This is a genomic window from Kitasatospora sp. NPDC032150 (genome assembly GCF_055579945.1).
Map to the genome: position 1 here is coordinate 55,669 of NZ_JBVIMH010000016.1, position 54,044 is coordinate 109,712.

Sequence of the window (54,044 nt, forward strand, 5' to 3'; positions counted from 1 at the left end):
CGTCGATCCGCATGCTTCCGGCGAGCCCGGCGACGGCCTGGTGGAAGCGCAGGTCGGCGGTACCGACCGCGACCCAGTCGCCCCGTTCCTCGGCCGCCTCGGCCTGGGCCAGTGCGATCCGGACCTGGGCCAGCCGCACGGGTGCCGCGCGCGGGGCCGCACGGACACCGGCCGTCTCCAGGGCGAGGCGCAGGGTGAAGATGTCGTCGACGTCCTCGGGGGTCAGGATCCGGACGAAGACGCCGCGGTTGAGCTCGTGCACCACCAGGCGCTGGTCCACCAGCAGCCGGAACGCCTCCCGCAGCGTGTTGCGGGAGACCGCGAGCGCCTCGCCGAGCGCCTCCTCCGACAGCTTGGTCCCCGGCGCGAGCCGCCCCTCGGTGATGTGGTCGCGCAGTACCTCGGCCACCCGCTGCGCCACCCCGGTGCGCTCGAGCCGGCCACGCTCGGCCGCCAGTGCGCCGAAAGCCCCGGTACTGCCCTGCTCGCCTCCGGCCACGCGGCCCTCCGTCTCCGTTCGAAACCCCGAGCCCAACCCGCCGGGGCGATCCGTCGCGGCAGCCCGTCGGGGAGAGAAGGGGAGAGAACCGGACACCCGCACTCTTGTCGGATTGTTCAACAACCCCTAGCCTCGCTACGACTCTCCCCCAGGGTCCTCCCCACAAAACGGTGACCTCCGGTCCGGAAGGCGGCCAAGGGCGTGCTCGTTCTCTTAGGCATCCTCATCGTGGTGGCGGGCTTCGCCACCAAACGCAACCCCCTGCTGATCGTCGGCGTCGCCGGTGTCGTCACCGGCCTGCTGGGCGGGCTCTCGCCGACGGCGGTGCTGGCGGCCTTCGGGACCGGCTTCGCCTCCAGCCGCTCGGTCAGCCTGTTCGTCGTCGTCCTGCCGGTGATCGGCCTGCTGGAGCGCAATGGCCTGCAGGAGCAGGCCCGGACCCTGATCGGCCGGCTCCGGGGGCTCAGCGCCGGACGGCTGCTGACGGTCTATCTGGTGCTCCGGCAGCTCTCCGCGGCCCTCGGGCTCACCAGCATCGGCGGCCCGGCGCAGGCGGTGCGGCCCGTGGTGGCGCCGATGGCGGAGGCCGCCGCCGAACGCCGGCACGGAACGCTGACCGACCGCGCCCGCGAGCGGGTCCGCTCGTACGCCGCCAGCGCCGACACGGTCGGGCTGTTCTTCGGCGAGGACTGCTTCCTCGCGATCGGCTCGGTCCTGCTGATCACCGGTTTCGTCAACGCGACCTACCACACCCACCTGGAGCCCGCCCAGCTCGCACTGTGGGCGATCCCCTCCGCGCTGTGCGCCGCCCTCATCCACGGCATCCGGCTGCTGCGCCTGGACCGCAGCCTCGAACGCGAGTTGATCGCCGTGAACCGTCAACTCGCCGGTGCGGGGCGCCGATCGGTACAGGGGGCGAAGTGATCCAGGCGGAGTGGCTGTACTGGCTGGTGGGCGCGATGCTCCTGGCGATGGCGGCGCAGATGGCCGCCGACCGCAGCAATCCCGAACGGTTCGGCTCCGCGGCGTTCTGGGGACTGCTCGGCCTGAGCTTCATCTACGGCACCTGGGTGGTACGGAAGACCGCACCCGCCGCTCCGCTCGGCGCCGCCGTGCTCGCCATGGCCGCTCTGGCGGGCTCCGGCCTGACCGGACGCGGCACGCCGAGGACCTCGACTTCCGCGCAGCGCAAGGAATCCGCCGCCGGGATCGGCAACCGGCTGTTCCTGCCCGCGCTCACCGTCCCCCTGGTCGCCGTCGTCTGCGGCAGGCTCGCCAAGCAGTGGCAGCTCGGCGGCAGGCCGCTGCTACAGCCGGGCAGCGAGACCGTCATCGGTCTGGGACTCGGCGCGCTGGCCGCCGTGGGAGTCGGGCTGCTGGTGACCCGCGAACGCAATCCGGCCGTCGCCGTACACGCCGGCCGCGGTCTGCTGGAGGCGATGGGCTGGGCTCTGCTGCTGCCCCAACTCCTGGCCGTACTGGGGTCGATCTTCCAGGCCGCCGGCGTCGGCACCCAGGTCGGCAGGCTTGTCGCGCACGTCCTGCCCGACGACAACCGCTACCTCGCAGTGGTGCTCTACTGCGTCGGGATGGCGCTGCTGACCGCCGTCATGGGCAATGCCTTCGCGGCGTTCCCCGTCATGACCGCCGCCATCGGCTGGCCGGTACTCATCGTCCGGCTGCACGGCGACCCGGCGGTGGTCCTCGCCGTCGGAATGCTGGCCGGCTTCTGCGGCTCCCTGGTCACGCCGATGGCCGCCAACTTCAACCTGGTGCCCGCCGCACTGCTCGAACTGAAGGACCAGTACGGGCCGATCAGGGCCCAGATCCCCACCGCGGGCGCGATGTTGGCCTGCAACATCGCCATCATCTCGGTCTTCGCGTTCTGAGGACGCCTCCGGCGACACCGACCACCACGAGAGGCGGCGATCCTGATGCCCCGAGTCCTGCTCACCGGCTTCGAACCCTTCGGCGGCGCGGCGCTCAACACGGCCCGCCGGACGGGTTGAAGGTGACCGTCCGGCGGCTCTCCTGCGTGTTCGGCCGGGCGGTCGACGAACTGTCGACGGCGGTCCGGGAGACCGGCCCCGACCTGGTGGTCTGCGTGGGCCAGGCCGACGGCCGACCCGATCTCGGGGTCTTCTGCTGCTCGACGGTCTGGCGCCACGATCGGCACCCTGGCCTACGAGTTCCAGGTCGTACTCCCACTGCTGGCCCGCTCCACCCTGCAGGGTGGCGCGCGGACCTACGGCTTCCTCACCTCCGCCATGGGCCTGGGATCGGTGGTCGGCGGCCTGGCCGTCGCCGCGGTCGGGGAGGCGGGTGCCGTGCCGCTGATCGGAGCCGCGGCCGGATTCGGTACCGCGCTGACGGCGGCCGCGGCCGTCCCCGGCGTCCCGGCCGAACTCGTGGCCCCAAGCGAACCTGCAGTCCCTGGCGGAGCCCGTTCCCGACGAGCCGCCGGATCTGCTCCTGCATCACCTGCACACCTCCCGGCGGGGCCTGTCCGCACGGGAGGCGTCGCGACGGCTGCTGCAGTACGGACCGAACGAACTGCGGCGGCGAGGCGGACGCCGGTGGCCGGGCGAGCTCGCGCGGCCGGTGACACACCCGCTGGCGTTGCTGCTGTGGATGGCCGCCGCGCTGTCGTATGCGGTGGGCTGCCGCACCGTGGCGATCGCCGTGGTCCTGGTGATCGTGCTCAACGCCCTGTTCGCCTTCGTACAGGAGCTCCAGGCCGAGCGCGCCGTGGAGGCACTGGCGCGCTACCTGCCGCCGCAGGTCACGGTGGTTCGCGACGGCGAGCCGGTGGTCATCGACGCGCGACAACTCGTGCCCGGCGACATGGTGGTCATCGAAGAGGGTGTGCGGATCGCGGCCGACATCCGTCTGCTCTCCGGTGCCGTCGACGTCGACATGTCCACCCTCACCGGGGAGTCGGTCCCGGTGCTGCGCTCCGCCGAGCTCACCGACCTTCGCGCCCACCGCCTCGACGCGCCGGATCTCGTCTTCAGCGGCAGCACCTGCACGGGCGGCGAGGCCCGCGGCGTGGTCTTCGCCACGGGCATGCATACCCGGCTCGGCCGCATCGCCGCGCTGTCCGAACGGGTCAAGGAGCGCCCCAGCCCTCTGGAGGCGCAGGTCCGGCGAGTGGCGTGGCTGATCGCCTTCATCGCCATCGGCATGGCGATCGCCTTCGTCCCCATCGCCGTGTTCGGCGCCGGCCTGTCGATCAGGAACAGCGTCGTCTTCGCGGTCGGCCTGCTTGCTGGCAACGTCCCCGAGGGGCTGCTGCCCGTCATCACGCTCGCGCTGGCCGTCGCGGTCAGCGCCCTGGCCCGTCGCGGCGCCCTGGTCAAACGCCTCAGTGCCGTGGAGACCCTCGGCTCCACCGACGTCATCTGCACCGACAAGACCGGGACCCTCACCGAGAACCACATGCGGCCCGCGACGGCTTGGACCACCACCGACCAAGCCGACCTGCGTTCCGGCGCCCCATCGGGTGAGCCGGGCACCACCCTCGCCGTCCTTGCCGCTGCCGCCGCGGCCTGCAACAACGCCGCCCTCGGCACGAACGGCCGCGGCGACACTTACGCTCGATCGGCATCACCAGCAACCCCTACCTGCTGGCAGCCATCGCCGCTGAACTCGTCCTCGCCGCGATCTGCGTCTACGCCCCGCCCCTGCAATCCCTCCTCGGCACCGCCGCCCTCCCCGCCCACGACCTGCTGCTGCTCCTGCCCTACCCCGTGATCGTCTGGGGCGCCGACGAACTACGCCGCTGGCTGATGCGCCGCCGCACCGCCACCACCGGGACCGGAACAGCGCCTGGCGTCACGGGCCGGAACAGCGCATCTTGAGATGGGCAAGAGACGGGGGGCGCCGGCCGCCGCGAACTCGGCTCACTAGGCCATCCGAGCGTGCACTGATACGCCCACGTCGCGTCGCGAGCGTGTCCGAAAGATCGTGTAAGTCCGTGATGTGACAAGGTGGCGGCGTACCAAATGGTTCGCCATTAGCACTTGCGTGGCCAGACTGATTAACCCATGATCGGCAGTGACGGACCGTTGTCAACCGACTACGCGGCCGTTCGCCCTTCTGTGATTCCCACTCCCATGCAGTGCCACACGGCCGCCGACAGTCGCTCCGAAGCGGTCCTCGGAATTTCCGGTTCAGGTTTCCGCGCGGAAGCGCATGACCGGCGGCCCGCCGCCGCCGGAGCTTTTCCCCCTTGGCACCCGAGGAAAAGAGAAAGACCATGGCCAGAGATCTCGGCGGGACCCGCTGGAAACGTTTCGCCTGTGTGCTGGCAGCAAGCATGCTGGCCGCCGCAGCCCTCACCGTCAGCCTGGCCCAAGGAGCGCTGGCAGCCTCGTTCTTCATCTCGGGCGAGAAGTTCAAGATCTCCACGAGAACGCTGACCGGCGAGGGGGTGAGCCTCTACAGCATGGTGGACACGACCAGGAGCGGCGAGCTGATTCCGGTCCTGGTCCCGGGGATCGAGCGGGCCAAGATCAACGGGCTGTGCCAGTCCCTGGTCGTTCCGATCCCGGTGCTCGGCCCGTACACCCTGAGGATCACCTCGGCCGAGGACGGAACTCCCGCCACGGCGAAGGACCTCTTCCTGGACATCACCAACAACGCGAGAGCCGGCCACGCGTCCCTCCGCAACGTCGACATCGGCATCGCGGCGGGCTCACTCACCACCGGTCCCGTCAGCCCCGGCGACCGCCGCTCGCCGTTCTTCGACCCCAACGGCTTCGCGGCGCAGAGCGGCTCCGCGACGCTGACCGACGTGCGCGCCACCGGTGTCGCCGGCTCGGCCCTCACCCTCGACCTGCCCGAGACCCACCTGTCGCTCAAGCCCGGCAAGCACGAGTGCTTCTGAGCCCGACGCTCGGCGGGATGAAGATCGCGTCCTTGGGTTCCGCAGGGATGTGATGTTGCTGGAGTTGGGTGGGTCATTGGTGACTGACCGCGGAACGCCCCTTGTGGTGCGCACTCAGTGGTCGGCGCCGTTCGCCGCAAGTTCCCGGAGGGGCGTCAGCGGGGGCGCTCAGGGCGTCGTCCCGGGGGCTGGGAGGGCTCTGGCAGGGCGGTGGGCGGCTTGAGGGGGCGGTTTTCCACGCTGTCGCGGGTCACGGTCACGGGCTGTTCGCAGTGGTGGATCCGGAGGGGTTCTCCTTCCGTCAAGGTGTACGAGGCATGGGTGTCCGTGATCTCGACCCGCAGGCATCGCTGCCGCACCTGCACCGAGGAGGCCAGTCGGCTGAGTCTGTCGGGCAGCCTGGGGTCGAAGCGTAGGGTGCCGGTGCGGTAGCGCATGCCGCCGAAGCCGCAGACCAGGGCGATCCAGCTGCCGGCGAGGGAGGCGATGTGCAGGCCGTCCCTGGTGTTGTTCTCCACGTCCGCCAGGTCCATCAGCGCCGCAACAGTTCCCGCAGCCGCAGTGCCTCTTGCCAGCCGTCCGCGACGGGGTCCTGGTATCGCTCCTCCGCCGCGGCCTGGAGAACCCGTTCCGCCACCGCCCGGTTGACCAGGAAATGGATGATGTTGTTCCGGTAGAAGGCCGCGACCAGGACCTGGTTCTCGGCGACCTGATACACCGCTTCGGTCCCCTTGGCGTAGCGAGTGATCACGCCGCTGGAGATCCGCGCCTCCAGCACCTGCTCGATGCGGTCGGTGTCCTGCAGGGGCAGTTCGACGGCGCAGGGCAGGTTGCGGCGCCGGACGTAGCCGAGCAGCGGGTCGAGCGCGGCCTGGATCTCGGCAACAGTCAGGGCTCGGCCCCCGACGCCCAGCAGGCAGAGCGTGACCAGTCCCGTCGCCGGGATCGGCGTGACGGAGTTGATGCGGTGCATGACCTCGGTACCGAGCTCCTGGATGGCGTCGTGCCACTGCTCCGCAGGCAGAGTTAGCCAGTCGTCCGGGCGCAGGGCCGCCATCTGGGCCGTGGACCCGAATAGGTGAACGCGCGACGGACAACCACGGGTGCGTACGGCGCCGGACCAAGGCGGACGCGACACACACGCGCATGAGCTGGGCACGCTGCACCTGCATCGCCGCCCTGGACTGTGTCCCGCCTGAGATGTGTCCTGCCGATGCGGCTGAGACAGTGTAGACAACGGCCGCCAGACCACAGCAGCCACCACTTTCCGTGAGGTTCAATCATGCGTCCCGACGAGCCGAACCGCAGCCATACACCCACGGCACTGAGTGAGCGGGAACTCACCGAGGTGGACGCCCAGTGGCGGGCCGTCAACTACCTCGCGGTCGGGCAGATCTATCTGATGGCCAATCCGCTGCTGCGCGAGCCGCTGCGTCCCGAGCACGTCAAGCCCCGGCTGCTCGGCCACTGGGGTACCTCACCCGGGCTCAACCTCGTCTACACCCACCTCAACCGGGTGATCAGGGCCCGCGATCTGAACGCCATCTGCATCTGGGGGCCCGGCCACGGCGGGCCGGCCGTGCTCGCCGGCTCCTGGCTGGACGGCAGCTACACCCGGACCTACCCGGACATCACCCGCGACGAGGCCGGCATGGCCCGGTTGTTCCGCCAGTTCTCCTTCCCCGGCGGCGTACCCAGCCACGTCGCCCCCGAGACGCCCGGCTCGATCCACGAGGGCGGCGAGCTGGGCTACTCCCTCTCCCACGCCTACGGCGCCGCGCTGGACAACCCCGAACTGCTGGTCGCGTGCGTGGTCGGCGACGGCGAAGCGGAAACCGGGCCGCTGGCCGCCTCCTGGCACTCCAACAAGTTCCTCGACCCCGTCACGGACGGCGCCGTCCTGCCGATCCTGCAACTGAACGGCTACAAGATCGCCAACCCCGCCGTACTCGCCCGCATCCCCCAGGCGGAGCTCGACGAGCTGCTGCGCGGCTACGGCCACGAACCGATCCACGTCACCGGCAGTGACCCGCACGCGGTCCACCAGGAGATGGCCGCCGCCATGGACCGGGCACTCACCACGATCGCCGCCATCCAGCGCGCCGCCCGCACCGATGGCCTCACCGCACGGCCGCGCTGGCCGGTGATCGTGCTGCGCACCCCGAAGGGCTGGACGGGCCCACGCGAGGTGGACGGCGTGCCGGTGGAGGGAACCTGGCGCGCCCACCAGGTCCCGCTGGCGGAAGTACGCGAAAACCCCGAGCACTTGCGGCTACTGGAGACGTGGCTGCGCTCCTACCGTCCCGAGGAGCTGTTCGACGAACACGGCCGCCCCCGGGAGCAGGTGCTCGCCTGCCTGCCCCAGGGCGAACGCCGCCTGGGCGCCAACCCGCACACCAACGGCGGCCTGCTCACCCGCGAACTGCCCGTGCCTGCGCTGGAGAAGTACGCCGTCGAATTCGACAAGCCCGGCACCAGCCTGCACGAACCCACCCGTGTCCTCGGCGGCCTGCTGGAACAGGTCATGGCGGACACCGCCGAGCGCCGCGACTTCCGGCTCGTCGGCCCGGACGAGACCGCCTCCAACCGCCTGCAGGCCGTGTACCAGGCCACGGGAAAGGCATGGGAAGCCGAGGTGCTACCCACCGACGAGCACCTGGCACACGGCGGCCGGGTGATGGAGATCCTCTCCGAGCACACCTGCCAGGGCTGGCTCGAGGGCTACCTGCTGACCGGCCGTCACGGGATGTTCTCCTGCTACGAAGCGTTCATCCACATCGTCGACTCGATGGTCAACCAGCACATCAAGTGGCTGCGCACCACCCGCCGCCTGACCTGGCGCGCCCCCATCCCCTCTCTGAACTACCTGCTCACCTCGCACGTCTGGCGCCAGGACCACAACGGCTTCTCCCACCAGGACCCCGGCTTCGTCGACCACGTCCTCAACAAGAGCCCCGAGGCGGTACGGGTCTACATGCCGCCGGACACCAACACCCTGCTCGCCACCGCCGACCACGTCCTGCGCAGCCGCGACTATGTCAACGTCGTGGTCGCCGGCAAGCAGCCGTGCTTCGACTGGCTCACCCTGGACGAGGCCCGGGGACACTGCGCGCGCGGCGCGGGCATCTGGGAGTGGGCCGGGAACGAAGACGGCACCCGGGAGCCGGACGTGGTACTGGCCTGCGCCGGCGACGTGCCCACCCAGGAAGCGCTGGCCGCCGCCGACCTGCTCCGCCGCCACCTGCCGGACCTGACGGTGCGGGTGGTCAACGTCGTCGACATCGCCCGCCTCATGCCCGCCGAGGAACACCCGCACGGCATGCCCGACAGCGAGTACGACTCCCTCTTCACCCGCGACAAGCCCGTCATCTTCGCCTACCACGGCTACCCCTGGCTGATCCACCGCCTCGCCTACCGCCGCACCGGACACCCCCACCTCCACGTACGCGGGTACAAGGAGGAGGGCACCACCACCACGCCCTTCGACATGGTCGTGCGCAACGACCTCGACCGCTACCGGCTCGTCATGGACGTCATCGACCGCGTGCCCGGGCTCTCCCAGCGCGCCGCAGCCGTCCGCCAACGCATGGCGGACGTCCGCACCCGCCATCACGCATGGATCCGTGAACACGGCGTCGACCTGCCCGAGGTCGCCGAATGGACATGGCCGCACTGACCGTTCGCATCCGACCCCGGATCCCGGGAACCAACCGCGACCGCACCGCCGCCGTGCTCGGCCCGGCGCCGAGCCGACCCGGCCGACCGTTCACGACGGGTCCGACGGGTCCGACGGGTCCGACGGGTCCGACGGGTCCGACGGGTCCGACGGGTCCGACGGGTCCGACAGCAGGGTTCGCGAGAAGTACGACAACAAGTACCCGCGACGGAAAACCAGCCCAACGGAGGACGGAGCAGGGGCGTGACCCGCAGCGTGTACACCACCGGCGTCGGACGCGGTGACGGCCGCGAGGTCGTCGACCTGGAATGATGGAACTGCTGACCCGCCACGTGGCCCGGGTCGGAGCGTACCGCCCACTGACGCATGACGGTCCGGACCACTTGTTCGAACTGCTGCACGCCCGCTACCGGCTCTCCCAGGACCCGGCCATCGCCCACGGCATGAGCTACGCGGACGGCGCCGCGCTCCAGGCCGAGCACGGCACCGACGAGCTGGTCTCCCGCCTGGTCGACCGTTTCCACACCGTCGCTGGCGAGTACGAGGTCGTACTGGTCCTCGGCTCCGACTACCACGACACCCGACTGCCCGCGGAACTGACGCTCAACGCCCGCCTGGCGAACGAGGTCGGCGCCTGCGTGCTCACCGTGGTGGGCTGCAATCGCCAGACCCCCGAGTCAGTCGTCGCCGAAGCACACAACGCGCACCTGGCCTTCACCGCGCAGCACTGCGACGTCGTCGCCGTGATCGCCAACCGGGTCGCCCCCGACTGCGCCGCACAGGTCGCCGAGCGCCTGAACGGGCGACTACCGGTGCCGGTCTACGTACTACCCGAGGATGCCTCGCTCGCCGCTCCGACCGTGGCCCAGGTCGTCCAGACGCTCGGCGGCGAGGTGCTTCTGGGTGACGACGCCGGGCTCGCTCGCAGCGTGCTCGACTACGTCTTCGGTGGCGCGACGCTGCCCACCTTGCTGCCCGCACTGAGTCCCGGCTGCCTCGTGATCCCGGTACACCTCGGTGTCGTCGATGGCGCCAACAGCTGATGTCCAGCCGAGCGTGCTGGAGCAGGCGGGGCGGAAGCTGCAGCACCCAGTTGACGTTGAGGCCCGGCACCTTGTCCGGGACGAGCCCCGTATCGATCTGCAGCGGGAGGCACCCGCAGTCGAACAGGCCGCTGGACTGGCCAGACGCGATCACGTACAGGGTCCGGCCACTTGTCGCAGAACGGTTTCTATGCTGCTCAACTGCACTGGAATCAAGGGATGTTAGGACGCGCTACAGGCAGCTCGATCGACGAACGGCCAATCCTGGGTGATGCACCGTCAGTGTCACGTTCGTATATGGATGCCCGTTTTCGCCCATCAGCGCTCATTGGCGCTCATCGCGTACGGTCCCAAGCTGGTCCCCAAGCTGGTCCCCAAGTTCGGCGGCCAGCTGAGCGCGGCGCCGTCCGCGCGGTTCGCCAGCGGGCCGCGACTGCTCCGCCGAGGCGGGGAAGCGTGAATGACGGTTCAGCCGGCCAGCAGGTCGATGAGGTCGTCGGCGTGCTCCTCCTCTTCCTCGAGGATGGATTCGATCAGCCGGCGGGTGGTGGGGTCGTGATCGCCGAGCCAGCGGGCGATCTCCTGGTAGGTGGAGATGACGATCCGTTCGGCCAACAGGTTGTGCTCCAGCATCGCCGTCAGGTCGTTGTCGGCGGGAGTGGTGTAGTCGGTGTGGGCGCGCTGTGCGAGCGTGGTGGGGTCGAAGTCGGGTTGGCCGCCGAGCTGGGAGATCCGCTCGGCCGCGCGCAGGCCGTGCTTCATCTCCTGGGCGGCGTGCTCGGTGAACTCGGCGGCGACCTGGGCCCGGTCGATGCCGCTGGCGCAGATGGCGTGCCGGGTGTAGCGCAGCCAGCACACCACCTCGGTGGCGACGACGTCGTTCAGGACGGCGATCACCTTGTCCGTGTCCAGCCCGTAGGTGGCGGTGACGGCTCCTTCGGCCATCTTCTGGCGGGCTTCGTCGCGGATCCGCGTCACGTCGATGACGAAGTCGTCGGCCACGGGTACTCCTACTGTCGGTCGGAATGGTTTACTGCACGCGTTCCCGCCCCTTCCGGCCGCCAACGCCCCTTCCTGAGGGCGCCACCGGTTCGCAGTAGGAGGGGTGGGTCCGAGTCGGTCAGCCGGCGCCTGGCAGCCGCACATGCAGGGTGCCGTCGTCGTCGGTGCGGGTCTCGAACCTCGGTTGTGGGGCGGTGGCGGGCCCGTCGACGTTCCAGCCGTCGGCGAGACGGAACACGCTGCCGTGCCAGGGGCAGCGCACACACCCGTCGACGAGTTCACCCTCGGACAGCGGGCCGGACAGGTGACTGCACCGGTCAGCGAGGACATGCACCGTGTGCTGCGCTACGCGGACCACCAGCACCGGGACTTCGCCGATCATGCGCCGGCAGACCAGACCGACGGGTAGGTCCTCGAGCCTGCCCAGCGGATGCCAGCCGGGTTCGACCAGGTGCGGGACCGGTTCGGCCTTGTTCGCCCCGGCGCCCTGCCGGTAGGCCACGTGTCCGCCCAGGAAGGCCCCGACTCCGGCTGCCGCCAGGCCGGTGAAGCCGAGCGCCCGGCCGAGCCTGTGACGGCCGCGTCCACGGGCGGCCCACGATCCGCTGTACAGGGCGATCGCCGCGGCGACGGAGACCGCGTGGACCAGACCGGTGCGCATCTGCTGCTCGTGCTGCTCGGCCCAGTCGACCCAGCCCGTCCACGCCGCCGGGACGGCGGTGATCACTCCGGCGGCCACCAGGAGGCGGGCCGGTCGCCGGTCACCTGGCATCAGGTCGAGGATGGCCGCGGAGGTCCAAGCACCCACCGGGAGCTGGACCAGCACGGGGTGCAGCGGATGGCCGAGGGGACGGCCGTGCAGCATCCCGCGCAGCCGGCCCAGCGGCAGGCCGTGCACGATCCGCTTGAGCGGCTCGATCAGAGCATCCAGTTCGTCGGCCTCACCGACCGCGTCGAACGCCTTCAGGATCCTCTCGGTGCTGTTTGGCGGCCCGTCGGCTGCGGCGTACCCGATGCGGGTGAAGAAGCTCCTCATCATGGGCATCAGCCTGTATGTCCGGGCGCTGTGGCGCGCGTCGGCGTGGGCCGGGCGGAGCAGCTCGCGGGCGTCAGGGTGTGGTGAGCTGCCCGGGGTGCAGGTAGTCAATGCGGTGCGCGCCCTGCCGAGCGGGGACTCCGGTACACGGAACGAGCAGCGCAGGCTGGCTCCTCTCGGGGAGACGACGACCAGCCTCCGGACGCGGGGCGCGTGCCGGACTGCTTTCGCACTCACCCGCCGGAAGTCTTGATCCGCTGCCGAAGCTGATGCGGCATGGCCTGTGGGCAGCGCCCCGAGGACGAGCACCGTCCGGCCAGGCCGGGTCCCGTCGTGCCCGGGTGTGAAAGCGGGTCTGCCGGGCAGCCGCTCGGCAGGACCGATTGCCCGGGATCGCCGCTGACCTGGGCGGCCGGACCAGTCGCGGCGGCGAGGAGGATGTCATGGCCATCAGACACGTGCTGATCGAGCGGCCGCCGGATCTGGTGTGGCGGGTGCTCGGCGATCCGTCGAAGTACGCGGCCTGGGTACCCGGGACGACAAGTACGCGGCCGGGCACGGGAGACTGGCCCGAGGTCAGTGCCAGCCTGGACTACACACTGGCAGCAGGGCCGGTCCGGTTGAGCGGCCACACCGTCGTGCGGGTCTGCGAGCCGTCGCGCCGCCTGGAGCTCGAAGCGTATGCCGGCCCGCTGGGCAGCGCGCGAATCGCCGTCGAGCTGGTGCCCTGGGGCACGGACACGGTCGTCATCGTGGACGAGCATCCCCTGCGGGGTGTCGGCGGGAGTCTCCACATGGCGCCGGCCGACCTGCTGCTGCACCTGCGCCACCGCCGGATGCTGGCCCGGCTGTCGCAGACGGTCGAGGAGACGTACCCGTCCCCCGGCGACGCTACGCCCTCCCAGGAGCGGCTGCGCCAGACCACGGACTCCACCCGGGATGGCGCGCCATGACCGGCGACGCCGTCGTCATCGGTGCCGGACCGAACGGCCTGGTCGCGGCCAACCTGCTCGCGGACGCGGGCTGGCAGGTGGAGGTCCTGGAGGCCCAGGACCAACCGGGCGGCGCCGTGCGCAGCGACCGGGGTGTGCATCCCGACTACGTCAACGACCTGTTCAGCTCCTTCTATCCGCTGGCCGCGGCCTCACCGGTGATCGAGGCACTTCATCTGACGGAGTACGGGCTGACCTGGAGCCACGCTCCGCTGGTTCTGGCGCACCCGCTGCCTGACGGCCGGTGCGCGCTGCTCCGTCGCGGCGAGGCGGCGAACTCGGAGATGTTCGAACGCGTCTTCGGCGCGCCGGATGCGCGGGCGTGGCAGCGGCTGTCACACATGTGGCGCGGGCTGGACCCCTGGCTGGTGCGGGCGATGTTCGCGCCGTTCCCACCCGTACGTGCCGGGCTTGCGCTCGTCGCCCGGTTGCGCTCAGCGGGCGGGCTCCGCTTCGCCCGGTTCGCGGCGCTGCCGGTGCGGCGGCTGGCGGAGGAGGAGTTCGCCGAGGCCGGCCCCGGACTGCTCCTGGCCGGCTGCGCGCTGCACGCGGACTTGCTGCCGGAGTCCCCGGGCAGCGGTCTGTTCGGTTGGCTGATGGCCATGTTGGGCCAGCAGTACGGCTGGCCGGTGCCGGTCGGCGGCGCCTCGGCGCTGAGCGGCGCACTGGTGCGCCGACTGCGGGCCCACGGTGGCCGGGTGCACTGCAATGCCCGGGTCACCGAGGTTGTCGTCCGCTCGGGCCGTGCGGTGGGCGTGCGGACCGCGGACGGCGACGGGGTCGTGGCGCGCCGTGCCGTTCTCGCCGACGTGCCCGCCCCACAGCTCTACGGCCGGCTGGTCGGCGAGGAGCATCTGCCGGACCGGTTCCGTGACGACCTTCGACGGTTCCAGTGGGACTTCTCCACGGTCAAGGTCGACTGGGCGCTGGCCGGCCCGGTCCCGTGGACCGCGAGGGAGGCGGCCCGGGCCGGCACCGTCCATCTCGGCGCGGACCTGGCGGAGTTGAGCGACTACGCGCTCCAGGTGGCCAGCGGCCGGATCCCGGCCAGGCCGTTCGGGCTGCTCGGTCAGATGACCACAGCGGACCGCACCCGGTCACCGGCGGGCACCGAGTCCGCGTGGATGTACACCCACGTCCCGCAGCGTGTCCTGGGCGACCTCGGCCCGGAGGGCATCACCGGCCGCTGGGACGAGCGCGAGAGCGATGCCTTCGCCCAGCGGATGGAGCAGCAGGTGGAACGGTTCGCCCCCGGCTTCTGCGAGCGGGTGGTCGGGCGGCGCGTGCTCACCCCGCCGGTGCTGGAGTCGCTGGACGAGAACCTGGTCGGCGGAGCCATCAACGGCGGCACCACTGCTGCCCACCAGCAGGCCATACTGCGGCCGGTACCCGGAACCGGCCGGCCCGAGACACCCGTGGCGGGACTCTATCTGGCGTCCTCGTCCGCCCACCCGGGTGGAGGCGTGCACGGCGCGTGCGGCGCGAACGCGGCCCGGGCGGCGCTACGCGGGCAGCATCCGGTGACCGGCCGACTGCTCGGCCCGGTGCTGTCAGCTGCGCAGCGTGTCCTGTCCGGCCCGTGTGAGGGGTAAGAGCAGAACGCTGTTCCGGGCAGTGGAAAGATCCCAGTGCCCTGTGGGATATCGCGTTGCGCCAGGCGTGTGGACCTGACCTGCTCTTCCTGGGCAAGCGCCAGGACCGGAGGCTGATTCTCATGGTCGCGTTGCTTCTCGTACTACTGCTGGGCGGGCTCGGCTTCGTCATCCATGTGTTGTGGTGGATCGCGCTCGCGCGGAGTTCGCCGGCCAGGTGAGCCGGGAGTACGCGTGGTTCGCCACGAGCAGGCCCTGATCAGCGTGGTTGCTTCGCGTGTGGTCTCACAGGGCCGGATACCGCCGTCGAACCGAATCGGGGCGGTCAGTACGAACAGCGGGTGGCGTGTGCGGCGGTACGCAACCCGAAGATGTTGGCGAAGGGGACCGTGATCACCAGCGGCTCCCGTGACACCTGTGGTGTGGCTTCGGCCGCTGACCGCGACGGGCGCGTGCTATGCCTACCCGATCGGCCGCCCCCGGCGGGCGATCGGGGTGGACGTCGGGCAGCGTGAAAGGGCGGCCGGATGCCGCGACGGCGGCAGGGACGCCCGTCCAGGCCCCCGGCGTGGACCCTGCCGCCGACCATCACGCGGCGCACCTGCAGATGGGCCCGTGCGGGCAGGAGGGCCGGTGGAAGACTTCGACGCGGTGACCGGAAGGCTCTACGGGCTCGCCCCGGGCCGGTTCACCGCAGCCCGCGATGCGGCCGCTGAGCAAGCACGCCACGCCGGCGACCGCACGCTCGCCGACCGGATCCACCGGCTGCGCCGGCCCACCAAGGGTGCCTGGCTGGCCAATCTCCTCGTCCGTTCCCATCCCGACGGCATCGACCGATTGCTCGGCCTCGGCCATGCCCTTCGCGACGCCCAGGCGCAGCTGGATGGCGGGCGGTTGCGCGAGCTGACCGCTCAGCGCCACAGCTTGGTCGACGAGCTCGTTGCCAACGCCTGTACGGCGGCTACCGCCGGCGGTCACGATGTGGGCGGCAGTGCGCTCGCTGAGCTGGAGCAGACGCTTCTGGCTGCCGTCAGCAGTGAGACGGCCGCCGACGCTTTGGCCGCCGGTCGTCTTTCGGTGTCGCTCTCGACGGTGACCGATTCGGACACGCTGGCTGGCCTCGGTCTTCCCGCCCGGGCGGCAACATCAGGGCCGGCTCGCCGCGGGCCCGCCCCGGTGCAGAGTGCCGATGGCGGGGTAGGGACGGCCGAGGGGAACGGGACGGCCGGGGAAACCGGCCGCGGAGAGGACGCACGCCGGAAGGCGGAGGAGCTCCTGGCCCGGGCCCAGGAGGAGACGGTCCGGGCCGAGCGCGACGTCGCCCTGGCGCAGCAGAGTGTGCGCCATCTCGATCGGGACATGGCGCGGCTCGCCGCCGCCGAGGAGAGGGCCGCCCGGCGAGTCGTGCACGCCGCCGAAACACTGCGGCAGGCACAGGCCGAGGTCGCCCAGGCCGCGGAGGAACAGCAGCTGGCCCAGCAGGCGTATGTGACGAAACGGTCGGAGCGGGAAGACGCTGGACGGGCGGTGGAGCTCGCCGAGCAGGCAGCGGAGCGGGCACGGCGGCGGGTGGAGGATCTCGTGGCACAGGCTGCTCGGGCGAAGGGAGACCGGTGATGGCCAGACCCATCTGGACGGGAGTTTTGAGCTTCGGCTTGGTGACGGTGCCGGTGGCGCTGTACTCGGCGACCGAGTCCCACACCGTCGGGTTTCACCAGATCCAGCGCGGCACGGCCGACCGGGTGCGAAACCGACGGGTGAATGAGCGCACCGGCGAGGAGGTGCCGTACAGCGAGATCGTGAAGGGCTTCGAGCTGGCGGAGGGCGAGTACGTGATCGTGGAGCCCGAGGAACTGGAGCGGATCTCCCCCGGCCGGTCCAAGACCATCGAGATCCGCGGGTTCGTCGATCTCGACGAGGTCGATCCGATCTTCTTCGACACCACCTACTACCTCGGCCCGAAGGGGAAGGAGTACACCAAGATCTACGCCCTGCTGGTCAAGGCTCTGGAGAAGTCGAACAGAGCCGGAGTCTGCCTGTTCTCGATGCGTGGCAAGGAGTACCTGACGGCGGTGCGAGCCGAGAACGGGATGCTGGTCGCCCACATCATGCACTTCGCCGACGAGGTCCGCGACCCTCGCCGGGAGGTCGATGACCTGCCCGCCGCCGATACCGCGGTCGGTGAGAAGGAGCTCGCCGCGGCCCAGCAGCTGATCGACATGCTGGCTGTCGACTGGAACCCGGACGAGTACCACGACACCTTCGCCGAGCAGGTCCGCGAACTCATCGAGGCCAAGGCCGCCGGCAAGGAGATCGCCGTCTCGCAAGGCCCGCAGGAGACGCCCACCAACGTGGTCGACCTGATGGAGGTCCTCAACCGCAGCCTCGCCACCGCCAAGGAACGGACAGGCACCGGGCGGGAGGCTGAGGAAGAGAAGCCAGCACGCGGCCGCGCCCGCAAGGCCGTGCCCCGCCCCAGCCAGACCCCGAAGACGACCGGCGGGAAGAAGTCCACTTCCACCGCGAAGCGGGCGCAGCCCACCGGGGCGAAGAAGCGCGCCGGCACCTCGCACAAGGCCGAGGACCTGTCAGCGCTGACGAAGGGTGAGCTGTACAAGAAGGCCAGCGACCTGGACATCCCGCACCGCTCCACCATGACCCGCGACCAGCTCCAGCACGCAGTGAAGAAAGCCTGTCGCCAACACCTGCGCACAGCATCCTGAGCGTTTGCGCCATCGGGACGTGCGGCACGACGTCGCGGACGCGTCGGGGTTGCCGCCGACCACCAGGGTCCAGCGACTGCAGTGATCGCACCGCAAGCAGCTCCTGTTGATCCAACAGGGTGGTGTTGAAACGACTGGTTGAATCTGGGCAATACACCAGCCGTGAATTCGCCGAACTCGGTTGCGAGATCAAGGTGGCTTGCCGCCCCCGTCAGACCGTCACGGCCCCGACCTTCCCGGCCGGTATCCGAATGAGTCCGGGTGGGAAACAGGATCCACTCTCCTCATGAGATAGCGCCCTTGCGCGCCCCACCCAGGCGTCCACGCCACGGAAACGTCGTACGGCCTCCGCCAGGCCCGTAACGTGCCCACAACTCCTCCGGGCCGCCGCACATTCCCGGCTGCTCGACGCAACCCTGTGCGAATGCGGCCACCGGCCCAACCTCACCGACGCCCACAGAGGGGTGCCCGTTCAAGCCGCGGACCCCACCCCTGCGGACCGCACCCACCCTGGACATGTCAGTCCCCGGTAGCTCCGATCTCGTCCTGAAACCCTCAGTCGTCGCTGACGGTTCCGGTGTTCGGGCGAACTTGCCGGGGGCCTAGGCCGGATCCTTGATCATCACCATCAGGGTCGATGAACGTCTCCATCAACCAGGACAGCCATGTCCGGTTTTCCGGTGTAATAACCAGTTTCCTCCGCATTCGTCATGGGTCAATACCTCCGGGTTCACCTCTTCGACCTCGTCATTTCCCGCAAACGCAACGACACCGAGGGGCCGGCAACGCCCGTGACCGGACGATCCGGACTGGGTAAAGCCGCAGGGCGTGCGCCGGGAACATCCGGCGTGGAACGCGGCCGCTGCCGCGACGGCCGCGGGGCCACCGTTCGGGCCCCGACGCGTAGACCCCGCCGTCAACCCCAGGCCAGCTCCACAGGTGACCGGTCCGGGAGTACCGGGTGGAGGACTACTTCGGCACCGTCGTCGCGGACGTCTCTACGCTCTCGCGCCGGGCCGTTTCGCCGCAGCCCGCAACACGGCCTTGCCCAGGTCAGGGAGGCCGCCGCCCGGGCGCAGCGTGTCGACCTCGCGTGGCAGACGGCGCACCGCTTCGGCCGCGAGCTGGAGCGCTTGGCCGCCGTCCGCGAGGAAGCCACCTGGCGGGCCGAGCGTGCCGCCGACGCGTTGCGGCAGGCCCGGGCCGAGGCCGAGCAGGCCGCGCACGAGCGGGATGAAGCGGAGCGGATGTATGTGGAGCGACGAGCGTCTGGCCGGGCGTGCCGGCGGCGAAACCCAGTCCACCAGTTTTCCCTGTGCGGCCCGGGGCAGACGCGGGCCGAGGGGGCGCCAGCAATGGAAGGGGCCCGCCCGATGAGTGGCTCTGCGTTCACCGCACCGCATCGGCATGTACCGCCGGCAGCGCCTTCGGACGTCCTGGTTCTGCCGCATGTCCCAACGACTGCCAGGCTGTTGCGGCTACCTGGGGTCTATTCCGCGCAGGGCGACACCGCGCTGCTGCTGGAGTGTCTGCTGCGCGAGCCGCTGCGTCCAGGGGTTGACCTGCTAGATGTCGGCACCGGCTGCGGCGCGCTGGCCGTCGCCGCCGCGCGGCGCGGAGCGCGGGCCACGGCGGTGGACGTCTCGTGGCGTGCCCTCGCCTGTGCCTGGCTCAACGCGCGCCGGCAGCGGTGCCGGCTCCGGCTGCGCCACGGCGATCTGACCGCGCCGGTGGCGGGCGAGCGTTTCGATCTGGTGGTGAGCAATCCGCCGTACGTCCCGGCCCGGCGGGCGGCCGCGCCCACGCACGGACTCGCCCGGGCCTGGGACGCCGGGCCGGACGGGCGGCTGTTGCTGGACCGCTTCTGTGCGCAAGCGCCCCAGGTGCTGCGGCCGGGCGGGGTGCTGCTGGTGGTCCAGTCCGCGATCGCCGGTATCGCGGCGACGCTGGCCGCGCTGGACCGCTCCGACGTGGCGGCGCAGGTGGTGGCCCGGCGGCTGCAGCCGTTCGGCCCTGTGATGTCGGCCCGCGCGGGATGGTTCGAGCAGTGCGGCCTGATCGCGCCCGGGCAGCGGGACGAGGTACTGGTGGTGATCCGGGGTGTCCGGGCCGGCTGAACGTGAGCCTCGCCGGGTGCGGGTGATCGACGGCGGGCCGGTGCTGATCGAGGGGCCGGTGGAGGTGCTGCTGCCGGACGGCTCGACGGTGCGGTGCGACCGCCCCGTGGTCGCGCTGTGTGCCTGCCGGCGCAGCCGGCGGTACCCGTTCTGCGACACCAGCCACCGCCGCCACCAGCCGTCCCAGCCGGCGTCAACGCGGCGGGCGTCAACACGCGAGAGCGCTGCCGGTGCGCAGTGAACTCCGCCCGGCCCGCCAGGAGCCGATCAGGTGCTCGGTGAACCGGTCTTCGACGACCCCCGTCGTCGCGACGCCGAACGCGATGTCGGGTGCGAGTTCCGGCTCCTCGCGCAGCAGGGCGCCGATGACGTCGTGCCGGACCACCTGCTCGTGGACGGCATCGGCCTCCACGTGCTCGCGGTAGAACCGCGTGCCGGCCTCCCCCGCGCCGAGTCGCGCGAAGGCCGCCGCGAGCCGCGCCGAGCCCGGTGAGGAGCTGATCTCCACGGCCGCGAACTGCCCGATCAGGGCGCCGCGCAGGGCCCGGTGCAGGCCGAAGAGCGACATCAGGTTGACCACTGCCAGTGCCTGGGCGGGTGCGGCGTCCAGGTAGCGGCCGTAGCTCGGGTCGAGGTCGAAGTCGGCCATCATCTCGGCGAACAGGCGGGCGTGCGCGCGCTCTGCGCGGCCGGCGCCGTACTCGTCGAACTCGATTGCCAGGAAGGCTGCTTGGGCTGCGCCGTGTAGGCGGGGGATGGCCCACGCCTGCGGGTCGGCCTCCTTGAGGTGGTAGAGCGAGCGCATTGCCAGGTACTCGCGGGCCTGCCATCGCTCGCCCTCGGCGAGGAGGAAGTGCGAGGGGCCGCTGCCGTCGCGGGGCTCGGTCAGCAGCCGGTCGAGCAGGACGTCGAGTGGCTCGGCCGGCTGTGTGGCGGTGCGCAGGGCGGCAAGCCAGTCGCGTTCCAACGTGCGGCGCAGTCGCAGCAGTTCGGGGTCCCATTCCCATTCGGGCGGTACGCCGCAAAAGCCGCGGTAGTGCAGTTCGTAGCAGAGCTGGAGCGCGAGCTGGGTGTCCTCTCCCCAGGGGTCGGCCCTCTCGCGGTCCGGCAGGTCGCGCAGGCGGCCGGCCCCCGGCGGTCCGGAGCGCAGCAGCGCGCACACGGCGGCGGAGTACGGGCCGCGTGGCGGGGGCAGCGGTGGTGCACCGGACTCGGGCGTGACGTCGGTGGCAGCTGTTGGTGGTGTCGGCATGGGTCAGCTCCTGGGAAGAGCGGTGCCGCGCGGGTCGAGTGTGCAGCCCTTTGCACTGCCGCCCGCCTTGTGGACCTCGGACATGTCGACGCCGATCGGCCAGAAGCCGCGTACCGCCAGCAGGCCGGCGAGCCCATCCGCGGTGAGGGCGAAGGACTCGGCCTCCGCCGCCGTGGCCAGCAGCGCGGTCGGGAGCAGTCGGCGCAGCACGGCCCGCGCCTCGCGATCGAAGGCATCGGGGAAGTACATGACCTCAGTGTCGCCCAGGATCGCGAGGGCGTGTCGAGGTGGTAGAACCTAAGGCGCCGGGTAGCTGCCATCGCCTCCCTCCTCCCGCCGGCCCGGGAGGAAACCGGCCGCCCCCTGCACCGCCACCGATGCGGGCCGGCCGCCCGCGGGCTTCCCCCGCCGCGCACCTCGGGGACAACCAGGCCGGGCAGACCGGCCTGCCTGGGACAGAAGTCGAGCGGTTCGCCGGGCTGCGGCATCCCGTGACGGAGGTTCCAGAGCGCGGTGGCACTCGTCAGGCCGACCAGGACGACCCCGGTGAGGATGTACGGCCGGATTTGTCGACGAGGTAGCGGATCGCGCCGAGCATCTGGCGGTGGCAGTAGGGCGACAACGCCGAGAACCCCAGGCGGCCGAGGTCCTCGCCACCGCCGCCCTGGCGCCCGCACTGCGCCCCGCGGAGGCGCAGCACGAGCTGCTCCAGGTCCAGGTGGATAAGGGGGCGCGTCGGCCCTGCCGGCCCGCTCCGCGCGCTGGGTCGACCTCCTCGACTTGGCGATGTGTCCACCCGTGTACCCCGGCACAGCCAGTTTGCGCGCCCGTGCCAGGCCAGGCGTCGTACGTGTCAGAACGCCCCGCGCAGCGCCGGCAGTAGGACCTCCTCGGCCCACTCCAGGAAGGCGGGCTGGCTGTCCCCTCCCACCTGCACGAGGGCGACCTCACCGAACCCGGCGTCGACGAAGGGCCGCACGGCCTCGACGAAGTCCTCGACCCGGTCGCCGCAGGGAATCGCCTCGGCGACGTCCTCGCGCCGGACGAAACGGGCGGCCGCCGCGAACCCGCCGGTGCCCGGCAGTTCGGCGTTGACCTTCCAACCGCCGCCGAACCAGCGGAACTGCTCGTGGGCACGGCGCACGGCCGCTTCCCGGTCGCGGTCCCAGCACACCGGCAACTGACCCACCGCGGGCTTGCCGGCGCCGCCGTGCTCCGCGAAGCCCGAGACCAGTTCCGCGTCTGGCTCGACGGCGATCGCGAGGTCGGCGAGCCTTCCGGCCAGTGCGCACGACGCCGGGCCCGACACCGCCATCCCGATCGGCGGCGGCTGGTCCGGGAGGTCCCACAGCCGGGCCCCGACCACGTCAAAGTGCTTCCAGTGCCGCGTCACGTACCCACCCTCGAACAGCGCGCGGATGATCTCCACGGCCTCAGCGAACATCTCCAACCGCACCGACGCCGCCGGCCAGCCACGGCCCACCACGTGCTCGTTGAGGTTCTCCCCGCTGCCGAGCCCCAGCCGGAAGCGGCCCTCGGACAGCAGCTGGAGCGTCGCCGCCTTCTGCGCCACTACCACGGGGTGGTAGCGGAATGTCGGGCACGTCACGTACGTCATCAGCGGGACGCGGGACGTGGCCTGCGCGGCTGCTCCCAACACCGCCCAGGCGTAGGGAGCGTGGCCCTGCTCCTCCAGCCACGGAAAGTAGTGGTCCGAGACCACCGAGAAGTCGAAGCCCGCCCGTTCGGCGAGCATCACGTCGGAGACGAGGTCTCGGGGGGCCCGCTGTTCCGTCATCATCGTGTATCCGATCTGCACCATGACACCACGCATGCCCAGGGGAGGGCTGCATCCACTTCTGGGAGCCGGTCTTCGTCCGATCGCACGAGCGCCCGGCGTGCCGCCCTCACACGAAGCCCGGGCGCGCACGGTTCCCGCGCTCCTGGCGCGATGTTCACGCATTGACACTGAGGGTAGTCAAATGGGTACGCAAAGCGGCCAGTGGGGGTGGTGCAAGGAGCGACGATGCCGGAACACGAGCAGTTCGGCGCGGGAGCCGAGACCGACGGCCTGACGGGCCCGCACGTGCCCTCGCAGGGGCACCCTGGCGGGGCCCGGGAAGACGTCCCCGCCTGCGAGCGCCCGCCGATCGGACCGGCGCCTGCCATCGAATGCGCGGTCGCCCCCGGAACGGAGGACGACGGCTCCGAATTCGACGGCACGGTCCCGTGGCCGGACCGGATGCTGCCGTTGCTGCGCATGCCGACCACCGCCCGCCCGCCCGTCGACGACGGCGCCCGCGAGGACGAGCCGGGGCCCGAGGAGCTGGCCTCCGCCCTCGGCCTGGCCCTGCGGGTGGGAGAGTTGATGCTGGCCTGTGGTGAGGCCGCGGAGGACGTCGAGGCGGCCATGTTCGCGGTCGCGTGGACCTACCGGGCCCGGTCCTGCGACCCGCAGGTCACCTTCACCCGGGTCGCGATCTCTTACCAGCCGGGCCCCGGCGAGCCGACGGTGACGGCCGAACGCTCCGTGCGCCGCCCCGCCGAGGACTGCGCGCTGCTGGCCGCGCTCTTCCGGCTGGTCACCGAGATCACCGTCGGTGGACTGCGCGTGGATGCCGCCCACCAGCGGCTGACGGTCGTGCAGCGGGACTGCCACCGCTACCCCGGCTGGCTCCCCGCGCTGGCCGCCGGCCTGCTGGCGGGCTCCGCGACGCTGCTGGTCGGCGGGCGCGCCGACGCCCGCGCCTGGCTGGTGTTCGTGTGCGCCGTCGTCGCGGCCGTGGCGGGTGACCGGCTGTCGGCGCTGGTCGGGCGGCACGACCTGCCGGAGTTCTACCGGATCGCCATGGCCGCGACACCGGCCGCGGTCGTCGGCATCCTGATGTCCTTCAACCAGCTGCACCTGCGCGGGTCCGTGGTGATCGCCGGAGGACTCTACCCGCTCCTGCCCGGCTGGCCCATGGTGGCTGCGATCCAGGACGGCCTCGCGGGCTTCTACCTCACCGCCGCCGCCCGGCTGCTGGAAGCGCTGTACCTCATGGCAGGCGTCGTCGTCGGGGTGATGATCGTCCTCTACGTCGGCGTCAACAACGGCGCGGACCTGATGGCCCAGAGCGTCCCCTCCTCCTGGAACCCAGCGCTCCAGTTGACGGCGGCGGTCCTGCTCACCCTGTTCTTCGCGGTCCTGCTCAACACCGAGCCAGCCACGCTGCCGGCCGTCCTCGTCAACAGCGCGGCAGGCTGGTCGACGTACGGCGAGCTGGTGCATGCGGGCATTGAACCCATCATGGCCACCGGCTTCGCCGCGATGCTGGTGGGCCTGTCCGGACAGCTCATGGCCCGGTTCGGGGGCAGCCCCGCGCTGCCGTTCGTGACCGCGGCGATCGGGCCGCTGCTGCCCGGGTCGGTGCTCTACTTCGGGCTGATCGCCTTCGTCCGGGGCGAACCCGAGGCCGGGCTCAACGGCGTCGGCCGCGCCACGGCCACAGCGATGGCCCTCGCGATCGGCGTGAACCTGGGCCACGAGGTGGCCCGGCTCTTCCTCCCGGCGCCGGGGGTGATCCTGGCCGCCAGCCGGCGCGGCGGTCGCCACCGCCGATGAGGACGGACTGGCAAGCACAAACGCGAGGGACGGAGTTAAGGGGACTCTTGTAGAGCCTTGGTCGGCGGGTTGGTGGGAGCGGTGCGGTAGTGCGGGGCGATGCTGACGGCTTCGGCAGGGTTCCGGGTGGGCTGCGGCCAGAACAGTACGCCTGCGCCGCGTCCCGGCTTGTCTTCGCCCCCTTCATCCCGCCAGTTCTCGTGCCGCGTGATGTGCACGTCGTAGCCCATGGCCAGTCAGAGTGACTGGAGGACCGATATGAACGACTCCTCCGCCCGACCGGTGCGCTGATGATCTTGGTTGGTCGGTTGCGTGGGCGGACGATTGTCATGTGACTGACTCTTGCGCCGACGCACCGCTTCCGGTCGTGGCATTCATGAAACTCACCCGGCTCAGGGACCTCTCCGCCAGGGCCCTGAAGTGCTGGGAACACGGTGACCAGCGGGGGGCCTTCGACACGGTCCACGCGGTGGTGCCGGTCGCCGAGGCCGCGGCAGCCGCGTTGAACGTGCTTCTCGAATCCGACCATGCCGCGATGGAGGCCGGGAAGCAGAAGCCGGAGTCCGACGTCTCGGATTGGTGGGGCTGAAGGCATGGACATCATCGTGCTCAACGCCCCGCACCAGTTCCAGAGCCTCGGCATGCTCCACGCCGCTCTGCCGGAGAGTCCGAGGTCCCATGAGCCTGGGCCGGCCACCTTGTGCGGACAACCCACCGCGGGTATGGCCATCATGGCCCGGTGCTCCACGCATGCCGGCACCACCTGGTACCCGGAAAAGCTGGCAGGCACGACCGCCAGGTGCCCGGCGTGTACGGCCTACCTGGGTGAACACGGGTAGCCCTCGGTACTGTCGGCCCTTGGGTGCTGCTGCACCATGCAGCGCGGGGACCCTCGCCGTGGGCGCCCGCGAGCCGGGCCTGCGCATTTGCACAAGGCATGGCGCGGTGGCGTGATGCTCCGTTTCCAGTCTCCGCCGTTTCAAGTGAAGTAGGCCGTGCATGCAGTTCTCCCGCACACGACTTTCTCACTCATTTCAAGATCGCCGAGCCTTGACCATCGCCATTAGGGTCGATGAACGTCTCCATCTACCAGCCTGGCTCTGTCCGGTTTTCCGGTGTAGGGACCGATTTCCTCCGCATTCGGCACAGGCCAACATCTCCGGGCGCGTCTCTTCGATCCACTTCACCTCACCACTTCCCGCACACGCGACGGCACCGAGACTGGCCAGCCACGGCGGCGTGTCGCTCCGGCGGGGCATGACAGCTGCGGGTGCGGACCATCGTCATCCTGGGCTCGCCCCCCTGGAGGTCACCGCCGGTCCCAGGTCCTGCACGCGGGCTCGTGCCAGGTCGTGCAGACAACCATCCCGCTGGGCGTCAGGTGCTCGCTGGACCAGGTCCGGCAGCACCCGACGTCACCTGTCAGCCGAGTTGAGGCAGGTGGCCCCTGGCCCCGGACCGGAGCAGCGGATGGAGGAACGGGGGGCGTAGCGGGGCGGCGATGGAAGCGGCGTTTACTCGAGGAAACTGTCATACCGCAGCCCTGCCCACCCGGGCGCCTCGTGGAACCCGGGCGCCACCGAACAGACCAGTTCCGGGCGGCTGACGTGTGAAGTCCTCGGCCTTGCCTCCCGTCGCCGCTGGCACTCACTGCGGCCGCCAGCAGCGCGGTCGGGGTATCGATTGGATTCGAGTCGGCGGCGTGGGGCCGGAGGCGGCCGAGCCGGTCAGTCGTCCGAAGTCGGGTGAGGCGGCCTTTTCCGCCGGTGTACGTCTCCGCTGTGTGGCCGCCGCTGGCCCTGCCGGACGGGCCCTGCGGACCGGTGTCGTGGGCCCGCGCTGGGGGCGCTTCGCCTGTGGCCGCCGGTGCGGACCTGCTGGAGAAGGCGGCGGTAGCGGGTCATGGCGGGTGGCCTTCCGGGGTTGGGCAGCGCGGTCGGCGCGGCAGCGCGGGCAGGGGTGCGGCGGGGCGGGTCAGGGGTGCGGGTCAAGGGTGCGGCGGGGCGTGATCCCGCGGTCGGCGGCGACGGTGCGGTTCTGCTCACCGACCCGGCGTCGAGGTCAGGGGCGGTGGCCGGCCCGTGGGCGGCCGAAGAGAAGGTCGTAGCCGGGCGGGAGCTGGAACAGGACGCGGTCCATGAGATCGTCGCCGGCGGCGTCGGCGACGGTGGACAGGACGGCGCCGATGTCCCACAGGGCGGTGGTCTCGGTGGCGCCCTCGATCCAGGCGGCGGTGGCGCGCACGAACCGCTCGGGATCGAGCGGTTCGGCGGCCTGAAGGGGATTGAGCAGGATCAGGGCCATGGCCTCGGGCAGGCGGGCGGCCAGGTCCGCGCGGACCTGGCCCACGAGGTGGGCGCCGAGCAGGGCCAGCACGACGCGGGCGGCGCGTTCGGCTCCCTCGGGTGTGTCGTATTCGCCGCGTTCTTGGACCTGGTCCAAGAACGCCTCCCATCGAAGCGTCACCGCGGATTCTCCTTCCGGGCGAGGAACGGAACGGCCCCGGGCTGTCGCCTGAAGGTGCGGTCAGGGCCGTGGCCAGGCGGCCGGTAAGGCCGATGAGGGCGGAGCAGCCTGGCCACGGGGTGGGCGACCCCATGCAGGACGAGGCGGGCATCGGTGCGGTCGGCCAGGTTGCGGGCCTGGACGACAATGGCCAGGCCCGCGCAGTCCATGAAGGTCACCTTCGACAGGTCGAGCACCACCTCGCGATGCTCGGCCAGCGCGGGCCAGCTTCCGGCGCGGGTGCGAGGCGGCGGTGGCGAGGTCGATCTCGCCGCGCGCCCGCACCGTGAGCGGAACCGGGCCGTGGTCCTGCATGGGGCTGCTCGCTGTCCGGCCGGCCCGCGCGCGGCGGGCCGACTCGGGCAGTGACGGTGGCTGGGGTGTCCCGCGCCGCCCCGTCGGGGGGATCTCGGGGCGATGCGGGACGGCATCGGAGGGGCGGGTCAGGCCTGGATCTGCTTGCGGGTGCTGCTGTGGCCGACGGCAACCTTGCGAGGTTTGGCCTTCTCCGCCACCGGGATCTTGAGGGTCAGCACGCCCGCGTCGTAGTCGGCGGTGATGCCCTCGGGGTCGAGGGTGTCGGAGAGCATGACCTGGCGCGAGAAGACGCCGAGCGGGCGCTCGGACAGCTCCCACTTCACGTCCTCACCCTGGTGGCGCGGCCGGCGCTCGGACTTGACGGTCACCATGTTCCGCTCGACGTCGATGTCGATCGCCTCCGGGTCTACCCCGGGCAGGTCGAAGCAGATCACGTACTCCTCGCCCGCGCGGTACGCGTCCAGCGGCATCGGCGTGGGACGGGACCACGTGCCGCTCGTACCGGGGAACTGCTGGCTCAGACGGTCCAGCTCGCGGAACGGGTCGGTGCGCAACAGCATCGCGAAACACCTCCAGGTGGGATCAAAGGGTGCCAGTGCGCTTTCACCTGACACCGTTCTAACACGTCATCCATCCGATGACAAACGTCGACAGTCATCGTTAGAGTGACAACATGCGTGAGAAGCCTCCGAAGCCCGCCGGCAAACCGAAGACGCCCGTCGAACCGACCTCCTTCCTCGCCGCCGCCGCGGCCCTGGCCACCATCCACGCCGCCGTCCGCACCGCCCAAACCCCCGACAACACCCCGCCCGGCGCCCAAGGCCCCGAGGAAGCCGGCCCCGGACAGGCGCTGGCCGCCTTGGTGCTGCTGCGCGAACTGCGCACCCAGCTCGCCGGCTGGGAAGCCGGCCTCGTGGAGAACGCCCGCAACGCCGGCGCCACCTGGGCCGACCTCGCCCACCCCATGGGCGTCGCCAGCCGCCAGGCCGCCGAGAACCGCTACCTGCGCCTACGCCCCGCCGGAACCACCCGCCACACCGCAGGGACCGGTGCGGAACGCGTCAAGGCCGTCCGCGACCGCCGCGCCGCCGAGCGCACCGTGGCCGCCTGGGCCCGCGACAACGCCGCTGAGCTGCGCGTCCTGGCCGCCCGGATCGCCACGACCGCACTCGCCCCCAGCGCCCACTCCGCCCAGGCAGCCCTCACCGCCGCCCTCGGCACTACCGACCCCGCCGACCTCATAAAGCCCCTCGCCGCCGTCCGCCCCCACCTCGGCACCGGCCAGGGCGACCTCGCCACCCGCCTCGACGGCCTCACGCACCACACCACCCAGCTCCGCGATGACAGCAACCGACGCCGCGCCTGACCCCGTCGCCGCCGCCGAGAAGCGCTGGCAGGACCTTCTGGACCGGATCCACGACCTCAAAGCACGAGCCGCCGCCACCACGAGCACCGTCAACGCCGCCCTCGACACCCACCTCGCCCGGCTCGACGCCCTACGCCACCACCTCGCCCAACCCACCCGGCCGCTGCCCGACCCCGATCCGGGCAGTCCCCAGGCCACGCCACCGAACAACCGGCCGACCTGACATGACCTCAGGATCGTCTGAAGGGTCCGCGCCGCCATGAGCTGGCCAGCCTGGCGCCCGGGGAAGAGCCACCTCAGACTCCGCGCACTGACGTGGGGCAGGCGGTGGTGGTCGGCTTGTGGGGAGTTCGGAGGCCACCGTCCGGATCGCTGGCTCACCACACCGGCGCCACCCATCCCCGACTACGTCGACCTGTTCTTCTGCACCCGGGCGAAGCCGGCACCGTCTTCCTGCCCGAACTCACCGCGGCCGCCGAACGTCTGCCCAAGCTCGCCGTCCACCCCGTGCACAGCCGGCCCCACGGCCGCCCCTCTGTCTACCGGATCACCATCCTCGGGGGGCCGCTTCCCCCGGACACCCACCTCTTCCTCTGCGGCCCGACCCCCATCGTGGACACCCTCACCCGCGACAAAAGCCTCGGCTACAGCCCCGACCCCAGGAACCTGCCTCGCCCCAGGCGCAGCGCCAGCTGGACCGGGGTCCGGGGAGCCCACTACGGTGGCGACAGACCTCCACCCCTCAGACCGCGATTTCCACCGTTGTAGCGACCCGCACCAGGGCAGGTCTGCGAGGGGTGGAACCGAAGCCGAAACGCACCGGGGGCTCCACCGGCCGGAGCATCCCCAGATCCCCTCCCTCGAAGACGGCCGCGGCCGTGGTGATCGGTCGGAGGTCCTGCACGCCGTACCACTCGCGACGGCCCCCGCGGGTCCGTCCGCACGTCCGCACGCCCGGTGACAGACGTGCGGGAAAGTCCACCAGGGCGCACCACAGGGGACGGGTGGCGAGCGGAGCGGGCACGGAGCGCAGTAGCAGCCCGAGCCGGCCTCGCCGTCCGACGGTGAAGCGCGCGTCCAACGCCGGGGCTTGGACGGCCCAGTCGTCCCCCGCGATGTCGACCACGACCGGTGCCACGCGCACCTCCTCGAACCGGTAGGTGTCGGCCAGGAAGTCCCCGACCTCCCGGGTGGGGGCCAGGAGCAGACGCTCCCCGTTCGCTCGCTCGAGCATCACGTCACTGAACGGCCCGAACGGCGATCGCGCCCAGTGCCCCAGCACCACGCGGGTGCCGCAGGAGGTCCCGAAACCGGCGATCCAGCCCTCGAAGCGCAGCCGCGCACCACCGGCAACCGCCTCGGGGCGGAGCCGACCGGGGACGAGGCACCCCCGCCGCGTGCTGGGCGTCTGCCTCATCCCTCCTCCCACCCGGTCACTCCGGGCTGTGCCTACGGCGCCCGTACCCGTCGGTTCCCGGCGCGTGCGCTGGCCCGGCGACGGCGGGCTCACCACGCAGCAGACCGGTGATCACACGGCCGAAGAGCAGGCGCGCGGCGACGAGCGTCAGCGGATCGACCACGTGGGGCAGCTTCTGCAGCCGGATCTCCTCGCACCACAGGACCGACGACCCTGCGTCGTGCGGACGCGCCTCGATCTCGGCCCACCCCGCGACGGTGGAGCCCCGCTTCTCCAGGCGGCAATGCCCCGGACGCTCCCCCGTGGGCGGCTGCCAACGAACGACCTCCATCGGGTCGTCGAAGTGCACGCGGCCGACTCCGGTGCGGGCTACGAAGAGCGTGCCCACCCCGGTCGGCGGCGGTGTGGTCACGGTGATCCCCGTGAACGGCACCAGCTGCGCATGCCGTTCCCAGTCGGTGAGCCGCCGCCACACCTCGTCGGCGGGCAGCCGCGACAGGCGCTCGATCCGGACCAGGGCCACGACGTCAGCCTACGGCTTTACCTTTCCGTGGGCCCGCCGTCCCTGATGGCCGGCCGGCGCTGGCGAAGGCGGTGGGCACGCCGATCACGGATGTCCCACGCGTCACCTTGCACCGCCTGCTGCGGGAGTCCCCTGTCCGCCAGGACACTGCTGATCGGGTGCCGGCCGAGTCGGTCCCACCGCACCCGAGATCGACATGATGGAGCGCGCTGCTGTGCTGGACGGTGTCGGCGAGGAGGGCTCGGCCAGCCGAGTCGGGCTACCAGTAGTGCCGCCGTCCGGCGATACCGTGGCCCACCGCGCCGAAGAGCCAGAGAACCAGGCCGATAACGGCCAGGATGATGCCGATGGTCCATAGGATCGAGATGCCGGTGACGAAGCCGATGATGAGGAGGATCACTCCAATGACGATCACGGTGGCCTCCGAAGGTTCAGATCTTTTCGCGAATGATCAGGAGTGTGTTCAGCTGCGCAGCAGGCGATTGAAGAAGCTGCGGTACTTCTGCAGCGCGAGCCGCAGCTCCTCGGTGTCGACCGTGTCGCCCCGGTTCCACTGACTCTCGAGCCGCTGCTTGCGGTCGGCGAAGGATTCGGCCAGTCGCCGCATGAGGTCGGCGACCAGTTCGTCGGCGGTGTGAACTGCCTCCCGGGGGTCGTCGACGAAGCGAGTCTGTACCTGCTGCCAGCGGGTGTGCAGCTCCTGCGCGTGGGCCGGTGGCAGCAGCGGTTCCTCGTCCTCCTGGTCGGCCGCGCCGCGATCGGCGGCCTCTCCTTCCACGGTCGTGTCGTCTCCTTCCACGGTCGTGTCGTCGGGAGGCGTCGCCGCCCGCCGGCTCTCTGCATCCGGTCTCTCGCCGGTGGCCTCGCCCGGGTAGACGGGCCGTTCCTCCCGCGCGTCGGACGTGGTCTCGGGTGTCGTTCCGGGTGGATCCATGGCACCTGACTGCGCGGGCTGTGTTCCGCTGGTGTCTGCTTCCTCGTTCTGGGTACCGGTGGCGGCGATGTCCTCAGTCGTCATCCGGCCCTTGTCGTTGTAGTGCAGCGGTTTCATCTCTCACCTCCGTGGCGAATCGTCGTCCCCCGCCGGGTGCCCGCCATCCAGAAGCGCCGTGAACAGCGCGCGGTAGTGCACCATCGCTCCCCGGAGTTCTTCGGTGGTCGCGCCATCGCGGCCGGCCTGCGCGTTGACCGCATGCGCGGCGCGGTAGTGCTTCAGGGTGTTCGCGTGCTCGACGGACAGGTCACGCAGCCGCTGTTCGTAGTCCTCGGTGGGGTAGCCGCGCTCCTGCATAAGCGCGGTGACCAGGTCATCGGCCCGCCGCACGGCCTCACCGGGACGGTCGACGAACTCCTGCTGCACCTGCGTCCAGTCCTGGTTGTAGCGCTGTCTGGTGGCGGGTGCCAGCGGTTTGATCTCCAACTTCTGGTGGCGCTGCTCGCGGCGGCGCAGTTCCTGCTCGGCGGCCAGTCGGCTGCCCGCGCTGCGGACGGTGCGCTCGTACTCGGGGCCGAACCGTTCCCGCAACCGGCGGCGGCGAGCCACGACCCACAACGCCCCGGCGATCAGGAGCAGCACGACCACGACCGGCACGATGATCGCGATGAGCGTCCCTGTCGACATCAGGTCCTCCTTGGTCCTTCAGTGACCTGCCGCCTTACCGGCCACCGGCGGCTGCCGCAATGTCCCGGCCACCTGTGATCGGGCGTACTTCTGGGATGCCCAGGGGGAGATCCGCGCGCGGTTGCCGTCTCCCGTGTGGGGTTGGCGGTCCGGGCGGTCTCAGCGCAGGAGAACTGCCAGGAGTTCGGCGACGTTAGGGCCGGAGTCGGCCGGGTGGCGCAGTTGCTTGGCGGCCTGGACGTGGTAGTGGTTGCTGCGGCCAGTGCGTTCGTGGGTCAGGTAGCCGTCCTCTTCGAGGTCGACGATTATCCGTTGGACGGCCCGCTCGGTCAGCAGGCAGCGCGCCGCGATGTCGCGCACCCTAATGCCGGGGTCGCGGGCGATCTGCACCAGCACGCGGGCGTGGTTCGTCAAGAAGGTCCACCGCCGCGCCGCCTCGGGGCACTCGTCCATGGCTCCAGCTTACGACCGCCGATTCACGCAGTCACATGCACGAAAAATAATCCGTGCAACCGTTGACATGGATTGATCCGGGAGCGAATGGTTGAAGGGCCAAGTCAGGGTTCGCGAACCGCGTTCCCCGCGCGACGAGGTCACCATGGATGACAACCTCACCCGCGACAGTCTGGGCGCGTGTCACGTCGAACCGCTGCGCCGCACAGTCCGTCACGCGGTCACCGGCCTCGCGGCCTACCTCGCTGCCAGCGACTCCCGCCCCTGGCAGGCCCCACCCCTGAAGCACGCCCCTCGCACGACGCCCGCCGCGGCGACACCGGCCCTCTCGTCGCAGGGCACCTTTCCTCGGGCCGACCGGAGGGCACACCATGCTCACCCCGGACCTCAAAACGTCCCTCAGCCGCATCGGCGACGCCTGGGTCTACTCCATTGCCGGCTACGCCCACATGGACAACGAACGGGACCTGCGCCACGAACTGCGCCAGGTCCTCGCCCGGCACCCCGAACTTCTCGCGATAGACCTGCACGCCGTCGACCTGTTCACCACCAGCGCCCTCAACACGCTGCTCACCACTCGCCGCGCTGCACGCGCCATGGGCGTTCCCCTCGTGCTTACCGCCCCCAGCCCGCAGGCACAACGGGTACTAGAGATCACCCAGACCGACACCGTGTTCCAGGTATTTCCGACCCTGCCCGAGGCTCTGCGCCACCGCACCCCCATGCGACGATGCGTACACACCGCAGCGCCCGGTGAAAGCCCCACGCGCCATAGCGGGAAAGGCGTGTGAGGGCCGAAAGCCCCAGGAAGACCTCGCCTTCACCCGCCTCGCCCTGGCCAACTGGCAGCTGAACACCTACCCGGAGCCGGCCGACGCCACCCTTCTGGTGACCGCCGAACTCCTCTCCGACTCGATCCTCGCCGGACAGCTTGGCCCAGTACTCGTCAGCCCACACCGCCCGCCGCTCGGCGTTCGGTGAGCCGGGCGGTGTCGAAGGCCGCGGTCCGGGCCGCCGGTCTTCGCGAGGCCGGGTTTGGGTGTCTGCCGGTCCGCTGGTGCCGGTTCAGCCGGTCAGGACCGCCGAGGTGGTGATTCGCCAGTCGTCCGGTGTGCGGGCGAGGAGGTAGAGCCCGCGGGGGCGCTGGAACTCGGTGCCTGAGCGGTCGTAGCGGTCCCAGTTCACCTCGATGGTGACCGCCCGTTCGTTCAGCACCCGGACGGCCGGGTCCAGTGCCTGGCTGCCGCCGTAGTCGAGATTGCGCAGGGCAGCGAGCTCGTGGGCGAGTCCGGCGGTCAGCTGCTCGGCCAAGGTGATGCCTGCGCATGGACCCGCGCACACTGCCGCGGCCTGGCGGAGCTGTACGCGGATCACCAGTCCGGCGCCCTCGGAAAGCAGCCTGGTCGTGGCCGGCTCGCCGGACGGGAGGCCGTAGAGCCGCTGAACGGGAGTCCTGGATGTCTTCGTCAGGCGGCGGTGGTGAGGTCGGCGCCGGCCGAAGAGGAGCGCGTAGTCGCGGGGCAGATGGGCGAGGAGGCGGTCGGTGAGCTGGTCGCCTTGGCGACCAGTGGCGCCCCCACCACAGGGCGGCCCCCAGCCGCGCCGATGCGCTCGGTTCGGCGCACCGCGCGGGCGCGGCGGTGACCCTGGTAGGAGGATGGGAGATGCCCACAACCTCGGAGGTTTCTGATGTTCGAAGCGGATGACATCCGGGAATGGCGCGGCCACGACGTGGTCGATGTCGATCGCCACAGGATCGGCACGCTGGAGTCCATCTACGTGGACACCGTGACCGACCGGCCCTTGTTCGCCACTGTCACAGTCGGGCTGCCAACGCGCCGCCGCCTGGTGTTCGTCCCTCTCGCCGACGCGAGGGTCGGCCCAGGCTATCTGCGGGTTGCCCACCCCAAGAGCCAGGTCAAGAAGGCACTGGCGATCGACACTGACGGCGAGCTGCCAGCCGAGGACGAGGCGACCGTCTTCGCCCACTACGAGCTTGACTACGCGCCGGGCGCGGGCGGCGAACGGCGCCTGGCGCGCCGATAAGAACCCGGCACCCGCGAAGGAGACCGAAGAAAATGGCCTGGGTGCTTTTCTTGATCATCGTGGCGATCGTGCTCGGCATCATCGGCGCCGTCGCCAAGGGCCTGCTCTACCTGCTGTTCATCGGCGTCGCCGTGCTGATCCTCGCGCTGGCCATCTCCGCAGTCCGGCTCCGCCACGGCGGTCGACGCCGCGCCCGCTGACATATTCGACACACCCCGCTGTACAGCACGCGGCAGGTTCACCGATGCGGCTGCGGATCAGTACTCGAAACTGTCAGCGGTCACGTGAATAACGTGACCGTCGACAGTGGAGGAAGTCGCAGGTGATGTCGCCGAGGGTGTCGTAGACGGCGGGCAGGCGCACGTCAGCGAGGGGACGGGCAGCCCGGGCCTTGAAGGCGGGGCTGCGCAGGGCGAAGGCCGGCGCGTCCCACGGCGGTGTACAAGGCAGTCGCACGAAGTCGGTATGGCTGGCCTGGCTGCGCAGCGGGTAGTCGGGCAGGGCGGTGAGGAAGCCGAGTGCGAGGTCGATGCGCCTGAGGAGGGCGCGCAGGTTGTAGTACTGGCGGAAGAAAGCGTGGAAACCGCGGCCTCAGGTCGGGGACGGAGGGCGGGCCCGTGTCCTGGCGCGCGGGTGCTCGTTGCACGGGTACCTGTCGGCAGCAGGCAACGGCGGCGTGCGGATCTTCCCCCATGGAACCGTACGCCGCCCGCCACCACACGTCCGGGTCGGTGTTTACGCTTGCGCCTGTGGATCGGCTGCCGCGATGCACTCGACATCGAGCTGGTCAGCGAACCCCTCAAGCTCTGCGCAGAGCATGGCGGTGGTCTCCAGGTCCATCCCCTGCCGGCCGTTGCCGCGCCACATGCCCCACAGCTCCGCTATCCCGCGCAGCATGTCAGCAGTGGACCTTCTTGACGAACCACGCCCGCGTTCTGGTGCAGATCGCCCGCGATCCCGGCATCAGGGTGCGCGACATCGCGGCGTACTGTCTGCGCCGTTCTCCTGCGCTGAATCACCTGACCACCCGCCCCGGTCGCAGGGTGGCGCCGCGCGGGTCGGGGGCGTCGAACTCTGGGCGCTGATGGTCCGGCCCGAGTGCTCCCGCCTTGACCCGCCGTCCTGACGGGACAACGCGTCGGCGGGGCGGCGCGATTCGCGCGTCCAGCTGCTGGCAGCACCGCTCCCGCACTGTCGCCCACACTGCTTCCCGCTCTGTCCTTCACCGTGCAACCACGGTCGCATCCGCCAGTCGGCCGATCCGGTCCACCCACGAACACTCCACAATGCCCTGGCTGGGCGGTGGCCCGGGAAATCCGACGGTGCGCAAAGTCCCAGATGGCCATAGCGTCAAGGCCAGCGGGGATCCAGTGAGTTGGAAGGAAGACCGTGAGATGGCGAGTGCGGCGCTCTTCGACGTCGATGGGACACTCCTCGACACCAGCTATCTGCACACCATGGCCTGGGCGGAGGCGCTCGCGCAATTCGGGCACACCCCGCCGATGGCACGCATCCACGGTGCGGTCGGCATGGGCGGCGACCAGCTGCTGGATCACCTCCTCGACGAGGACCGCGACCGTGAGCAGGACGCGGCGATCGACCAGGCGCACCAGGTATTGTTCGCGTGCTACTGGCCCACCTTGCGGGCCTTCGACGGTGCGGGGGACCTGCTGCGCGACCTGGCCGGGCGAGGCTGGAAGATCGTGCTCGCCTCCTCCGCCACCGCGCGGGACCTTGAGGTCATGCGTCGCGTCCTGGACGCCGACGACGCCATCACTGCCGCGACCTGCGCCGACGACGTGGATGCCAGCAAGCCCGCCCCGGACCTCGTCCACGCCGCTCTGGCCAAGGTGGGCGTCGTAAGCGATCAGGCGCTGTTCGTTGGCGACACGGTGTGGGATATCCAGGCCGCCGCCCAGGCCCACGTGCCCTGCATCGCGGTGCTCTCCGGCGGCTTCGGCGAACACGCCCTGCGGGCCGCGGGTGCCCTCGAAGTCCATCCCGACGTCGGCGAACTGCACGCCCGCCTCGACGAGAGCGCACTCGCACACCCCGACCGGCCCTGACCTGGTCAACAGTCATGCAGAGTGTCACCCACCGCGCCGGCCACGGTGCCCGCCGGCACGTCGAGACGTGGGCATGGCACTGAAGAGCCTGGCTCCGGGGCCCTTCGTCCGCACGATGAGGGCCGTCGCCCGGCTGCTGCCCGCCGCGGGGGGCTCACCCAGGCACGCGGTGCCCGGCGCCCGGGCGGCATGCCATCACCCGGCCGACGGTGTGGTGGCCAGGCTGACCGGTTTCGGTCGATCGCACCGCCTGCTCTGGCCAGCACTACTTCGCCCTGATACACCTGCTGACCGCCCGGTACCCGGCCGTGCGCGGCGGCTTCGTCCACGTACCCGCGCTGCCGGAGCAGGTCCTGGACCGGGCGGTGCCGTCACTGCCCGCCGTCGCCGTCGCCAACGGACTGCGCGCGCTGCTCGCCGCCGCCGCCAACCACCGCACCGACCTGCGGGTTTCCGGGGGGACCGAACACTGACGCATCACCCGGTCGGCCCAGCGCGGATCGCGGCCGGTCGGGCGCCTCCCTACCGTCGGAGGGAGGCAGGCGCGGCCGTCGGTACGCGATGCCAGCCAGGTCGTGCCGGAAGGGAGCGAACCCATGCGTCCGGTGAAGATCACAGCCATTACGGTGGCAGCAGGTGCCGTACTGGGCCTGACCACCTCGGCGGCGGTCTCGGCCAACAGCCCCACCGCCACGCCGACGCCGACCGCCACCGCCACGCCGTCACCGACCGCGGCACCGTCGCCGACCGCCACGCCGTCGCCTTCCGCCTCGGCCAAGCCGGGCCCGAGGGCGGCGCTGGTACCCAGGACCGCGCGCACCGATCAGACCGTGGCACTGTTCCTGCGCGGTTGCCGGAACACCAAGAAGGGCGGAACGGCCGAGGGAGCGCCCATCAGCAAGGGTTCCAAGGAACGGTCCCCGATCGGGGTCACGGAACTGGTCTCCGGCAAGCGCGGCACCCTCGTCGGCACCGCCAAGCTCACCCACGTCAAGAGTGGTGGCACCTACGACATCTCCTTCTTCTGCGCATCCGACCCGAAGACGGTGGTCAAGGCCACCCTCAAGGTCAAGTAGCACCGGTCTGACGAGCCGGTGGACCACGCCCCTCGGGGCGAGGGCCACCGGCTTTGCCGTGTCCGCGGGTTCATGGTGACGGTGCACCAATCGGACTAAAACACACGGTGGTTCACCTCTCGACGGGCACTCGCCGTAGTATTTCCGTTTCGGCAGAACAGAAGGAGTCCTCGTGCTCATCCGCCACACCCGGCGAAACGCGGAGCGGACGGCCCTGGCCGCCGCCGTCCTGACCACCGTAGTGGCACTACAGTGCGGCACCGCCACCGCGGCGCCGGTCCAGCCGTCCGGCCCGTCGCGGGCAGCCCCCGCCGACGCGCGGCACCAGGCCGCCCGGCAGGTGCGGATCACCGAGGGCCAGGTGGCCGGGGTCGGCCGGGGCGGCAGCATCCTGTACCCCAGCGTCACCAGCTGTCTGACCGTCACCGTCCGACTACAGGACGGCGGGCTGGTGGGCGCGCACGCCAGTCTCTTCCAGGTGCCCGGCGAGTACCGGTCGGACCGGATCCTCCCCGCCCTGCGCCGGCAGGTCGGCGAGCGGCGGGTGAGCGCGGTGGAGGTCAGGGGTGCAGTCGGCGCCTGGGACCCGAGCTACCTGGCCAGGGCGATCGAGAGCTACGGCCCTGGCGAGGAGGTGCCCTACCCCACCGGGCCCGACTCCGACGGTATCGCCCGGGCCGTGGCGCAGGCGCTCGGCGAGCCGCTGGCGAAGGTCACCGTCCAGGACCTCCCCGACGGGGACATCACGGTCCGCTGAGCCGGTCATCCATGCGGCCCGCTCCGCACGGCCTTCCCTGCGGCAATTCCGACCGGTCGTCAACTATCCGGTGCTCGAGTCGTCCTGGGGAGAACCTGGGGGGCAGCATCACTCCGTGTCTAAGAATCGTCCCATAGCCGCAGCAGGCTGAGGGTCATGCCGCATCCAGGTCGGTGCCGATGGCGCCGGCCGAGCGGAGCGATCGCCCGAGGTCTCCCGTGAGGATGCAAGGGTGTCGTCGCCACCACCACAAGTCTGAGCCGGGCAGCCTGTGGAACTGGCCGAGTGCTTGGCCGTCGTCATCGATGGTCGCGGCCTTGAAGCGGTCGTCCAGGGCTTTGATCTGCGGAGTCCAGAGCTGGACGAGGTACTCGTCCAGCAGGAGCCACGCCTCGTGGAGCCAGTTTCGGCAGTACAGGTCATTGGTGTACTCGTAGATGTCGTCGTCGTAGCCACGCTCGATGACGCCCACCAGCGCGGCCCACGCGTTCACCGTTTCGACGACCGTGAATGCCGTCCGCCAGCCGCGCTGGTGCAACTGCTCGCCGACCTCGTGTTCAGTGGCCATGATCGCCAGGCTCTCATGCAGAAACCGTCTGAGCCACCGAGATGCCTGCTGCCCAAGGCTGGCGATCCCCACCATGAGGCCGCCGGCCAGGGTTCGATCGCCCCGGTGCGTGGCCGGCGTCGAGCAGCTCTGAAACCCGAGAACTGACGTACAGTCAGATACTCGATCTTCCCGCCACCGGAGCCGCCTTCGCCACCGGTGCGGCCGGTCGGCGGCCGGGGACGGCGAGGTTGCGCATCAGCAGGAGCGAGGCGAGCGCGAGCAGGCCGGCCGCGATTCCGCTCCAGGCGATGGTGGAGCCGATCACCGAGGCTCCGGGTACGGGCACTGCGTGGTGGCGGGCCAGCAGGGACTGGGCGCAGGCCAGGCCGAAGGCGCCGCCGATCTGCTTGGTGAGGGCGGAACCCGCGGTCGCGGTACCCATGTCGGCCGCCGGGACGCAGTTCTGGGTGGCGATGGTGATCCCGCCCATCGCCGGTCCGGTGCCGAGGCCGACCAGCAGCAGCCATCCGCCGGTCAGGACGGCGGGAGTCCGGGCGTCCAGGGCCAGGAAGCAGGCGGTACCGACGGTGAGCAGTACGGCCCCGGTCAGCAGCGCCGGCTTGACGCGGCCGGTACGCAGGATGGCCGCGGCGGTGAGCCGGTTTCCGAGCACCATGCCGACCAGCAGCGGGAGCAGCAGCAGCCCGGAGACGGTGGCCGAACGACCGCGCACGTACTGGAAGTAGAGCGGGAGGAAGACCCCGACCGGCAGCGCGGCGACCTGGAAGAAGAACCCGGCGGCCAGTAGGGCGGCATAGCTGCGCCGTCGGAACAGCCGCAGCGGCAGCACGGGCACGGCCGCGCGGCGCTCGACGGCTATCAGCAGGGCGAGCAGCAACAGGCCCCCGAGCAGACAGCCGCCGACGGTGGGATCGGTCCAGGACGGGAGGCGCCCGCCGACGGGGTTGCCCTTGCGGCTGAGGCCGGTCAGGGTCAGCGAGAGGCCGGCGGCGAGCAGCAGGATGCCGGCCGAGTCCAGGCGTCCGGTAGGTGGGGTGGCCGGGCGGCGGTCGGGCAGCACGAGTGCGATCACGCCGCCGGCGGCGAGGCCGATGGGGAGGTTGAGCCAGAACGCCCAGCGCCATCCCGCATGGTCGGCCAGCAGACCGCCGACGATCGGGCCGCCGATCAGGCCGAGCGCCATCATCGTGGCCATGACCGCCTGCATCCGGATCAGCCCGTCCGTACGGGAAGGCGGGTGGAGGTCGCGGATCAGCGCCATGCCGAGCGTGAGCAGGGCGCCGGCGCCCAGGCCCTGCACCGCACGGGAGACGATCAGCGCCGCCATGGAGCCCGACAGACCGCAGGCGAGCGAGCCGAACAGGAACAGGGTGAGCCCGGTGAGCAGCAGTCGGCGCCGCCCGTGCAGATCGGAGAGCCGGCCGTAGATCGGCACACCGACGGAGGAGGTGAGCAGGTACGCGGTGACCAGCCAGACGTACCAGGAGTCGCCGCCACCGATCTGCCGGACGATCCGTGGCAGGGCGGTGCCGACCACGGTGCCGTCCAGCATGGCCAGGAAGGCGCAGCCCAGTAAGGAGAAGGTGATCAGCCGGCGGCGGGCGGGCGCCAGCTCGTCGTAGGGATCGGGTGTGGTCATCGGGCCTTCCCCGCGGTGGGGGCGGGCGTGGTGAGCGCGCCGTACAGGAAGAGGTCGACCAGCTCCTCGGCGGTCAGCGGGGGATGCGTGACCGCGCGGCCGGTGGACATCAGGAGCAGCTGGAAGGCGTTCGCGAGCCGTTCCGGGCTCAGGCGCAGGGTGTCCCGGTCGGGTTCGAACAGCGCGGCCAGGGCGGCGCGCGGCCCGGCCAGTGCGGCCGAACGGTCCGGCGGGGCCTCGCCCGGTTTGCCGGGCGGCAGGACGCGTTCGAAGCGTCCGGCGGCGGCCAGGGCGCCGGCGACAGTGGCGATCCGGGCCATGTGACCGTGCATCACCTCGGCGGCCTCGATGAGCCGGGCGGCGAGCGGCTGGTCGAGCGGGATCGCCTCCAGATGGGCGACGGCGTCATCGGACCGCAGGGCTTCGGCCATGCAAGCGGCGAGCAGCGCGTCCTTGTCGGCGAAGACCCGGAAGATCGTCCCCTCGCCGATACCGGCAGCGCGGGCGATCTTCGCCGTGGTCACGGAGGCCCCGTACTCGATCACGAGGGGCAGGGCGGCGGCGACGATCATCGCGCGGCGCTGGTCGGGGTCCATCGCGGGTGCGCGACGCCGGGGAGAGGGCTTGTTCGAAGGTGTCTCCGTCATGCTTCGAACATACGGAGTGAGCACTCACTCCGTCAATGGGATTCATGGAGACAGCAGCACCGGGCCAGCCCGGCCATTCCCAGAAGGGCCCTCAACGAGGCTACTCAGGAGCAGAGTTGAAGCCACTTCCATTGCGGGCGACTTGGTGCGCACCCGGTTGGGCGGGGCTCAGGACAGAACGCCGCCGGCAGATGGACTCGGCTGTCGCAGCCGACCTCCACCGCCGCCGCACGGGCATCAAGTCGCGGGCCAGGATGGGTAATTGATTCGAAACTGGACCGGGTCGCCGCCCCCGCCGGGGCCACACCGCTGGGCCACCCGAGCGCCGACACCGGGGCCCACGCAGCATCCGGAAGTGACCGGCATGCTCACGGCAGATGTCCGGAATTCATCTTTGCCCTCGACTCCGGGCTCGGTGACGATTCCGTGGATGGCTTGGCAAGTCCCGTCGACTGGCACCGGTGTGCACCAGGGCAGGAGGACTTCCGTGGCTCCAGCATCGAGGCCCGCCCCGCGAACACCGGCACGGCCGGGTTCCACCCCGCGCGTCTGCCGCACCACGGCAACCTGCGCCGCCACCGGAGCGTCGTCCGGGACCGGCCGAGCAGCCACCCGGACCGCCGCCACCGAACGCATCCGTCCGTACTCCCGCTTCCCGTCCCCGCGACCAACTCCCGTCTGCCGTAAGGCTCACCACGTCTTCCCAGGAGAGTGATGCTCACCGCCCCGCCGCCACGCCATCGTCCCGCTCACACCGCCGCCGCCTGCCTGGTGCTGCACGACGGCCGGCTGCTGCTGCCCGACGCCCGCACCGGGTGGGAGACCGAAGCCGACGCCGAACTGCCTTCGGCGGTCGTCGAGTCCGGGACCTCCTTCCGCCGGGCCGCGTCCGCTGCGCTGGCAGGCAGTACCCGGTTACGCGCCCCCGCCGAGCACCTCGTCTATCTCGCCGAGCTGTACGCCGGAGGTAACCGCCGCGCCGGGGTACCGGCCCGCAACCTGCGGGTGTTCGGCTGGCGGCTCCCCGACCGGGCGGCCGCCGGCGGTGCCGCTCCGGCCGGCCACCGCTGGGTGCCGCTGGACGGGCTCGGCGAACTCGGCCTCGGCCCCGCCGCCTTCGGCCGGCTGCGGTCGCTGGGCACCCGGCTGGCCACCATGGCGGAGGAGCGCCCGCCACCGGCCGCGATCGAGCGCTCGGCGCACCGGCTCATCGGCCCGGTACCCCTGCTGGCCCGCCCCGAGGCACCGGCCGCCGTGGTCGTCCTCGGGCCGCCCGCGGTCGGCAAGAGCACCCTGCTCGGCCGCTGTGCGGCAGAGGACGCCCGGATCGAGCACGTGCCCGACGTCGTCCCGGTCAACCGGGGCCCGGGACGGGACGACCACTTCACCCGCTATCTACTCGGGGACAGTTCGGCGGCGTTCTTCTGCCAGTTGGAGACACTGCTGCTGCGCGTCCTGCAGAACCTCAGGACGGGCCGGACCGGGATCCTCGACCAGGACGTGCACAGCTCGCTCGCCTACGCGAAGGCGCTGTACCTCAACGGCGATCTCACAGTTCAGGAGTACGAGGCCTACTACCGCTACCACCACCTGGTCACCGCCATGCTGCCGCCGCCGACCGCCGTGGTACACCTGACGGCCCGCACCGAGGTGCTCATGCGGCGGCTGCGCCGTCGCGACCGCAGACTCGAACGCTCCTTCACCAGCCGGTACGTCGCGCTCGTCGCGCAGTGCTTCGAGGACGTGGCGGAGGACCTGGCGGCACGGGTACCCGTCCACCGCATCGACGCCTCGGAGCTCGGCCCGCAAGAGGTGCTCGACCGGTTCCGCCGCCTCCTGCCCGAGCAGCACCCACCGCTTCCCTGGGAGTCACCCGAGTGACCGATCCGGCGAACCCGCACGCCCCACCAGGTTCCGGGGCGCCGCCACCACAGCCGCACCCACCGCCGCAGCCGTCTCCCGTACCCGTCGCCAGAGCCGCCACCGCCCCACTGTCCGGCGGACGTCCGCAGGCAGGATTGCGCCCAGCGGGTGACGATGGACACGTAGTGTCCCGAAGCTGAGATAGGCAGGTGCGGGCCATGAGCTCCTCATCCGACTTCCCGTCCGGTACCGACCCGCGTGACATCCGGCCGGCGAACGCGAACGAGCCTCCCGGCACCGGCCCGTTACCGGGCGCGGGCAGGGGCGCGAGTACGGGCGTGGGCGCCGCGGAGCACGACCTCACCCCTGTCGGCGGCACACTGAACGCACTGGCCAACGCCACCTGGCAGGTGATGCTGACCGCCGGTGTGGCGGCGCTCGCGCTCGGCGTGTGCGTCCTGGCGTGGCCGGGTGCCACGCTGTTCGTGGTCGGCATCCTGTTCGGGGTCTACCTGCTGGTCAGCGGTGTGTTCCAGCTGACCGCCGCGTTCGGCCACCATGTGCCGGGCCATCTGCGCGCCCTGCACTTCGTCAGCGGCGCGCTGTCCCTGCTGTTGGGGCTGATCTGCTTCCGCGGCGCGGCGGAGACGATCCTGCTGCTCGCGCTCTGGATCGGCTTCGGCTGGCTGCTGCGCGGGATCATGCTGTCCGCGGCAGCGATCTCCACTCCGGCGATGCCGGCCCGAGGCTGGCAGGTCTTCCTCGGTGTGGTGACCACGATCGCGGGAATCGTGCTGATCATCTCACCGTTCCGCTCGATCGCGGCGCTCACCCTGGTGGCGGGTGTCTGGCTGATCGTCCTGGGACTGATGGAGATCATCCACGCCGTCCAACTGCGCTCCCGGACCAAGAAACTGACCGCCGGCGTACCGGGTGGCGGAACTCCCGGGCTGGGTACGCGTCCGCACCCGCAGACCTAGTGCCGGATGCTCACACCCGCTGACGCAGTGCCGGGTGCCGTCTCGCCCGACCGCGTTGGGGCGGCCCCCGGAGCGGGAACGACGAAGGAATGCCAGCTTCGCGCGAAACGGTGATCCGGACCGTCCGACGTCGACTCAGGGAGCCCGTCGTCGTACTGACGGTGCGTGCGACGGTGGCGGCCACGATCTCGTACGCGGTCGCGGTCCACCTGAGCAGCGAACCAGCTCCGCTGACCGCACCGCTGACCGCCCTGCTCGTGGTTCAGGTCACGCTCTACTCCACCCTGACCACGAGCATCCGCCGGGTGAACTCGGTGGTGGTCGGAGTACTGATCGCCATCGGCTTCAGCTCCGTGATGGGGCTGTCCTGGTGGAGCCTGGGGCTGATCATCCTGGCCTCCCTGACCATCGGGCACTTCGTGCGGGTCGACGAGTTCGTCCAGGAGGTCGCGATCAGCGCCATGCTGATCCTCGGGGTCACCCGGCTGGCCTCGCAGGCCTGGGACCGGGTGCTGGAGACCCTGATCGGAGCCGGGGTCGGTCTGCTGTTCAACTTCGTGTTCGCACCCCCGGTATGGGTGGACACGGCGGGCGAGTCGATCGAGGACCTGGCCCGCCGGACCCGCCATCTGCTGGTGCGGATCTCCGAGGAGCTCAGCGGTCCCACCGCGGTCGAGCGCGCGGCCGCCCGGCTGCACGAGGCCCGCCGGCTCGACCAGGCCATCGCCGACGTGGACGCCGCGCTGCGCCAGGCGGAGGACAGTCTGCGGCTGAACCCGAGGATCAAGGAGGGTCTGCTCTCCCGGCTGGTACTGCGCACCGGGCTGGACACCCTGGAGATCTGCGTGGTCGTGGTGCGGGTGATGGCGCGTTCGCTCAGCGACCTGGCCAAGCGCCGCGAGCGGGACGAGGACCTCTTCCCAGCGCCGGTGGCACTCGCCCTGGAGGAGCTGCTGGTGCACGTCGGCGGGGCACTGGTGAGCTTCGCCGTCCTGGTGACGACCCAGGTGAGCCACAGCGCCGAGGAGGCGGAGGGACGGCTCGCCGCCGAGCTCTCCGCCGCCCGGGTCAGCCGGGACACCGTGGCCCACATGCTGCTGCGGCAGGTCCAGGAGCACCCGCACGCCTGGCAGCTGCACGGCTCACTGCTGGCCGAGATCGACCGGATCCTGGACGAACTGGACCTGGAGCACCGCTCGCGGCGCCTGATGGAGGAACTGGACCGGGCCGCGGTGGCCAACCGCGAGCGGTTCGAGTGGCTGGAGAAGCTGCGCAGCCTCGCCCGCGGGGAGAGGGGCTGAGCACCAGGCCAGGCGGCCGGCGGCCCCGCCCCTCAGGCCGCCTGCTGGGAGGCCGCGGCCTCCGGTCGCAGATCGCCGAGGGCGAGCGGGTGCGCGGGGGCGTCGGGCAGGACGATCCGGCGGGTCCGCCGGAGATCCGGTCCGACGTGCAGCAGCTCACCGGAGGCCATCAGGCGCCAGTCGGGGTTCTCGTCCATGCGTTCGCTGGCCACCACCACGGTGTCCGCCGCACGGAGGTCCTCGGAGTGCACGCGCATCCGGCCGGCGGTACCGCTGTGGTCCAGGTGCCGGTTGCCGTGGTGTCCGCCGGCGGTGCGGTGCAGCTCGTACAGCTCGTGGGTGTCGGGGTAGCGCAGCGCCCAGAGTTCGGTGGGCGTGGTGAGGACCAGATTGAGCGCGTACAGCGGCAGGTTCCCGGCGATCCAGTGGACCGCCTGTGTGATTCCGACGGTGATGTCACCGCCGTTCGCCCTGATCTCACGGGTGATCAGCGCGAAGACCCGCTCGGAGTCGGTGTCTCCGAGGACCAGTGAGCGGTCCTCGCCGAGCCGCTCCTCCAGCCGGTCCAGCCCACCGACCACGCCGTTGTGTGCCAGCAGCCGCCCGTCCTGCTCGAACGGGTGGGTGTTGCTCGCCAGCAGGCCACCGGTGGAGGCGAAGCGGATGTGGGCGACGAAGGTCGTGGACTCCACCTCCCTGGCCTCCTCGGCGAAGGCGCGGTCCTCATAGGCGGCGATGGGTTGCTTGTCCACTCGTGGGGTGCCGTCTGCGTCGAAGTAGCCCAGGCCGGTCCCGTCGGGGTCGCGGTGGCTCTGGGCGCTCAGGCTGTCGGGAGCGTCCAGCAGCCAGAAGGTGGCGTGGGTGCGCCTCGGGCTGCTGCTCAGGCCGAACAGACGGCACATCTGGTCATCCTCCGCTGGGGTCGGGCCCAGAGCGGTTCCCGAGACGGCGGCCCGCCACTCCCGACCACGCGTCTTCGCACCCGGACAGTCGCACGACCATGCAGCTCTCGCATGTTTGACTGATCCGGTCGCCAATCGTCAACTTCCGTTGTTCGCTCGTACCGCGATCCCGGCGGACACCTGTGACGATCGCCGAGGGGTACCTGACGCACCGACAGCGGACGGGAGCGGCCCGGATGACCGACGAGGAGGAAAGCCCGGTCCCGCCGGGTGACGACGAGCCGTTGTCGCACTTCGGCTACCGGCAGCAGCTGCGAAGGACCCTGCGGCTGCGCGACCTGTTGGTCTACGGCCTGGTGTTCATGGTGCCGATCGCGCCGTTCGTCGGTGGTGTCCCACTTCATCGTGCACGGCCGGCAGCGCAGTTACGGCACGCACCTGGTCGTCCCGGTGACCGGCTTCGCGATCACCGCCTACGTGCTCTACCGCGCGGATGTCCATGCCCCGGGTCGCCGGAGTGTGCTGGCTGGCGCTCGGCGCCGCGATCCTCGCCGTCCGCCGGCTGACCGGCCGTCCGACCGGCCTGCGGCCGGACGCCTGAGCACCGGCCGGGCCGGCTCGCCGGTCCGCGGTGGTCAGCCGCCGAGTGTCCGCTGCAGCAGCTTCTTGTCGGGCTTGCCCACGGACGTCAGCGGGATGGCCGGGACCAGGTGGACGGCCTCCGGCGCGTAGATGCGGCCCTTGCGGGCGGTGACGAACTCGCGCAGCCGGTCCGGGTCGGGGTGTTGGCCCGGGGCGGCGACCACGGCGGCGTGGACGTGTTCGGTCGAGTCGTCGGCACGGACGCCGAAGACCGCACACTGGGCGACGGCCGGGTGGGCGAGCAGCAGTTCCTCGACTTCGGCCGGGTAGACGTGGCCCCCCACCACGATGATCACGTCCTTGCGGCGGTCGACGATGAAGAGGTGGTCCTCGTCGTCGAGGTAGCCGATGTCCCCGGTCCGGACCCAGCCGTCGCGCACCACCTCGGCGGTGAGTTCGGGTTGCTTCCAGTAGCCGCTCATGACGCCCGGCGAGCTGACGTGGATCTCGCCCTCCTGCCCCGGGGGCAGCGGCTCGCCGTCGTCATCCCGGATCTCGATCTCCACGCCCGGCAGTGGGCGGCCGACGGTGATCTGCCCGCCCCGCCCGGTCACCGAGTGCTCGTCCGGGCCCACCTCGGTGATCCCCAGCGCCTCCGTCTGACCGTACAAGCCGTGGAGCACGGGTCCGAAGGCCTCGGCCGCCTGCCCGAGGCGCGCCGGGGATGCCGGGCAGCCGCCGTAGCTGATCCGGCGCAGGCTGGACAGATCGGTGCCGGGCCGGGCCGGGTGGTCGAGCAGCCGGTAGAGCAGCGGCGGCAGCACCCACAGATGGGTGATCCGCTCACGCTCGATCGCGGCGAGCACGTCACCCGGATCGAAGGCCCACCGCAGGACCACCGACCCGCCCTGGAACAGCGTCATGTCGGCGAGCACACCCGCGAGGTGGCCGATCGCGGTGCACGCCAGGAAGCGTGGCGGGTCGCCCGCGCCGGTGAGCGGCAGGGCGATGTTTCGCCGGTACGGGCCGTGGGCCATCCGGATGCCCTTGGGGATCCCGGTGGTGCCGCCGGTGTGGCGGATGCACCAGTCGTCGTCGGGGGCGACCGGGACGGCGAACGGCTCCGGCTCGTGGCGCGCGCAGCTCGCCAGGACGTCCTCGCCGAAGGAGCCCGGACCGAGGGTGAGCACGGCGGGGACCTGGACCCGCGGCAGCAGTTCCTCGGCGTCCCGGTACCGGGTGGGGTCGACCAGCAGCATTCTGGTGTCGACGCTGTCGACCACCTGGGCGAGCGTCTCGGGGGCCATGCCGTCGTAGAGGAAGACCACCCGCGCGCCGGCCAGGTTCGCCGCGTAGCGGGCACCGAGGGCCTCGGGGGTGTTGCCGGTGAGCAGCGACACGGTCATGCCCCGGCCGATCCCCCGGCCGGCCAGCTCGCGCGCCAGCCGGTACACACCGTCCCGGAACTCCCCCGCCCGGATCAACCGGCCGTCGGCGGCGGTCAGCGCCGGGCGGTCGGGGGTCCGCGCCAGCACGTCCAGGATCGCTTCGGCGTAGCCGGTGAAGGCCCGGTGGGGTTCGGCGGGTCGGTCGTGGTCCATGGTGCGGCTCCCCTCGGGCGGTGGGTCCGTACGGCGGTGCGCCATCGACGCTATGCGCAACCGTGCGGGCCCGCCAGGACCGGTGCCGCCGGACGGCTCCCCCGCCGGGTGCCGATGGGGCAGAATGTGGTCACTGTTGATCAAATCAGGGGGATGCCGTGCGCAAGCGCACCAAGGGCCTGCTGGCCCTGCTGTTCAGTTCCGCACTCGCCGTGACGGCGGGTTCGTCCAGCGCCACCGCCGCCACTTCGACGACCGCCACCCGTGGCCTGGAGATCGGCGTCCCGGCGTACGTGTGGCCCGGCGACCCGATGCTCTCCGGCCTGCAGGCCGCCACCCCGGCCGCCTCGATCGTGATCCTCAACCCCGGGAACGGCGACACCGTGTTCACCCCGGCCTGGCAGGCCCAGGCCGACACCCTGCGGGCCGGCACCACCGCCACCGGAGGGCACACCAAGGTGATCGGCTACGTCCACACCGACAACGGCACCCGCCCGCTCGCCGACGTCGAGGCGTCCATCGACAACTACCTCAAGACCGCCGACGGCAAGCTGCACGTGGACGGCATCTTCTTCGACGTCGTCAGCCGGGACTGCGGCGCCGCCAACAGCACCCGCGACTACTACTTCACGCTGCGCCAGTACGTGCAGACCGCCATGAACGCGATCGACCCGGCCGCGCAGGACCTGGTGGTGGACAACCCCGGTACCGCGATCGCCGACTGCTACCTGGATCCCGCCCACCGCACCGCCGACACCTTCGTCACCTACGAGGGCAGCTACGCCGACTACACCGGCGGCGGCTGGCTCGGCGGCAACGTCTTCAACCTGACCTCTGGCTACTACTCGGGCGCCTCCTTCGACCCGAGCGGCACCTCCTTCTGGCACCTGGTCTACAACGTGCCGGACGCGCCCCGGATGCAGACCGCGCTGGACACCGCCTTCGCCCGCGGCGCCGGCTACGCCTACGCGACCGGCGACACCATGCCCAACCCCTGGGACACCGCCCCGAGTTGGGGCTTCACCGCCGAGACCTCGCACGCCGCGACGATCGGCTGACCTGACCGCCGCGCTCCATGGCGCATCGAAGGGCCCCCACCACGTCTTTCGCGGTGGGGGCCCGTGTCATCCGAACCGGACAGCTCCTCCACACCGTCAAGCTTCTTTGGCGGCAAGCCGGTTCGCGCGGACGGCGAGGTGGCGCCGCTCCGGTGTGCTGGCGGTGCGGCGAGCGGCCTCGCGGTAGGCGGACACCGCGCAGTCGCGGTCACCGAGCAGTTCCAGCAGGTGCGCGCGGGTAGCGAGCAGCCGGCGGTGACGGGCCAGCCGCCGGTCGGACTCCAGAGCGGCGAGGACCTGCGGCGCGAGTTCGCGCAGCAGGTCCCCGACACCGCGGTCCGCGGGGGAATCCACGATCACCGGATCGGCTCCGGGCTCACAGGTCGCCGGCGGACTCGTGCAGGATCGGCCAGAGCTCGACCGGCTCCCGGTCCGCGAACGGCATGTCCGCCGCGATCTGCAGCGCCCGTTCCTCGCTCTCGCAGTCCAGCAGGTAGAAGCCGGCCATGTACTCCTTGGTCTCCAGGTACGGGCCGTCGGTGGTGGCCGGCGCGCCGTTCTCCCGCCGCACCAGCCGGGCGTTGGCCGCGTCCGCCAGACCGTAGGCGCCCAGCAGCTCACCGCTCTCGCGGTACTTGGTGTTGAACGCCTCCTGCCTGGCGATCGCCTCCGGCCACTGGTCGGCCGGGAAGGAGTCCCACTTCTCCTGGTTGCCGTAGATCATCAGCAGGTACTTCATCAGCGGATCCTCTCTGTCCGCGCACCCCCTCGGCGCACTCTCACCCGTCAGTCGGGGCGGGCACCCGGTTCTCTACATCCGCTGACGGATTTCCCGGAAATTTCTTTCCGCACCCCCGCCGGCCTGCCAGGACGCCCGGGGTGCCATGGCGGGCCGGGCTACCTCGACGCGGCCGTCCCACCCGGCACCGGGGCGTGTCCCGGCCGCCGGAGCCAGGCCGCCGGAGCCAGGCCATCGAGCAGGTCAGCCCACCGAAGAGGACGGCAGCGGCGTGGCCCCACCTCCTCGGCCCCACCCCCTCGGCCCCACCCCCTCGGCCCCACCCCCTCGGCCGCACCCGATCGGCGCACAGCGGATGAGCCGGCCGGCGCGTCCCCGGGCGGCCGACCGCCGTTCCGCTTCCGGACTCCATTTCCGGGCGGCCCGGTGGCGAACTAGCATTTCCTCCGTGAGCGACTCAGCTCCGCCGACGGCCGCCACCACGCCCGAGTCCCCCTCCCGGCTGCAGATCAGGGAGGTACCGGACTCCGACCTCGACCGTGCCATCGATCTCGCCTCGCTCGTCTTCCTGGAGACGTACGACGACGAAATGCGCGCCAGGCACCGGGAGTTCCTGCTCCGCTGCAACCGGATCGGTGCCTATGCGGACGGCCGGCTCGTGGGCCTGCTCGCCGCCGTCCGGCTGCGGGTCTCCGTGCCGGGCGGCGGGCTTCCCTGCGCGGGTCTCACCTTCGTCTGTGTGGCACCGACCCACCGTCGTCGCGGGGTGCTGTCGGAGCTGGTCACCGAGCTGTGGCGCCGGTGCGCGGTCACGGGCCGGCCGCTCGCCGCCCTGTGGGCCTCGGAGGCGGCGATCTACGGCCGGTACGGGTTCGGTGCGGCCACCCGGCTGTGCACGGTCGAGATCGACTCCCGGCGGCCGCTCGACCTGCGCGTCGCACCCGATCCGCGGCCGCTGCGCCTGCTCGACCCGGCCGAGGCACCCGAGGTGCTCGGCCCCCGTTACGAGACGAGCCGGGCGGAGCGGGCCGGCCGCCTGGCCAGGGACGGCTACTGGTGGCGCGAGCAGATCCTGCCCGAACAGGACGAGGACGACGACGAGCTCAGCCCGCCGCGGGTGGTACTGCTGGGCGACGGACCGTCGCTCGACTACGCGGTCTACCGCACCCGCGGCGGCGAGGACTCCCCCGGGGTCGTCGAGGTCTACGAGCTGGAGGCCGGGACCGGCCAGGCCGCGGCGGCGCTGTGGAGCTACCTCGCGGGCATCGACCTCACCGGCAGGGTACGGGCCTGGGGGCGCCCGGCCGACGACCCGCTGCTCCTGATCGCCGCCGACCGCGACCAGGTGCGCGTCACCCAGGAGTTCCCGGCGCTGTGGCTGCGGCTCGCGGACGTCGGGGCGGCGCTGACCGGGCGGTCCTGGGCCGCACCGGTCGATCTGGTGCTCGACGTCAGCGACGGTTCCATCCCCGCCAACAACGGACGGTTCCGGCTGACGGCCGGCCCCGGCGGGGAGTCGTACCGCGCGAGTGCCGAACCCGCCGATCTCTCCCTCGACGTACGGGATCTGGCGGCCTGCTACCTGGGCGGCACCCGGGTGGGCGACCTGGTGCGGGCGGGCCTGGTGGCCGAGCACACGGCGGGCGCGGCCCGGGCGCTCGACGCCGCGCTGTACACGGACCGGCTGCCGTTCACCAGTGACGAGTTCTGATGAGTCTTTGTGGATAACTCGAGCCCTTGTGGATGACTTGGCAGGTACCGATCCATTGACAGTGCTTCCCGGGGTGCAGCAACATCATTTTCCGGCGGCCGAGAAACGGTACAACTCTGGCCACAATCAAGGGACTTGCAGATAAGGAGGGTCCGCGGCCGCCAGTGAGCCCGATTCGGCGCCTTCGAGGGGACCGACATGGCACCACGACCGACCTGCCACGGCATCACCGGCGCGCCGGCCGCGTCAGGCCTCGCACTGACACTCGCCGCGGCCGGATCCGGCACCGCCACAGCCGCCACACCCTCGCCCGTCGCCGCCGCGCTCACCCCGGCCCCGCTACCGGGCACCGCGACCGCGGGCCCGATCCGGGCCTCCCGACCGGAGGGCAGGGCCGGGCAGAGGAAGCACAAGCATCGAAATCAACCGGTAAAAACGGTTGCCGCAAGCGAGTTGACTCCTGCTCAGGCCGGGTCTCGCCCCATAGCTCCGTCTCCTCGCTAAGTTCACAGACTCGCCAGTCCACCGACAACTGAAAGGCACCTACGGCCCCAATGCTTTACGCGGCACCGAGGCCGGGCGGACCGCCCGGCCACCCCCGCACCGGTCCGCGGTTCGGCCACGAGGCCCGTGCGGCGGAAACCCCCACTTCCGTAGAGGCCGAGGCGTACGCCCCGGCTCGTCTTCCCCTGGAGTCCCCATGCGTTCGAGGTCTCGTCTCGCCGGCCTGTCCGCCGTTGCCACGGCGACGGCGGTTGTCACGTCCCTCGCCCTCGCTCCGCACAGCTCGGCCGCCGCCGTACCGGCCGCCGGATCCGTCCCCGCGTTCTCGCACATCGTCGTGGTGATGGAGGAGAACCACTCCTTCGACGACATCATCGGCGACACCAGCGACGCCCCCTACATCAACTCCCTTGCCTCGCAAGGTGCGTTGATGACCTCCTCATTCGGCGTCACCCACCCCAGCGAGCCCAACTACATGGCGCTGTTCGGCGGCAGCACCTTCGGGCTCAGCTCCGACGCCTGTCCGGTCAACAAGGGCAACGCGGCCAACCTGGGCTCCGAGCTGCTGGCCGCCGGCAACACCTTCGCGGGTTACTCCGAGGACCTGCCGAAGGCCGGTTCCACCACCTGCCGCTCGGGCGCCTACGCGCGCAAGCACTCCCCGTGGGCCAACTTCACCAACATCCCGGCCGCCGACCAGCAGCCGTTCTCGGCCTTCCCCACGGACTACAACCAGCTGCCCACCGTGTCGTTCGTGATCCCGAACCTCAACGACGACATGCACGACGGCACCATCGCCGACGGCGACTCCTGGCTGCAGAACAACCTGGCCGACTACGCCAACTGGGCCCAGCAGAACAACAGCCTGCTGGTGGTCACCTGGGACGAGGACGACTACACCGAGAGCAACCAGATCCCCACCGTGTTCTACGGCGCCCACGTCCAGCAGGGCCAGTACAGCGAGACCGTCAACCACTACAACGTACTCGCCACCCTGGAGCAGGCATACGGTCTGCCGAAGGCCGGCCAGAGCGCCAACGCCGCGCCGATCACCGACATCTGGAACTGAACCGTCCGGGGGCCCGGCCCCGCCTCCCCGCCCCGGGGCCGGGCTCCTGCCTGCCCGAAGGACCGCACCATGCCGGAGCGAACTCCCCCCACGCCCCCTGTCGGACGGCGCGAAGCCGCCCGCCGGCTCCGCCCTGCACTGGCCGGGCTGGCCCTGCTGGGCACCACCGCGCTGGTCGGCTCCGCGCCCGCCGACAGCAGCCTGCTCGCCCCGCCCGGCGGCAGGCTCCGGGTGGACACCAGCACCTGCGGCACACCGCCCGAGCACCTGCCCGCAGGGCCGGTCTCGTTCAGCGTCACCAACGA

General features: G+C 71.1%; 59 protein-coding genes and 3 pseudogenes (2 of these 62 only partly in view). 34 read left to right on the top strand and 28 right to left on the bottom strand.

Going from position 1 to position 54,044, the window contains the following annotated elements:
- Positions 1-499: the 5' portion of a GntR family transcriptional regulator gene (locus ACZ5ON_RS20045; protein WP_465594046.1), read on the bottom strand. The gene continues 260 nt to the left of window position 1, outside the view; only the first 499 of its 759 coding nucleotides appear in the window; its start codon is at positions 497-499; its stop codon lies off the left edge, out of view.
- A gap of 201 nt (positions 500-700) precedes the next feature.
- Between ACZ5ON_RS20045 and ACZ5ON_RS20050 the strand changes: the two genes are divergently transcribed.
- From ACZ5ON_RS20050 to ACZ5ON_RS20070, 5 genes and pseudogenes are all read left to right on the top strand, one after another.
- On the top strand, positions 701-1,423 hold the full coding sequence (locus tag ACZ5ON_RS20050) for a DUF969 domain-containing protein (protein WP_465594049.1): 723 nt from the start codon (positions 701-703) through the stop codon (positions 1,421-1,423).
- A complete protein-coding gene (locus tag ACZ5ON_RS20055) occupies positions 1,420-2,388 on the top strand; it encodes a DUF979 domain-containing protein (RefSeq protein WP_465594052.1) in 969 nt (322 codons plus the stop codon). Before ACZ5ON_RS20050 ends, ACZ5ON_RS20055 begins: the two co-directional genes overlap by 4 nt.
- Before the next feature lie 577 nt (positions 2,389-2,965).
- Positions 2,966-3,955, top strand: a pseudogene (locus tag ACZ5ON_RS20060) (HAD-IC family P-type ATPase); the annotation flags it as partial.
- Between the two features lie 179 nt (positions 3,956-4,134).
- Positions 4,135-4,359, top strand: coding sequence for a cation transporting ATPase C-terminal domain-containing protein (locus ACZ5ON_RS20065; protein WP_465594387.1), 225 nt, complete (start codon positions 4,135-4,137; stop codon positions 4,357-4,359).
- A gap of 398 nt (positions 4,360-4,757) precedes the next feature.
- Positions 4,758-5,387 (top strand): DUF6230 family protein, encoded by a 630-nt coding sequence (locus ACZ5ON_RS20070; protein WP_465594055.1) that lies wholly within the window; start codon positions 4,758-4,760, stop codon positions 5,385-5,387.
- Between the two features lie 155 nt (positions 5,388-5,542).
- Here the strand turns inward: ACZ5ON_RS20070 and ACZ5ON_RS20075 are convergent, their stop codons facing one another.
- Positions 5,543-5,920, bottom strand: a complete 378-nt coding sequence (locus ACZ5ON_RS20075; RefSeq protein WP_465594058.1) for a glycosyl hydrolase family 65 domain-containing protein — start codon at positions 5,918-5,920, stop codon at positions 5,543-5,545.
- A complete protein-coding gene (locus ACZ5ON_RS20080) occupies positions 5,920-6,444 on the bottom strand; it encodes a hypothetical protein (RefSeq protein WP_465594061.1) in 525 nt (174 codons plus the stop codon). The genes ACZ5ON_RS20075 and ACZ5ON_RS20080 overlap by 1 nt, the downstream gene beginning before the upstream one ends.
- A 225-nt stretch (positions 6,445-6,669) precedes the next feature.
- Between ACZ5ON_RS20080 and ACZ5ON_RS20085 the strand changes: the two genes are divergently transcribed.
- From ACZ5ON_RS20085 to ACZ5ON_RS20095, 3 genes and pseudogenes are all read left to right on the top strand, one after another.
- Positions 6,670-9,063: a phosphoketolase family protein gene (locus ACZ5ON_RS20085; RefSeq protein ID WP_465594064.1), complete on the top strand. Its 2,394-nt coding sequence runs from the start codon at positions 6,670-6,672 to the stop codon at positions 9,061-9,063.
- A 243-nt stretch (positions 9,064-9,306) separates the two neighbouring features.
- Positions 9,307-10,067 (top strand): annotated as a pseudogene (locus ACZ5ON_RS20090) (AAA family ATPase); the annotation flags it as partial.
- 340 nt (positions 10,068-10,407) lie between these two features.
- Positions 10,408-10,566: a hypothetical protein gene (locus ACZ5ON_RS20095; protein ID WP_465594067.1), complete on the top strand. Its 159-nt coding sequence runs from the start codon at positions 10,408-10,410 to the stop codon at positions 10,564-10,566.
- 8 nt (positions 10,567-10,574) lie between these two features.
- Here the strand turns inward: ACZ5ON_RS20095 and ACZ5ON_RS20100 are convergent, their stop codons facing one another.
- Positions 10,575-11,108, bottom strand: coding sequence for a ferritin-like domain-containing protein (locus ACZ5ON_RS20100; RefSeq protein ID WP_465594070.1), 534 nt, complete (start codon positions 11,106-11,108; stop codon positions 10,575-10,577).
- A 118-nt stretch (positions 11,109-11,226) separates the two neighbouring features.
- Positions 11,227-12,147: a Rieske (2Fe-2S) protein gene (locus tag ACZ5ON_RS20105; RefSeq protein WP_465594073.1), complete on the bottom strand. Its 921-nt coding sequence runs from the start codon at positions 12,145-12,147 to the stop codon at positions 11,227-11,229.
- Positions 12,148-12,587: 440 nt separating this feature from the next.
- On the opposite strand from ACZ5ON_RS20105, the gene ACZ5ON_RS20110 reads away from it, so the two are divergent.
- From ACZ5ON_RS20110 to ku, 4 genes are all read left to right on the top strand, one after another.
- Entirely contained in the window at positions 12,588-13,097 is a 510-nt protein-coding gene (locus tag ACZ5ON_RS20110; RefSeq protein WP_465594076.1) for an SRPBCC family protein, read from the top strand.
- The gene (locus ACZ5ON_RS20115) at positions 13,094-14,728 is read left to right on the top strand and encodes a phytoene desaturase family protein (RefSeq protein ID WP_465594079.1); all 1,635 of its coding nucleotides are present in this window, start codon (positions 13,094-13,096) and stop codon (positions 14,726-14,728) included. Before ACZ5ON_RS20110 ends, ACZ5ON_RS20115 begins: the two co-directional genes overlap by 4 nt.
- A gap of 633 nt (positions 14,729-15,361) precedes the next feature.
- Positions 15,362-16,345, top strand: coding sequence for a hypothetical protein (locus ACZ5ON_RS20120; RefSeq protein ID WP_465594082.1), 984 nt, complete (start codon positions 15,362-15,364; stop codon positions 16,343-16,345).
- Positions 16,345-17,451: a non-homologous end joining protein Ku gene (ku, locus tag ACZ5ON_RS20125; RefSeq protein WP_465594085.1), complete on the top strand. Its 1,107-nt coding sequence runs from the start codon at positions 16,345-16,347 to the stop codon at positions 17,449-17,451. The genes ACZ5ON_RS20120 and ku overlap by 1 nt, the downstream gene beginning before the upstream one ends.
- Positions 17,452-18,449: 998 nt before the next feature.
- On the opposite strand, the gene ACZ5ON_RS20130 is transcribed toward ku, so the two are convergent.
- Positions 18,450-18,677, bottom strand: coding sequence for a hypothetical protein (locus tag ACZ5ON_RS20130; protein WP_465594088.1), 228 nt, complete (start codon positions 18,675-18,677; stop codon positions 18,450-18,452).
- A 246-nt stretch (positions 18,678-18,923) separates the two neighbouring features.
- Between ACZ5ON_RS20130 and ACZ5ON_RS20135 the strand changes: the two genes are divergently transcribed.
- Together ACZ5ON_RS20135 and ACZ5ON_RS20140 are read left to right on the top strand one after the other, a co-directional pair.
- Positions 18,924-19,568, top strand: a complete 645-nt coding sequence (locus ACZ5ON_RS20135; protein ID WP_465594091.1) for a HemK2/MTQ2 family protein methyltransferase — start codon at positions 18,924-18,926, stop codon at positions 19,566-19,568.
- Positions 19,569-19,584: 16 nt separating this feature from the next.
- Positions 19,585-19,809, top strand: a complete 225-nt coding sequence (locus ACZ5ON_RS20140; protein WP_465594095.1) for a CDGSH iron-sulfur domain-containing protein — start codon at positions 19,585-19,587, stop codon at positions 19,807-19,809.
- Here the strand turns inward: ACZ5ON_RS20140 and ACZ5ON_RS20145 are convergent.
- The 4 genes from ACZ5ON_RS20145 to ACZ5ON_RS20160 all read right to left on the bottom strand — a co-directional run bounded on the left by ACZ5ON_RS20145 (position 19,777) and on the right by ACZ5ON_RS20160 (position 22,642).
- Complete coding sequence (locus tag ACZ5ON_RS20145) at positions 19,777-20,820, bottom strand: iron-containing redox enzyme family protein (RefSeq protein WP_465594098.1); 1,044 nt, start codon at positions 20,818-20,820, stop codon at positions 19,777-19,779. The two genes, ACZ5ON_RS20140 and ACZ5ON_RS20145, sit on opposite strands and share 33 nt — an antisense overlap.
- A 3-nt stretch (positions 20,821-20,823) precedes the next feature.
- Positions 20,824-21,069 (bottom strand): hypothetical protein, encoded by a 246-nt coding sequence (locus tag ACZ5ON_RS20150; protein ID WP_465594101.1) that lies wholly within the window; start codon positions 21,067-21,069, stop codon positions 20,824-20,826.
- A 274-nt stretch (positions 21,070-21,343) separates the two neighbouring features.
- Complete coding sequence (locus ACZ5ON_RS20155; RefSeq protein WP_465594104.1) at positions 21,344-21,520, bottom strand: hypothetical protein; 177 nt, start codon at positions 21,518-21,520, stop codon at positions 21,344-21,346.
- Positions 21,521-21,673: 153 nt separating this feature from the next.
- Entirely contained in the window at positions 21,674-22,642 is a 969-nt protein-coding gene (locus tag ACZ5ON_RS20160) for an LLM class F420-dependent oxidoreductase (protein ID WP_465594106.1), read from the bottom strand.
- Positions 22,643-22,846: 204 nt separating this feature from the next.
- Between ACZ5ON_RS20160 and ACZ5ON_RS20165 the strand changes: the two genes are divergently transcribed.
- Positions 22,847-24,424: a threonine/serine exporter family protein gene (locus tag ACZ5ON_RS20165; RefSeq protein WP_465594109.1), complete on the top strand. Its 1,578-nt coding sequence runs from the start codon at positions 22,847-22,849 to the stop codon at positions 24,422-24,424.
- Between the two features lie 367 nt (positions 24,425-24,791).
- On the top strand, positions 24,792-25,013 hold the full coding sequence (locus ACZ5ON_RS20170) for a hypothetical protein (protein ID WP_465594112.1): 222 nt from the start codon (positions 24,792-24,794) through the stop codon (positions 25,011-25,013).
- A 1,472-nt stretch (positions 25,014-26,485) separates the two neighbouring features.
- Here ACZ5ON_RS20170 and ACZ5ON_RS20175 read toward each other — a convergent pair.
- The 3 genes from ACZ5ON_RS20175 to ACZ5ON_RS20185 are packed head-to-tail and all read right to left on the bottom strand — an operon-like array spanning position 26,486 to position 27,807.
- A complete protein-coding gene (locus ACZ5ON_RS20175; protein ID WP_465594115.1) occupies positions 26,486-26,890 on the bottom strand; it encodes a DUF2267 domain-containing protein in 405 nt (134 codons plus the stop codon).
- Complete coding sequence (locus tag ACZ5ON_RS20180; protein ID WP_465594118.1) at positions 26,887-27,360, bottom strand: STAS domain-containing protein; 474 nt, start codon at positions 27,358-27,360, stop codon at positions 26,887-26,889. Before ACZ5ON_RS20180 ends, ACZ5ON_RS20175 begins: the two co-directional genes overlap by 4 nt.
- A 12-nt stretch (positions 27,361-27,372) precedes the next feature.
- On the bottom strand, positions 27,373-27,807 hold the full coding sequence (locus ACZ5ON_RS20185; protein ID WP_465594121.1) for an Hsp20/alpha crystallin family protein: 435 nt from the start codon (positions 27,805-27,807) through the stop codon (positions 27,373-27,375).
- 113 nt (positions 27,808-27,920) lie between these two features.
- On the opposite strand from ACZ5ON_RS20185, the gene ACZ5ON_RS20190 reads away from it, so the two are divergent.
- Complete coding sequence (locus tag ACZ5ON_RS20190; RefSeq protein ID WP_465594124.1) at positions 27,921-28,613, top strand: type III effector protein; 693 nt, start codon at positions 27,921-27,923, stop codon at positions 28,611-28,613.
- Positions 28,588-28,836 carry a hypothetical protein gene (locus ACZ5ON_RS20195; protein WP_465594127.1) on the top strand — a complete coding sequence of 83 codons (249 nt, stop codon included), beginning with the start codon at positions 28,588-28,590 and terminating at the stop codon, positions 28,834-28,836. The genes ACZ5ON_RS20190 and ACZ5ON_RS20195 overlap by 26 nt, the downstream gene beginning before the upstream one ends.
- A 519-nt stretch (positions 28,837-29,355) precedes the next feature.
- On the opposite strand, the gene ACZ5ON_RS20200 is transcribed toward ACZ5ON_RS20195, so the two are convergent.
- The 6 genes from ACZ5ON_RS20200 to ACZ5ON_RS20225 form a co-directional block, all read right to left on the bottom strand.
- A complete protein-coding gene (locus ACZ5ON_RS20200; protein ID WP_465594130.1) occupies positions 29,356-30,030 on the bottom strand; it encodes a hypothetical protein in 675 nt (224 codons plus the stop codon).
- Positions 30,031-30,046: 16 nt separating this feature from the next.
- The gene (locus ACZ5ON_RS20205) at positions 30,047-30,553 is read right to left on the bottom strand and encodes an SRPBCC family protein (RefSeq protein ID WP_465594133.1); all 507 of its coding nucleotides are present in this window, start codon (positions 30,551-30,553) and stop codon (positions 30,047-30,049) included.
- Between the two features lie 259 nt (positions 30,554-30,812).
- Positions 30,813-30,968 (bottom strand): DUF6131 family protein, encoded by a 156-nt coding sequence (locus ACZ5ON_RS20210; protein ID WP_465594136.1) that lies wholly within the window; start codon positions 30,966-30,968, stop codon positions 30,813-30,815.
- Positions 30,969-31,016: 48 nt separating this feature from the next.
- Complete coding sequence (locus ACZ5ON_RS20215; RefSeq protein WP_465594139.1) at positions 31,017-31,604, bottom strand: hypothetical protein; 588 nt, start codon at positions 31,602-31,604, stop codon at positions 31,017-31,019.
- A 3-nt stretch (positions 31,605-31,607) separates the two neighbouring features.
- Positions 31,608-32,174, bottom strand: coding sequence for a hypothetical protein (locus ACZ5ON_RS20220; RefSeq protein WP_465594142.1), 567 nt, complete (start codon positions 32,172-32,174; stop codon positions 31,608-31,610).
- Positions 32,175-32,333: 159 nt separating this feature from the next.
- Positions 32,334-32,627 (bottom strand): helix-turn-helix transcriptional regulator, encoded by a 294-nt coding sequence (locus ACZ5ON_RS20225; RefSeq protein ID WP_465594145.1) that lies wholly within the window; start codon positions 32,625-32,627, stop codon positions 32,334-32,336.
- A 371-nt stretch (positions 32,628-32,998) separates the two neighbouring features.
- On the opposite strand from ACZ5ON_RS20225, the gene ACZ5ON_RS20230 reads away from it, so the two are divergent.
- Together ACZ5ON_RS20230 and ACZ5ON_RS20235 are read left to right on the top strand one after the other, a co-directional pair.
- On the top strand, positions 32,999-33,418 hold the full coding sequence (locus tag ACZ5ON_RS20230; protein WP_465594148.1) for an STAS domain-containing protein: 420 nt from the start codon (positions 32,999-33,001) through the stop codon (positions 33,416-33,418).
- A complete protein-coding gene (locus tag ACZ5ON_RS20235; protein ID WP_465594151.1) occupies positions 33,381-33,608 on the top strand; it encodes a hypothetical protein in 228 nt (75 codons plus the stop codon). Before ACZ5ON_RS20230 ends, ACZ5ON_RS20235 begins: the two co-directional genes overlap by 38 nt.
- 84 nt (positions 33,609-33,692) lie before the next feature.
- On the opposite strand, the gene ACZ5ON_RS20240 is transcribed toward ACZ5ON_RS20235, so the two are convergent.
- Positions 33,693-33,938: a DUF6841 family protein gene (locus ACZ5ON_RS20240; RefSeq protein WP_465594154.1), complete on the bottom strand. Its 246-nt coding sequence runs from the start codon at positions 33,936-33,938 to the stop codon at positions 33,693-33,695.
- Between the two features lie 378 nt (positions 33,939-34,316).
- Between ACZ5ON_RS20240 and ACZ5ON_RS20245 the strand changes: the two genes are divergently transcribed.
- Together ACZ5ON_RS20245 and ACZ5ON_RS20250 are read left to right on the top strand one after the other, a co-directional pair.
- Positions 34,317-34,673 (top strand): PRC-barrel domain-containing protein, encoded by a 357-nt coding sequence (locus tag ACZ5ON_RS20245; protein ID WP_465594157.1) that lies wholly within the window; start codon positions 34,317-34,319, stop codon positions 34,671-34,673.
- 32 nt (positions 34,674-34,705) lie between these two features.
- Positions 34,706-34,873 carry a hypothetical protein gene (locus ACZ5ON_RS20250; protein ID WP_465594160.1) on the top strand — a complete coding sequence of 56 codons (168 nt, stop codon included), beginning with the start codon at positions 34,706-34,708 and terminating at the stop codon, positions 34,871-34,873.
- 535 nt (positions 34,874-35,408) lie between these two features.
- Here ACZ5ON_RS20250 and ACZ5ON_RS20255 read toward each other — a convergent pair.
- A complete protein-coding gene (locus ACZ5ON_RS20255; RefSeq protein WP_465594163.1) occupies positions 35,409-35,570 on the bottom strand; it encodes a DUF6213 family protein in 162 nt (53 codons plus the stop codon).
- 17 nt (positions 35,571-35,587) lie between these two features.
- Between ACZ5ON_RS20255 and ACZ5ON_RS20260 the strand changes: the two are divergent.
- The 5 genes and pseudogenes from ACZ5ON_RS20260 to ACZ5ON_RS20280 all read left to right on the top strand — a co-directional run.
- Positions 35,588-35,665 (top strand): annotated as a pseudogene (locus ACZ5ON_RS20260) (AsnC family transcriptional regulator); the annotation flags it as partial.
- A 402-nt stretch (positions 35,666-36,067) separates the two neighbouring features.
- On the top strand, positions 36,068-36,739 hold the full coding sequence (locus ACZ5ON_RS20265) for an HAD family hydrolase (RefSeq protein ID WP_465594166.1): 672 nt from the start codon (positions 36,068-36,070) through the stop codon (positions 36,737-36,739).
- Positions 36,740-37,017: 278 nt separating this feature from the next.
- Entirely contained in the window at positions 37,018-37,212 is a 195-nt protein-coding gene (locus tag ACZ5ON_RS20270) for a pyroglutamyl-peptidase I family protein (protein WP_465594390.1), read from the top strand.
- A 123-nt stretch (positions 37,213-37,335) separates the two neighbouring features.
- Positions 37,336-37,815 (top strand): hypothetical protein, encoded by a 480-nt coding sequence (locus ACZ5ON_RS20275; protein WP_465594169.1) that lies wholly within the window; start codon positions 37,336-37,338, stop codon positions 37,813-37,815.
- A 172-nt stretch (positions 37,816-37,987) separates the two neighbouring features.
- Entirely contained in the window at positions 37,988-38,572 is a 585-nt protein-coding gene (locus tag ACZ5ON_RS20280) for a hypothetical protein (RefSeq protein ID WP_465594172.1), read from the top strand.
- Between the two features lie 154 nt (positions 38,573-38,726).
- On the opposite strand, the gene ACZ5ON_RS20285 is transcribed toward ACZ5ON_RS20280, so the two are convergent.
- From ACZ5ON_RS20285 to ACZ5ON_RS20295, 3 genes are all read right to left on the bottom strand, one after another.
- Entirely contained in the window at positions 38,727-39,140 is a 414-nt protein-coding gene (locus ACZ5ON_RS20285; protein ID WP_465594175.1) for a hypothetical protein, read from the bottom strand.
- A gap of 154 nt (positions 39,141-39,294) precedes the next feature.
- Positions 39,295-40,782, bottom strand: coding sequence for an MFS transporter (locus ACZ5ON_RS20290; RefSeq protein ID WP_465594178.1), 1,488 nt, complete (start codon positions 40,780-40,782; stop codon positions 39,295-39,297).
- Positions 40,779-41,429 carry a TetR/AcrR family transcriptional regulator gene (locus ACZ5ON_RS20295; protein ID WP_465594181.1) on the bottom strand — a complete coding sequence of 217 codons (651 nt, stop codon included), beginning with the start codon at positions 41,427-41,429 and terminating at the stop codon, positions 40,779-40,781. The genes ACZ5ON_RS20290 and ACZ5ON_RS20295 overlap by 4 nt, the downstream gene beginning before the upstream one ends.
- Before the next feature lie 714 nt (positions 41,430-42,143).
- Between ACZ5ON_RS20295 and ACZ5ON_RS20300 the strand changes: the two genes are divergently transcribed.
- From ACZ5ON_RS20300 to ACZ5ON_RS20310, 3 genes are all read left to right on the top strand, one after another.
- On the top strand, positions 42,144-43,310 hold the full coding sequence (locus tag ACZ5ON_RS20300; RefSeq protein ID WP_465594184.1) for a deoxynucleoside kinase: 1,167 nt from the start codon (positions 42,144-42,146) through the stop codon (positions 43,308-43,310).
- A 200-nt stretch (positions 43,311-43,510) separates the two neighbouring features.
- Positions 43,511-44,272, top strand: a complete 762-nt coding sequence (locus tag ACZ5ON_RS20305; RefSeq protein WP_465594187.1) for an HdeD family acid-resistance protein — start codon at positions 43,511-43,513, stop codon at positions 44,270-44,272.
- A gap of 89 nt (positions 44,273-44,361) precedes the next feature.
- Complete coding sequence (locus ACZ5ON_RS20310) at positions 44,362-45,573, top strand: FUSC family protein (RefSeq protein ID WP_465594190.1); 1,212 nt, start codon at positions 44,362-44,364, stop codon at positions 45,571-45,573.
- A gap of 32 nt (positions 45,574-45,605) precedes the next feature.
- On the opposite strand, the gene ACZ5ON_RS20315 is transcribed toward ACZ5ON_RS20310, so the two are convergent.
- Positions 45,606-46,475 carry a class II glutamine amidotransferase gene (locus ACZ5ON_RS20315; protein WP_465594193.1) on the bottom strand — a complete coding sequence of 290 codons (870 nt, stop codon included), beginning with the start codon at positions 46,473-46,475 and terminating at the stop codon, positions 45,606-45,608.
- 635 nt (positions 46,476-47,110) lie between these two features.
- Entirely contained in the window at positions 47,111-48,658 is a 1,548-nt protein-coding gene (locus ACZ5ON_RS20320) for an AMP-binding protein (protein ID WP_465594196.1), read from the bottom strand.
- Positions 48,659-48,816: 158 nt separating this feature from the next.
- Here ACZ5ON_RS20320 and ACZ5ON_RS20325 point away from each other — a divergent pair, with 158 nt between their 5' ends.
- Positions 48,817-49,716, top strand: a complete 900-nt coding sequence (locus ACZ5ON_RS20325; RefSeq protein WP_465594199.1) for a spherulation-specific family 4 protein — start codon at positions 48,817-48,819, stop codon at positions 49,714-49,716.
- 96 nt (positions 49,717-49,812) lie between these two features.
- Here ACZ5ON_RS20325 and ACZ5ON_RS20330 read toward each other — a convergent pair whose 3' ends face one another.
- Both ACZ5ON_RS20330 and ACZ5ON_RS20335 read right to left on the bottom strand, forming a co-directional pair.
- Positions 49,813-50,076 (bottom strand): hypothetical protein, encoded by a 264-nt coding sequence (locus tag ACZ5ON_RS20330; protein ID WP_465594202.1) that lies wholly within the window; start codon positions 50,074-50,076, stop codon positions 49,813-49,815.
- Positions 50,077-50,092: 16 nt separating this feature from the next.
- Positions 50,093-50,455 carry a YciI family protein gene (locus ACZ5ON_RS20335; RefSeq protein WP_465594205.1) on the bottom strand — a complete coding sequence of 121 codons (363 nt, stop codon included), beginning with the start codon at positions 50,453-50,455 and terminating at the stop codon, positions 50,093-50,095.
- A gap of 502 nt (positions 50,456-50,957) precedes the next feature.
- Between ACZ5ON_RS20335 and ACZ5ON_RS20340 the strand changes: the two genes are divergently transcribed.
- The 3 genes from ACZ5ON_RS20340 to ACZ5ON_RS20350 form a co-directional block, all read left to right on the top strand.
- The gene (locus ACZ5ON_RS20340; protein ID WP_465594393.1) at positions 50,958-52,166 is read left to right on the top strand and encodes a GNAT family N-acetyltransferase; all 1,209 of its coding nucleotides are present in this window, start codon (positions 50,958-50,960) and stop codon (positions 52,164-52,166) included.
- 700 nt (positions 52,167-52,866) lie between these two features.
- Positions 52,867-53,739, top strand: a complete 873-nt coding sequence (locus ACZ5ON_RS20345; RefSeq protein ID WP_465594208.1) for an alkaline phosphatase family protein — start codon at positions 52,867-52,869, stop codon at positions 53,737-53,739.
- 69 nt (positions 53,740-53,808) lie between these two features.
- Positions 53,809-54,044, top strand: the 5' end (the start) of a protein-coding gene (locus ACZ5ON_RS20350) for an EfeM/EfeO family lipoprotein (protein ID WP_465594211.1). Its footprint extends 982 nt past the window's final position; the window shows 236 of its 1,218 coding nt (coding positions 1-236); the start codon lies at positions 53,809-53,811; the stop codon falls past the right edge of the window.

What these genes read in the sequence shown, in the direction of transcription:
- ACZ5ON_RS20300 (WP_465594184.1), top strand. Translation starts at nt 42,144, where the DNA reads ATGCTCACCGCCCCGCCGCCACGCCATCGTCCCGCTCACACCGCCGCC.
- ACZ5ON_RS20110 (WP_465594076.1), top strand. Translation starts at nt 12,588, where the DNA reads ATGGCCATCAGACACGTGCTGATCGAGCGGCCGCCGGATCTGGTGTGG.
- ACZ5ON_RS20320 (WP_465594196.1), bottom strand. Translation starts at nt 48,658, where the DNA reads ATGGACCACGACCGACCCGCCGAACCCCACCGGGCCTTCACCGGCTAC.
- ACZ5ON_RS20150 (WP_465594101.1), bottom strand. Translation starts at nt 21,069, where the DNA reads ATGTACTTCCCCGATGCCTTCGATCGCGAGGCGCGGGCCGTGCTGCGC.
- ACZ5ON_RS20255 (WP_465594163.1), bottom strand. Translation starts at nt 35,570, where the DNA reads ATGCTGCGCGGGATAGCGGAGCTGTGGGGCATGTGGCGCGGCAACGGC.
- ACZ5ON_RS20160 (WP_465594106.1), bottom strand. Translation starts at nt 22,642, where the DNA reads ATGGTGCAGATCGGATACACGATGATGACGGAACAGCGGGCCCCCCGA.
- ACZ5ON_RS20265 (WP_465594166.1), top strand. Translation starts at nt 36,068, where the DNA reads ATGGCGAGTGCGGCGCTCTTCGACGTCGATGGGACACTCCTCGACACC.
- ACZ5ON_RS20230 (WP_465594148.1), top strand. Translation starts at nt 32,999, where the DNA reads ATGCTCACCCCGGACCTCAAAACGTCCCTCAGCCGCATCGGCGACGCC.
- ACZ5ON_RS20185 (WP_465594121.1), bottom strand. Translation starts at nt 27,807, where the DNA reads ATGCTGTTGCGCACCGACCCGTTCCGCGAGCTGGACCGTCTGAGCCAG.
- ACZ5ON_RS20295 (WP_465594181.1), bottom strand. Translation starts at nt 41,429, where the DNA reads ATGACGGAGACACCTTCGAACAAGCCCTCTCCCCGGCGTCGCGCACCC.
- ACZ5ON_RS20080 (WP_465594061.1), bottom strand. Translation starts at nt 6,444, where the DNA reads ATGGCGGCCCTGCGCCCGGACGACTGGCTAACTCTGCCTGCGGAGCAG.
- ACZ5ON_RS20245 (WP_465594157.1), top strand. Translation starts at nt 34,317, where the DNA reads ATGTTCGAAGCGGATGACATCCGGGAATGGCGCGGCCACGACGTGGTC.
- ACZ5ON_RS20115 (WP_465594079.1), top strand. Translation starts at nt 13,094, where the DNA reads ATGACCGGCGACGCCGTCGTCATCGGTGCCGGACCGAACGGCCTGGTC.
- ACZ5ON_RS20315 (WP_465594193.1), bottom strand. Translation starts at nt 46,475, where the DNA reads ATGTGCCGTCTGTTCGGCCTGAGCAGCAGCCCGAGGCGCACCCACGCC.
- ACZ5ON_RS20085 (WP_465594064.1), top strand. Translation starts at nt 6,670, where the DNA reads ATGCGTCCCGACGAGCCGAACCGCAGCCATACACCCACGGCACTGAGT.
- ACZ5ON_RS20075 (WP_465594058.1), bottom strand. Translation starts at nt 5,920, where the DNA reads ATGGACCTGGCGGACGTGGAGAACAACACCAGGGACGGCCTGCACATC.
- ACZ5ON_RS20215 (WP_465594139.1), bottom strand. Translation starts at nt 31,604, where the DNA reads ATGAAACCGCTGCACTACAACGACAAGGGCCGGATGACGACTGAGGAC.
- ACZ5ON_RS20165 (WP_465594109.1), top strand. Translation starts at nt 22,847, where the DNA reads ATGCCGGAACACGAGCAGTTCGGCGCGGGAGCCGAGACCGACGGCCTG.
- ACZ5ON_RS20200 (WP_465594130.1), bottom strand. Translation starts at nt 30,030, where the DNA reads ATGAGGCAGACGCCCAGCACGCGGCGGGGGTGCCTCGTCCCCGGTCGG.
- ACZ5ON_RS20220 (WP_465594142.1), bottom strand. Translation starts at nt 32,174, where the DNA reads ATGTCGACAGGGACGCTCATCGCGATCATCGTGCCGGTCGTGGTCGTG.
- ACZ5ON_RS20095 (WP_465594067.1), top strand. Translation starts at nt 10,408, where the DNA reads ATGCCCGTTTTCGCCCATCAGCGCTCATTGGCGCTCATCGCGTACGGT.
- ACZ5ON_RS20105 (WP_465594073.1), bottom strand. Translation starts at nt 12,147, where the DNA reads ATGATGAGGAGCTTCTTCACCCGCATCGGGTACGCCGCAGCCGACGGG.
- ACZ5ON_RS20275 (WP_465594169.1), top strand. Translation starts at nt 37,336, where the DNA reads ATGCGTCCGGTGAAGATCACAGCCATTACGGTGGCAGCAGGTGCCGTA.
- ACZ5ON_RS20225 (WP_465594145.1), bottom strand. Translation starts at nt 32,627, where the DNA reads ATGGACGAGTGCCCCGAGGCGGCGCGGCGGTGGACCTTCTTGACGAAC.
- ACZ5ON_RS20190 (WP_465594124.1), top strand. Translation starts at nt 27,921, where the DNA reads ATGCGTGAGAAGCCTCCGAAGCCCGCCGGCAAACCGAAGACGCCCGTC.
- ACZ5ON_RS20250 (WP_465594160.1), top strand. Translation starts at nt 34,706, where the DNA reads ATGGCCTGGGTGCTTTTCTTGATCATCGTGGCGATCGTGCTCGGCATC.
- ACZ5ON_RS20305 (WP_465594187.1), top strand. Translation starts at nt 43,511, where the DNA reads ATGAGCTCCTCATCCGACTTCCCGTCCGGTACCGACCCGCGTGACATC.
- ACZ5ON_RS20285 (WP_465594175.1), bottom strand. Translation starts at nt 39,140, where the DNA reads ATGGCCACTGAACACGAGGTCGGCGAGCAGTTGCACCAGCGCGGCTGG.
- ACZ5ON_RS20145 (WP_465594098.1), bottom strand. Translation starts at nt 20,820, where the DNA reads ATGCCGACACCACCAACAGCTGCCACCGACGTCACGCCCGAGTCCGGT.
- ACZ5ON_RS20180 (WP_465594118.1), bottom strand. Translation starts at nt 27,360, where the DNA reads ATGCCGTCCCGCATCGCCCCGAGATCCCCCCGACGGGGCGGCGCGGGA.
- ACZ5ON_RS20310 (WP_465594190.1), top strand. Translation starts at nt 44,362, where the DNA reads ATGCCAGCTTCGCGCGAAACGGTGATCCGGACCGTCCGACGTCGACTC.
- ACZ5ON_RS20070 (WP_465594055.1), top strand. Translation starts at nt 4,758, where the DNA reads ATGGCCAGAGATCTCGGCGGGACCCGCTGGAAACGTTTCGCCTGTGTG.
- ku (WP_465594085.1), top strand. Translation starts at nt 16,345, where the DNA reads ATGGCCAGACCCATCTGGACGGGAGTTTTGAGCTTCGGCTTGGTGACG.
- ACZ5ON_RS20195 (WP_465594127.1), top strand. Translation starts at nt 28,588, where the DNA reads ATGACAGCAACCGACGCCGCGCCTGACCCCGTCGCCGCCGCCGAGAAG.
- ACZ5ON_RS20335 (WP_465594205.1), bottom strand. Translation starts at nt 50,455, where the DNA reads ATGAAGTACCTGCTGATGATCTACGGCAACCAGGAGAAGTGGGACTCC.
- ACZ5ON_RS20290 (WP_465594178.1), bottom strand. Translation starts at nt 40,782, where the DNA reads ATGACCACACCCGATCCCTACGACGAGCTGGCGCCCGCCCGCCGCCGG.
- ACZ5ON_RS20345 (WP_465594208.1), top strand. Translation starts at nt 52,867, where the DNA reads ATGCGTTCGAGGTCTCGTCTCGCCGGCCTGTCCGCCGTTGCCACGGCG.